This is a genomic window from Sporosarcina limicola (assembly GCF_014873855.1).
In the GTDB taxonomy this organism is placed as follows: Bacteria; Bacillota; Bacilli; order Bacillales_A; family Planococcaceae; genus Sporosarcina; species Sporosarcina limicola.
Genome location: NZ_JADBEL010000012.1, coordinates 67689 through 125359, shown reverse-complemented (window position 1 = coordinate 125359; position 57671 = coordinate 67689). Strand labels below are relative to the sequence as shown.

Genomic DNA, 57671 nt, shown 5'->3' with positions numbered 1-57671 from the left:
TATATGGCAATCGTAGACATCATCGACTTTATCTCATTTTGCATATATTCTAATTTACGTACATCATGGCTTTCGTGCACCATGATGTACGCTTGTAGAATATATTAGTTATTACTTACTCAACTTTCGCACAGTGAAATGGGCAAATAAGCCTTGATATAACTAGGCAAACCCTCAATCCATTGTTGTAGTTGACTTTCTATCAACTTTTTCATTTTTTTGTTTGTCAGTTTTATGCCATCTTGAAGAAACCCGATCAATTGCTGTAACGCAATAACCCAATCAAGTTCATTTACTTCATCGCATAATTCATAAAAAAGGCCACCTAACGTACGTTGGTCCGTATTACAACGATTCTGCCACGATAGCACTATATAACGGGCGAAAACAATCGTTGTGTGGCTTATCAAACCATCATACAAGCGTCCCTAAAACTCCTTTTGGCTTAAATCAATCCACATTTAATTGGCGACGTTTCCTACTGATGTTGAGCGCTTCAACGATTCAAAAAGTTTCTCATCTAACAGATACAAAACACGTTAAAGTTTTAAAAGAGATTTGGTCGTCTTGAAGAAGCTCAGAGATATGAAGTTGATTCATATATTAAGATTTTGTTAAGAAAACTCTCTTGCAAATTTGATAAGGTTAAGAAGGCAAGGTAGTTCCTAGCTGAAAATACTAAGAAGGAGGTATAAGTTATAATGAATAGTAAGAAATTTTTGAGAATGTTTTTGACAATGACATTAGCTTTATCGTCCACATTACTAATGGGTGTTGTAGTTAGTGATGCAAAGACGAGTGCAGATGTTACCGATTTAAAGGATTTAGATGCTGCTACAAAAGCGAAATTTGATGCATTAATTAGTGCAGGTATTTTTGAAGGTGATAGTGGATTTAGACTAGAGGAGGGAATGAATCGTGCACAATTTGCGAAAGTAGCTGCGCTTATTTTTAATTTAAACGTTGATTCATCTCTTAAAAAATCCTCTTTTAGTGATGTGAAAGTAGATGATCCAGCTTTACCTTATATCGAAGCACTTAAGAAAGTAGGTATAACGACTGGTATAACTCCAACAACATTTAACCCGGCTGATGATGTAACAGTAAAACAATTAGCGACCTTTTTAATTCGTGGATTAGGAAAGGAAGAGGAAGCTACCGATTGGGCAAAGGGGTATGTTGGATTGGCACTTGAGATGAAATTATTTGCAACTGATGCGAGCGGTAGTTTTGAGGGCAGGCAGCAGGCAAGCAGTGTACTGCTTGCTTCTGGCGCGTTCGAAGCAAAAAAAATGATTGAAGTAACACAACCGCTTGAAGTGTCAGAAGCAGAGTTCATGCCAGGGAACAAGCTTGAACTGACATTGACTACACAGGTTGATTTAGCTTCTATCGATTTATCTAAAATTACAATTAATGGTGTTCCACTAGATTCAAATCTAGACAGTTTCGAGTTATCAGAAGATAAAAAGACCATCATTATTAAATTGCATACTGGCTTCCAACTAGATACAACAAAAACACCTGTTATTGTTGTAAATGGGCTTAAGACGTTGTTTGGTAACGAATTAAAAAATGATACTGGTGAAGTTCCAATACCGGTGAAAGTAACAGAGCCTCCTTACACACCGATACCAACTGTTCCTGACCCAAGCCCTTCACCAACGCCAGTGCCAGAAGAGCCGGCACCAGCACCGGCGCCAGAAGAGCCAAATCCGAATACACCAAATCCGAATACACCAAATTCGAATACACCAAATCCGAATACACCAAATCCGAATACACCAAATCCGAATACACCAAATCCGAATACACCGAATCCGAATACACCAAATCCGAATACACCGAATCCGAATACACCAAATCCGAATACACCAAATCCGAATATACAGAATCCAATTCAGGAACACTAAACTAAAATCCAGCTCAGTAGATTCAAGGTTAGTACTGTTTGAAGAAGAACAGGATAAATATAAATAGAACCGTTTGAAAATAGACTTTTTAGCAATTTCCCGTGGGATATAGTATTGTATAACACGTAAACCACGTAACAGTAAGGCTGTATATCTTAGATTTTTTAATCAGATATACAGCTTTTTATTTGCTGCATGTCGATTGGAAATGTATATCAATCAAAGTATGTAAGTTTTCTTCGACTGCATAAAAAAAATTAGAGCCAATACTTTTAAACGTAATTTTCCTCATTTAGCGGAATCGATATACAACATATTTATAAATAGGGTGCCAATCCGAATGCTTCAAATTAGTACTTCAAAAAACGTTCGGAATGGCACTTATTGATTTTTAAGTCGTATGTCATTTCTGCCAAACGACTTTTTTGCTAAGGAAATTTTTCGTGCTTCAGATTTTCCAACGAATTTTTTGCCTTGATATTAAAAAAATGTCGTGTATTTTTACTTGTGCGGAAAACTTTCGTATAAAATTTGAAGAAAAAGTTGATTAAATGAAATAAAAACGATGCATTAAAATGGCTAAATCCGTTTCTTGAATAATTGATTGTAGGAAAAAACAGTCCGTTTCCTGCACGAATTTGTACACTTTTCGTACATTTCCATACAAAAAGCGCACACATTGCTCTGAAAAAGGTACACGTTTTTCTATTTAGTTTTTAGGTAGTGTTATTAAAAAAATCGTTTGTTCATAGGGAACGCTTGTCAAATTTATGCTGCCATGATGCAATTCAACAATTTCTTTGACGATTGAAAGACCGATTCCAAGTCCTTCGCCTTTTCGACTCCCATCTGCCCGGTAAAATCGCTCGAAGATTTTTTCCTGTTCCCCTAGTTCGATTCCTTTTCCTTTATCTTTTATGCCAATCTTTATATCATGTTGCGTTTCCTCGAGAATTATTCCTAGATAATGGCCACTTTTTCCGTAACGCACCGCATTGTCTAGCAAATTACGTATTACACGTTCAATGAGTTCCGCATCAATGAAAGCTTCAATCTCTGTATCCGGGATATCAACAGGGACCGAATAATTTTGTCCATCTAAGAATAGTAAGTATTCCGCTACAATTTTTCTCAATTGCTCAGATACGTTGTGTGAGGCGAGATGAAGTGTAAGGGTTTCGACATTTTTTTTTGTTAAGTCGAGTAATTGATCGAGTAGCTTGTCCATATATCGAGAGCGCTGCAAAATAATTTTCGCGCTTGCTTGTAATTCCATTTTGTCTTTGTATAGACCGTTCCGAATCGTTTCAGCATACCCTAAAATCATTGTTAACGGCGTACGCAAATCATGTGAAAGATTAGATAATAATTGCTTACGTCTACTTTCAAATTGAGCAATTTCAGTAGCCTGATTTTGAATTCTTTGTGCCATTGAATTGTAGTGTTTGGTTAGTTGTCCGATTTCGTCTTTAGCATTATCCTCCAGTACAATAACATCACCATAAATGTTCAGTTGATTGAGCGCGTGATTCAATTTCCTAATGCGTTTGTTCATAGAAGAGAAAAACATGTTAACAATGAAAGAGTGGTATTTATTATCATGTTTTTTTAAAAAAAGTATTGATAATGTAATAATGATTGGATTCTCCATGCTAATTGTAAAGGTCATTGCATTGTCATGTAAATTTCCAGAAAAAAGTAAACCGCCTTTGAGCCACTAAGCCTAGAGCGGTTTACTCCGTCGTGCTAATCGCCTTTGAAGCGATATTATTTTGTTGCAATCGAAGACCGTTTTGGTGTACCAGCACCAGGCGGTCTTTTTAATATATCTTATTTCTAACGTAAATATACCAAAATGACACGATTTCAGCAATAGTAGTGGTGTATTCGGAAGAAGCACACCTGTTGATTGGGTATACGCCTTTTTACGATTCAAAATACAAATTTCGATGCGAACCACAGCCCGGATTAAATGCAGCTGAACACGCAGGACATTCCGATTTACAATCCAAATACTCCGAAACAGTTAACTCATGTCCACAGGTGCCGCAAAGAATGGCTTTTTCATCAAATTTTTCTTTTGGCCATACTTTCGGATTGTCGCATCCGTTCTCTTCATGGCATTCATAACAAGGAAAGTACATGTCGCAGCAATAGAACTTAATAGCAATCCGATCAATTTCAGAATGGTAATGCGTACAACGGGTTTCATCATCGATAACAGCGCCACGTACTGTATGACCTGTAATTATCATAAGAAGTCTCTTCCAATCACATTTATTTATACAAATGGCCTTTAATAGCCTTATCCATCATCAATAAGCTTCGCTCTACTTCCGACACGATTAATGCGGAAAAAGGTTCTATATTTCCTTTGTCTGTTCTTTCAAATCGGTTATTTTTTGAAGCTGCATGCAATCTTCTCCTTTCCTAAGAATACGATAAATCTATACGTTCAGTATACACTGTAATCCTTAATTCACATGCATGAAGCTGAGAAAACAGGGCATTCTTTAATCTAAAAGGATTGATTTTATGTACAATGAATTACCTGTAATCCATACAAATATCTGGGATGCTCTCTTGGCGGTTCCAATCATTCTTATAATTGTTTTTTTACTAAGGATGTTTTTTAAGCTTTCCGAAAGTTGGTTTTCAACGGCTGCGACAGCGGCTGGGCTTGTGTTAGCAATATTTATAAGCCATTCGGGTAATTTACCCGCTGGTATCTTCATGGGCTTCTTTTACGGCGGGGCTGCAAGTGGAACGATTTATTCACTAAAAGTCTGGTTCAATGCGTATAGGAAAGAGTGAACAAACGCTTCATTTCAACGGACAGAATCCGCATTGCATAAGCCCTGGAATATCTTTTGCGCCAAAAGAAGCCGATCTTTGTCGCCATCCCATACCTCATCATATGCTTAGTATAGCGTTATTTCCAGAACGCACACAAGTTGAGCGGTCGCTCAGTTTCGTATATAATAGGAGAATCTACGGACTTATTAGGAGTGGAAAGTACCATGACGAAGCAATTGAGTAAAGAGGAAATCATCGGTTTGATTGGCAAAGAGGCGGATATTATTGTTCCGATTGCGAATGGGGAGCCACATGGCCTGCTCGATATTTTGGAAGAGAATTATTTGAAATTACAAAACGTGAAAATTCATCAGATGTTAGCGCTAAGAGAACGTAGCTATATTACAGGAGAAATGAAAAACCATTTGTCACATGTTTCCTACTTTTTAAGTGGAGCCACACGGAAAGCGTACCAGGCAGGACAAGTAGAGCTTGTTCCAAATGTATTCCATGAAGTTCCGCGTATGCTGAAGTCGACGACGAATATGTCAATGGTCATGACGGTTGCCTCCCCAATGGATGAACATGGTTACTTTTCACTTGGGACACAGGCGGATTATGTTTCCGAATTTATCGGCCATATGCCGTTCGTTTTAGAAGTGAATAAGCATATGCCGCATACGTTTGGTGAGAATCAAATCCATAGTAGCCAAATTGCAGGTTTTATTGAACAGGATGCCTATTTAACGGAAGAGAAGGCGCCTTTAGTTGGCGAAAAAGATATCAAAATTGCTGAGTTCATTACCAATGATATTAAAAATGGTGATACACTTCAAATTGGGATTGGAGCCATCCCGAATGCGGTTATGGGCATGTTGAAGGGTCATCGTCATCTTGGTATACATACGGAAATGCTGACGGATGGCATTGTCGATCTCGTTGCATCTGGAGCGGTTAGCGGCACTGAGAAATTCACTCATAAAGGGAAGATTGTTACGACGTTTGCATTTGGAACGCAGCGGTTGTATGATTTCATTCACAAAAATCCATCCATTGAGTTTTTGCCTGTAAGTTATGTGAATAACCCAATGGAAATTGCAAAAGAAGAACGAATTGTGTCCATCAATGCCACGACAGAAGTCGATTTCTATGGGCAATGCGCTTCTGAAACGATTGGGGGACGTTATTATTCATCAACGGGTGGACAAGCTGATTTTGCTCGTGGTGTACGTTTTGCAAAACACGGGAAAGGGTATGTTTGTATGCATTCGACGGTGAAGAATGATACCATTTCACGCATTCGGCAACAACTGACACCCGGTTCGGTCGTGACGACATCGAAAAATGATGTTGACAATATTGTAACGGAGTACGGAATTGCTCGTCTTTACGGAAAGTCTTTATCGGATCGTGCAAAAGCACTGATTGATATCGCACACCCATCGTTCCGTGAAGAATTATTGTTTGAAGCGAAGAAAAATGGAATTCTCTAAGAATTAAGTAAGCAACGTCCTTAGTCTTGGGACGTTGTTTTTTATCGAATAAATACCAAAGACCTTGGATTCAAAGTGTTTGCCCAACACACTTTTTTAGGCTGATACATACAATTTATATGAAGAGGTGGTGAACGTTGAAAAGAGATGAGACCGCTGTTCGATATGAATCTTTTGAAATTGAACAGCGTGAATGGAAACAAAGGCAAACGAAAGAACGGCTAAAGCAGATGTTGACAATCGCCTCGCCATTATTCTTACTTTTACTATGGGAATTCATGTCGAGGACAGGAATGATTGATATCCGTTTCTTTCCACCGCCCTCTGCTATCGTAAACACTTTTTGTGGAATGATCTCAAGCGGGGAGATGGCAAGTCACATCGGCGTTTCTTTGTATCGGATTTTCGTCGGATTTCTTGCGGGTGTCATTCCGGGTATCATCGTCGGGCTACTCATGGGGCTCTATTCACCAATCCGACATTTCGTTTCACCGATTGTCATGGCGCTCATGCCGATTCCTACGCTTGCTTTGCTACCAATTATGATCATTCTTTTCGGAATTGGGGATTTGTCGAAAGTTGTTACGATTGCGGGAAGTGTCTTTTTCCCTGTCGTCATCAATACAGCAGCCGGCGTTATTAACATTGACTCTATCTATTTGGACGTAGCGAAAAATTATGGAGCAGGCAGAGTAAATTTTTTCCTAAAAATCGCTTTGCCAGGTGCGATGCCCGTTATGCTGGAAGGAATTCAGATGGGGCAGGCGATTGCGCTTCTGACAATTGTGGCTGCAGAAATGATGGGTGCGACGTCTGGAATTGGCTACCTAATTTGGACTTCGTACAAAGCGTTTTTATTGCAGGAAATGTACGTTGGGCTCATCCTTATTTCGTTTTTCGGCTATCTATTCTCGCTGTTGCTACGAGGAATCCAGAAAAAGATTTTACCGTGGAGGTGAGCGGATGGAAAGGAAAACGAAGATTGAAATACACAATTTGACGAAGGCATTCTATAAAAAACAAGGGAGCGTCACAGCGCTTGATGATATTAGTTTCACAATCGGAGACGGTGAATTCGTCTGCCTTGTTGGACCGAGCGGATGCGGAAAGACGACGCTCCTCCGCATTTTGGCGGGACTTGAACAACCGAGTATCGGTGTATTCACAATTGCGAATGATGGCGAAGAACGTCCGCTCCAATCCATGGTGTTCCAGGAAAGAGGCATCATTCCATGGCTCACTGTAGAGGAGAACGTAGCTTTCGGACTGAAAATGCGTCATATGCCGAAGAAGATTGTAAAAGAGCGGACGACGTATTATTTGAAAAAGACGGGGCTCGAAAAATTTTCTTCACTTTATCCAAAAGAACTGTCGGGTGGGATGAAGCAGCGGGTGAGCATCGCAAGGGCGTTTGCGAATGACCCAGAAATCCTCTTGATGGATGAACCGTTCGCCGCGCTCGATGAACAGAATAAATTCATCTTGCAGGAGGAATTGCTGTCAATCTGGTCGGAGACGGGGAAGACGGTGCTGTTCATCACCCATAGTATCGACGAAGCGTTATTGCTTAGTGACCGAATTCTCCTTATGAGTTCGCAACCGGGGAGAATTATAGAAGAAATTATTGTGGATATGCCGCGCCCACGTAAGATGGAGGACATTCGAGAAGATCCGGTCATGGCGGGACGGTTTATTGACATATGGAAACACCTGCAAGAGGAAGTGCAACGGTCAAGGCGGGAAGACGAGTGAAAAGGAGAGGTTCTATGGCGAGGTGGATGAAAAGCGGTTGGCTAATCTCATTATTCGCATTGGTGTTACTAATGGGTGCCTGCTCTCCGAAAGAGACGGAGAAGTCAGTTACAGAAGGTAAAACGCCTGGAAAAGGGACCGAAGTTTATCCGTCAGGGGATTTGGCGCCACTCGATAAAAGGGCAAAAGTGGTCATTGCGGAAGATGGGTCGGCGTCTGGGGCGGGCTTTTACATTGCAAAAGAGAAAGGGTATTTCGAGGATTATAATATCGAAGTGGAATTTGCGCAGTTTGCGAATAGTGATGACATGCTTCCGGCACTAGCCGCAGGGGAAGTTGACATTGCGGGCGGCGTTTCAACCGCATCATTTTTTAACGCAATCGCGCAAGGTATTGACGTAAAGATTATTGCGGATAAAGGGCATAATGTGCCTGGAAAATCCTATTTTACTTTTGTCATCGGCAATCATATGGTCGATGAATTAAAAGATTATCCCGATTTCAAAGGAAAGAAAATTGCAGTATCATCACGAAATTCAATAGACGGCTATATCTACCAGGAAATGCTCAAGCATGCTGGTTTGACCGAAGAAGATGTGGAATATGTTCACATCAGCGATTTCGGTGCTATGCTCGGTGCAATTGAGTCTGGAACAATCGATGCAGCACTCAATATCGAGCCGCTCATCGCACAGGGTGTCGACAAAGGTTTCCATGTCCGATTCGGTGATGCGACGGATTATGCACCCGAATCTCAAATTGCGATGGTACTTGGATCGCCGAAATTTATGAGTGAAGAACAGGATATTTCGTTACGATTCATGTCTGCCTATTTGAAAGGGGTTCGTGATTACAACGACGCCTTCATCAAAGGGGAAGGCAAAGATGAAGTGATTGAAATCATGACCATGCATACAGCACTGAAAGACCCAGCGCTATGGGATAAAGTGAACGTTACTGGACTAGATCCGGATGGCAAGATGTTCATCGACGACATTAAAAAGCAATACGATACCTATAAAGCAAACGGCGCCATCCGAGGCGATATCGACTTCGACAAAGCAATTGACACGTCGATAACGGAGAAAGCAGTCGAGATGATTGGGGTATATGATCGGGATTGAATCGGGGAAATAGGTGAATTATGGCGGTGGCGGTGATAAAGTGCACCAAGGCGGTGATAACTCGTCCCGAGGCGGTGATAAAGTGCACCAAGGCGGTGATAACTCGTCCCGAGACGGTGATAAAGTGTACCAAGGCGGTGATAACTCGTCCCGAGACAGTGATAAAGTGTACCAAGGCGGTGATAACTCGTCCCGAGGCGGTGATAAAGTGCACCAAGGCGGTGATAACTCGTCCCGAGGCGGTGATAAAGTGCACCAAGGCGGTGATAACTCGTCCCGAGGCGGTGATAAAGTGTACCAAGGCGGTGATAACCACAACCACCTCCGAGACGGGGGGGATTCCCGCCGCACCAATTAAAAATTGCCCGCACCTTCTAATCGGTGGCGGGCAATTTTTTCTTCGCAAGTGCAGTTTGGTAACTATGTAAGGCCATTCCGATAATAATGATTGCGATACCGACGAGCGCAATCGGACCAGGGAGTGCAATGCCAAGAATAAACATTTCACCGATTATCGCAAAAATAAGCTCCGTTGATTGGGTTGCTTCAACAGCCGCAAGCTTTCCTTGGTCGCCTTGGACAAGATCGGTTGCCATGAAAAAGAGCGTTGTGGCGATAACGCCGGAACTGATGGCGACGATGAATGATTGCCCAACCTGATTCATAGAAGGAAGGCCAACCGTTTGCCACGCGTAAATCGCAAAACCAATCCAAATAGGAATGGTCATAAGTGTCATGCCGAGTACCCGCTGAAATGTATCAAGCCGCCCGTTAAGCAAGCCCATCATTTTACGATTGCCAAGTGGATAGGCGAAAGCTGCTACAATGACAGGTAAGATGCCGAGCAATAATGTCTGCATTCCTACATCTTTCGCATTCGGAATCTGAATGAGTACGACGCCGACAAAAATAATCAATGTGATGCCCAATGAAATGATAGGAATCTTATGTCGGATTTTCTTCTCGCCATCCTGCGTTTTCACGACAATTGTGAATAACGGAGCGAGCAAAACCCCCGCCACAATCGTCAATTGCCAAGTTCCGGCTAGTAACCATCCGGGGCTGTAAGCTGCCGCGAAAGTAAGTGGTGCGTAAAAGAGAACGAAGGCCGTGACACTCCAAATGAAGAAAGGGGCAGGTTTCGCGACCATTTCCCTTTTCACATCACCGAGTCCTTTTCGGTAAGCGACGATGGCAACTAAAAATGGCACCATAAAGAAATAGCGGAGAGAAGCGCTCCAAAGCCAGCTTCCTCCCGATAATTCCATGGATCTATTTAAAACGAATGTGACTGCGAAAAATACGGAGGAGAGTATACCAATCCATATTGCCTTCATGCGGGAACCCCCTTATGCGCGCTCTTCGAACAGTTGGACTGCTTCGATAATAACATGCGTCGCTTTTACCATATTATCGGCTGAAATATACTCGTATTTACCGTGGTAATTTTCGCCGCCAGTGAAAATGTTCGGCGTTGGCATGCCCATATAGGATAGTTGCGAGCCGTCAGTTCCACCACGTATCGGGACTATATTCGGTTCGATAGCAAGTTTTTTGAAAGCATCGGACATGATATCGACAATTTCCATGACAGGCTCGATTTTTTCGCCCATATTGAAATATTGATCCGCGATTTCAAGCGTTACAGCTTCCTCGCCATATTCCTTTTTCAACTGGTCAGTCGTCTCAAGCATTAGCTGTTTTCTCGCCGCGAACGTATCACGATCGAAATACCGGATGATGTAGTTAAGTGTTGTCTCCTCGATAGATCCGTTAAACTTCATCAAATGGATAAATCCTTCGTGGCCATCCGTCTTTTCTGGAACCTCATCCGTTGGCATTGCAGCTTGGAATTGATTGGCTAACAAAATGGAATTCACTAATTTATCTTTCGCGGAACCTGGATGTACGCTTTTACCACGAAGAGTGACCCGTGCACTTGCCGCGTTGAAGCTCTCATATTGCAGTTCGCCAAGGGGTCCTCCGTCCATTGTATAGGCATATTTTGCGCCGAATTCGTCCACGTTAAATTTATGTGGTCCACGTCCGATTTCTTCATCCGGCGTAAATGCGATGCGTAATTTACCGTGTTTAAAATCCGGGTTAGCCAATAAGAACTCCATCGCTGTCATGATTTCGGCAATCCCCGCTTTATTATCAGCACCCAGCAAGGTCGTACCGTCTGTTGTAATGAGGGTATGTCCGACGTAATTTTTTAATTCGGGAAAGTCATTTACTTTCATGGCTATATCGATATTTAGTTGTATGTCATTTCCATCATAGTTGTCGATTCGCTGTGGTTTAACGTTTTTCCCTGTATAGTCGGTTGTTGTATCGACATGGGCAAGGAATCCGATGACAGGCACATCGCGATCTGTATTAGCTGGAAGCGTCGCAAATAGATAGCCATTGTCGTCCAGTGTAATTTCTTGTAACCCGATGTCAGCAAGCTCTTTTTGCAGTACATGTAACAAATCCCATTGTCCCATTGTCGATGGGGTAGATGAACTTGCCGCATTCGATTCAGTATCGATTTCTGCGTAGCGTATAAGGCGCTCAATCAATTTTTCTTTCATTTCTAAAAATTCCTCCTAGATTCAATTAACGATACCTCTATCTTATCAGATTGTTCGGATTCACGGAATACTTGACGACTCGGCTGCCGACACTTGCTGCTATGAAAATTTGTGCCGCATAATAAGTCACCATGACAAACATATCTCGATAGGGAATAGCGTAGACGAACCTGTCAATTGCAAGTACAGAATCTGAGAATATGAATAGCATCGCACCGATAATCGCTAATTTCAACCGCGTGCGGATAGCCATCCAGCCCATCGTTAAAATAATGCCGATATAGGCGATGATGGCGACGCCAAGTATGGTTTGTCCGATCTTAAATTGCGATCCCGCAATCCAATAGGCCATTCCAAATCCGTAAAGGAGAAGAGGAACAGCGGCCCATATTGGAGCTTGCTTTCGCCTGGCATGTCGGAACGCAAGAATATAAAAAATATGGCCGATGAAAAAAGTGACGAGTCCTGCAAAAAACCAGTAAATAACCCCATCCGCAATCATACAGACAAAAACCCCTGCAAGGATGATCTGTTTATAGGTAAGGGAAAACAAAGGCCTGGTTATCACCGCGAATAGGATAATTAGTGCCATCGGAATAAGTTTCATGAAAATCTTAAATCCGGTTGGATCAGCTGGGATGAAGAAAATATAGATGATGCCCATTAAAACAAATTATAGTAAGTAACAAATTACGAGCCATAACGACAACTCCTTTCCTCTGTTCTTTTCGCTAAATCGACGTGAAAATCCTTCATGTGTGGTATAATTTCCTAGCAACAAAAAAACTGCACTGCAGACGGAAATGGATCCGGCATACAGGCAGTCTTGAGAAAATCGTTAGACGACTGAATAGTTCTTATGTGAAACGACAGTGAGATTTGAAGCGGCGCCAATTCGTTCAGCGTCCTCCCCTGAAATTTCAACAATGACAGAATTCTCGAGAATTTTGAAAATAGTACCATTTACCTTGTGGTCATTACGGACGAACGAAATTTTTTCATCGATTTTGCGTGCAGCGACAAATGGTAAAACTTCTTTTTCTCTGCGCGGAAAAGCCATTCGAATCCCCCCTATTGTGTATTTCGTCTTCTCAATCGACTAAAAAAAGCTTAGGCAAAATCCCAAGCATAAAATGGATAAAGACGTAAAACAACTAATCATAAACGATATCCTATAAGTTGTCTACGATTAGTATACCATATTTTGACGAGTCTTGCAGGAACATTGTATTTAGTGGCTCATCACGTGTTATTTTAATCAACATATGCATACGTATTGACATCATACCTTGACGGGTATAGTGTCAGATGTAGGAAATCAATGAAAGAAGCTGAGGGTATGGAATATAACGATCAAGTGAAAAATAGATTGAAACGAATCGAAGGCCAAATCAAAGGTATTTTAAGAATGATGGATGAAAACAAAAATTGTAAAGATGTCATCACCCAATTATCAGCTTCACGATCAGCAATCGATCGAACAATTGGCGTCATTGTAAGCTCTAATCTGATTGAGTGCATTCAAAACATAGATAATGATAAATCAAGTACACAAGAAGAAATTGTGAAGGAAGCAGTCGAACTACTAGTAAAGAGTCGCTGAATGAGTTGACTCTTTTCTTTTTAGTTTAATATAGAAAATAAGAATGCGCCAGATGACACTATTTGTTGCGATTCGAACTGCTTTTACGGATGATCAGACTCACCTGCTGCAATAGCTACGATTTCAGTACCCATGAATGAAAAGATAACTACCGTAATTCCTAACAGGACTGACCCAAAACCATTTGGCATGAATCCCGCCTGCGCCCAATAAATTAACTGTCCCAGGCACTGCTACGCCAGGATACCATTCAAAAATAACATAAAGTCCGAGAACCAAGAACAATCCAATACTCGCTAATTTATTGAACGAGAAAACCTCGTTGAGCGGTCAGCAGAACTAGGAGACCGTCTTGAAGTGGAACTAGCAGAATTAATAAATCATCCGTATGTTGGGGACATCCGTAATCTCGGGTTCATCATGGGGATTGAACTTGTGGAAGATAAAGAAACGAAAGAGCCTGCAACCAATGACCGTATGGCAAAGATTATCGGCGGCTGTAAAGCGACCGGTCTGATTATCGGGAGAAACGGGGATATACCGTTGCCGGGTATAACCATATTTTAGCACTAAGTCCACCGCTATCTTGTATGGATGAAGACTTCGATTTCATTGTATCCGTGTTGAAAAAAGTGTTTAAGGAAAATGAATAAGTATGTAACTGTGTTAAAACTGAGAATTCCTGGTTAAGGGGTTCTCAGTTATTCATTTATTTCTTCTTAAACACCGCCGACACTCGCTTCTCACTTCCATCCTTCATTCGCCTGAAATTCTCAATATGCTTCCAAACCGCCATTGTAATTAACAAGACCGCTATCAACATTGGCCAGTAGCCGTCCAACCAAACTGCGATGACAAGCATTGTGATATATAGCATCAGTACACCCAAAACGAGGAAATCTGTCACGAGCGCAACGATTACGAACAACGTAAACCCTGCAAGTCCAAAACGCCAATCCAGCGCAAGTAATACACCAATCATCGTCGCAGTGCCTTTTCCGCCGTCAAAATTCATATAGAACGGAAAATTATGCCCAATGATAGCTGCGACGCCTGCCAAAAATAACAGCATTACTATCATATCCTCGGGTAATCCTGCACGTGCGGCAACGAATCGAACCACAAGTACAGAGACAGCGCCTTTTCCAATGTCAATTGCCGCAACAAGTGCACCAAACTTCTTGCCAAGCACAATCGCCGCATTCGAAGCGCCGGCATTTTTCACACCCGTTTCTTTTAAATTAACCCCGGATATCTTCTGCGCAACAACGGACCCATGTAAGCATCCGTTGGCATATCCAAAAATAAACACACTTAAAATCCAGACCCACATACGAACTCCCCCAAAACATTTCTAATCCAATACTAACATTTCTACTAGACGCAAGTTTCAGAACAATAAAGAAATAATCCTTGACTTTATAGTAAGAAATCCAATATACTATTTCACAAGATGGAAAACTGAATGATTCATAAACTCTTATCAAGAGCGGCGGAGGGATTAGGCCCTACGATGCCCAGCAACCAGCAAGCGACCAACTTGCAAAGGTGCTACTTCCTACAGATTCGTGCAAACGATCTGAAAGATAAGGGGAGGAATAAGCGAAAGCATAACCCTCTTCTTAAGCGAAGGGGGTTATTTTTTATTTCGTAAAATCCCCGACGCCTCCGCATAGAGCAGCCATCTAAAAAACTATTGGGGGTACTGACAATGACAAAACTTCAACCCGAAACGATTCTTTTACACGGAGGACAACAGCCTGACCCGGTGACGGGATCACGTGCGTTGCCAATTCATAGAACTACAGCCTTTGTATTTCGTGACACGGAACATGCTCAAAAACTATTCGCTCTACAAGAAGCGGGGAATATCTACACACGTATTACGAATCCGACAGTCTCTGTGTTTGAAGAGCGCGTTGCACTTCTTGAAGGTGGAACTGCGGCAGTAGCTTTGTCCTCAGGTATGGCGGCAATCGCTTTCTCAATCCTAAATGTCGCAGGTGCTGGAGATGAAATTGTGGCAGCTAGCAATTTGTATGGCGGTACGTATAATTTATTCGCGGTCACGCTACCACGTTACGGCATCAATGTGAAATTCGTCGATGCGACAGATCCGGAAAATTTCCGCGCAGCGATTACAGATAAAACAAAAGCATTATTTGGAGAGACAATCGGTAACCCAAGCCTTCATGTACTTGATATTGAGGCGGTTGCGAGCATTGCACATGAAAACGGTATTCCGTTGCTTATTGACAATACTTTCCCATCGCCATACGGTTCGAACCCAATTGAATTCGGTGCGGATGTTGTCATTCATTCCGCGACGAAATGGATTGGTGGACATGGTACGACAATTGGCGGAATTGCTGTCGATGCAGGGAAATTTGATTGGACGCAAGGGAAATTCCTTGGTTTCACGGAACCGGATAATTCTTACCACGGTCTACGTTACGGTATTGATACAGCGGGTGCAGCATTTGCGACGAAACTTCGCGTGCAGCTCTTGCGTGACTTTGGTCCATGTTTAGATCCGGATAGTGCATTTAATTTCTTACAAGGACTTGAAACGCTTCATTTACGTGTAACAAGGCATAATGAAAATGCGGTTAAAGTAGCGGAATTCCTGAAACAACATCCGTCAGTTGAATGGGTAACATACACAGGCAATAAAGATCATCCATCCTCAGACCTCGCGAAGAAGTATTTGAAAAATGGCTTCGGTTCCATCATTATTTTCGGCATCAAAGGCGGACGTGACGCAGGACGTAAAGTGATTGATAACGTTGAAATCTGGTCGCATGTTGCCAACGTAGGCGATGCGAAATCGCTTATTATCCATCCGGCTTCCACGACGCATCAGCAACTTAGTTCAGAAGACTTGACGAAATCGGGTGTAACGGAAGAATTGATTAGACTTTCAGTAGGCCTTGAATCGGTGGAAGATACGATTGCAGACCTTAAACAAGCGATTGAAAAAGCAGTGCCGGTGACAGTAAAATAGTCTTAGTATCAATGATAAGGAGATGAACTACAAGAAAAAAGGGTATATGTGATAAATCCGTCACTCGAAGTGAGAGTAATCATCCATTTCACTTTAGCGAAAAAACCGTCACACTCTTTGTCTATAGACAAAGAGTGTGACGGTTTTTACTATTTTTATTTACAAACTATAAAAATGTTTCTTCATATAATTAACGATTTTAAAAATATTTTTTATATAAAATTAAAACCCCGTTTTTTCCTGTGAAATAACCAACAACGAGTCCTTCTTTTAGTCATTTCGCATGATACTAATCATTTTTATTTCCTGTATTTTTACACCGTTTTTATATTTTAACTCAATACAATAAATACATTTAATGATAAATTATATGATATAATTTGTTAATTTCCCTTTATTTGAATTCTTTTTTTTATAAAAATGTATTATTATGATATCTTCTAAGAACGAAAAGCTAGGGTTTTTTTTATCGGAATGGTTTACTTTTAAGTTGATAGCTCCCCTAGATTATCAACTGAACTGCAATTATACCGATAGATCAGGTATCACTTGTTATTCTGATTTTAAATAACATTCAAAAATCTATCGGAGTGAATGTTCAGAAATTAGTGTTGACTTTGTTTGAATTATGTATTAGTCTATTGTTTATTACAAATAATACACACCTCGTTTATTATTCGTTATATAACTAAGCTATTAAAATACTAACAAAGTGATTAGGGGGAAAAGCTATATGTACAATCCAGAAATTGAAACAGCCTCACGCGCTCAAATGGAAGAGTGGCAGTTGGGCAATCTAAAGTCAACAGTGGAAAAGGTATATAATCACGTTGATTTTTACAAAAAAAAGTTTGATGAGCTTGGTATTAAGCCGGAGGATATACAATCTTTAGAAGATATTATGAAACTGCCATTTACGATAAAGAAAGATTTTCGTGATACATATCCATATGGACTATTCGCCGAGCCAATAGAAAAAATACATCGGATTCACGGATCATCCGGGACAAGTGGTAAACCTACAATAGTTGGTTATACAGAAAATGATTTAAAGAATTGGGGAATTATTGTTGCAAGAGCAATCGTTGCGGCTGGTGGAAAGAAGTCGGATGTTTTTCATAACGCATATGGCTATGGATTATTTACCGGCGGACTAGGACTTCACCAAGGGGCAGATGAACTTGGCGTTGCGATAGTGCCGATTTCCGGTGGGAATACAGAACGGCAGATTACGCTTATTAATGACTTGAAGCCAAGAGGCATTTGTGGCACACCTTCTTACATTCTAAGCATCGTTGAAAAGATGGAAGATATGGGGATAGATCCACGTGAAACGAATCTAGAATATGGTATTCTCGGGGCGGAAGCATGGTCGGAAGAAATGCGTGCTACTCTTGAGAAAAAACTGAATTTTAAAGCAGTTGATATTTATGGGTTAAGTGAAATTATGGGACCTGGTGTAGCAATTGAATGCCATGAAGAGCAGAATGGACTTCATATAGCAGAGGATCATTTCTATGTAGAAGTAATTGATCCGGATACACTTTCTCCACTTGCAGATGGAGAAAGCGGTGAACTTGTCTTTACCAGTCTTCAAAAGGAAGCGCTACCAATTATCCGCTATCGCACAGGAGATATAGCTTCCATCACCCGCGAGAAATGTAAATGCGGCAGAACAACGACGAGAATGTCACGTGTTAAAGGTCGTACCGACGATATGATTATTATTCGTGGCGTAAACGTTTTCCCATCGGAAATGGAAAGAGAACTTCTCCAAGTAAGCGGACTTGTTCCAGTGTATCAAATTCATTTGATTCGTAGAGGTGCAATGGATGGTATAGAGTTGCATGTTGAGTGTGAAGCAGTCCTTTACAATGAAATTGGTGAAGACTTGAAACACGATACGATTACTGCATTAAAGAGAAAGATTCAACACCAGATGAAATCCACTTGTCTGATATCAATTGATGTTGTAGTAAACGCGCCAAAAACGCTTCCGCGTTCAGAAGGAAAGGCTATCCGATTAGTCGATAAGCGGGAAAAAAACCCGGTTGGTGTATAACTAGCAAATCGGAAAAGGAGTGTATGTGATGGGGGATCTTTTACAATTTACATTGACAGGAGTGACAATTGGCAGTATTTATGCCATCGTCGCTCTCGGTTTTGTTACGATTTATAGTGTTACGAAGGTTATTAATCTAGCCCAAGGCGAATTTGTGATGTTGGGCGGTTTGACGATGTATTCGCTAACGTCTGCCGGAGTGCCCTACCTTCTCGGGTTTGTTATCACGATTATAGTCGTTTCAATATTGGGTTGGATAATGGAGTATCTCCTAATTAGACGGGCAAAGGGAGCAGATCCGATCAGTTTGATTATTTTGACGATCGGAACAGCTATATTTATTCGTGGAATTGCCAGTGTGGTTTGGGGGAAAGACCAACTACGGGTTGCCCCGTTCACGGAAAACACCCCGGTCAACATTGCCAATGCTACTATTACACCACAAGCAATTTGGGTAGTCGTCATTATGCTTTTAGTCGTTTTCCTACTCTATATTCTCATCGATAAAACAATGGTCGGTAAAGCGTTTCAAGCTTCCTCAGTAAATCCTTTAGCAGCACGTCTGATGGGAATCAGCCCGAAAAGAATGTCATCGCTTTCATTCACATTGAGTGCGGCGCTCGGTGCATTGGCGGGTCTAGCTATCGCTCCCATTATGTTCCCTTCTTATGATATGGGTACAATGCTTGGCATTAAAGGTTTCTCAGCAGCAATATTAGGTGGTCTTGGAAGTGCTCCAGGAGCTGTTATTGGTGGATTATTGATTGGTTTACTTGAATCGTTGGGAGCTGGCTATATCAGTTCAGGGATGAAGGATGCAATTACATTTTCTGCAATCCTGTTAATTTTGTTAATTCGTCCGAGTGGTATTTTGGGTGAAAAAAGCGTTGGAAAAGGAGGATTGTGATGAAGCTGCAAGGGGTTCAACAAACCAAATGGATGGGCGTGCTAGTTTTTGCTTTGGCAATCCTTGTATTCCCGTTCATCGTTACACAGTCATTTTATTTAACGCAAGCAACATTCGCCGGCATTTATGCGATTATTGCGATTGGTCTCGGATTATTAATGGGATATGCAGGTCAAATATCACTTGGACAAGCTGCCTTTTACGGTATAGGGGCTTATACGACATCTGTCTTGACGGCGACAATGGGTTGGAGTCCGTGGGTAAGTCTACCGATTGCTCTACTTTTCCCGGGATTGTTGGCCTTTATTATGGGCTATACGATGTCAAGATTAAGTGGTTATTATCTTGCGATGGCGACACTTGCATTAGGAATTATTGTACATACGTTATTAGTGGAATGGCGGGGTGTGACAAAGGGAGCGTCCGGGTTTTTCGGAATTCCCCAACTTAACTTATTCGGTTATACGATAAATCAAGGAATTCCTTATTATTATCTTGTTTGGTTTTTTGTGATTATCGTCTTAATCCTGTCGTTGAATATTGTTCATTCGAGAGTCGGGCGGGCACTTCGTTCTATTCATGATAGTGAAATCGCTTCAAGTTCGATGGGTGTGAATACGAGTAAATATAAAATGCAAATATTCATTCTAAGCGCCATGTTTGCCGGGCTGGCAGGCTGGTTATTTGCGCATATGAGTTATAGTATTTCTCCGGCGGCATTTACGTTTGATGCATCTATTCTTTTCTTGGCAATGGTTGTGTTGGGTGGAAGTGGAAGTGTGTGGGGCGCGCTGATCGGTACACTGCTTATTAGAATGGTCGGCATTGTCGTTCATATGCTTGGGGAGAAGTTTCCTTTCATTACAAGTGACTTTGAACATGTCATTTACGGCTTGATTTTAATGTTGGTTGTCATTTTCTTACCACGCGGCTTGTTTCCTACTGTTGCTGACTGGTTTGATGCTTTATTGACAAAACGGTCCAGTAAAAAATCAATGTTAAAACTGGCGGCAAAAAGGTAATGAAAAAAAGGTGATTTCATGAAAGTGAGGCGATTTTAATTGTTACAGGTTGACTCTATTACGAAAAGATTTGGCGGTGTCGTGGCCAATAGTGAAGTTTCATTTACAGTCGAAGAAGGACAAATCGTTGGGCTGATCGGACCAAATGGTGCGGGGAAGAGTACCATGTTCAATATGATTTCTTCTGTTTTTCCGCCTACTACGGGAACTATTACCTTTCAGGGGACACGCATTGAAAAGTTGCCTGCATATCAAGTTGCACCATTGGGAATTTCACGAACCTTCCAAAACTTGCAAGTATTTAAGAATATGACGGTCATCGAAAATGTAATGGTCGGTCAGCATATGCAAACGAAGACAAACTTGTTTGGAATGGCATCGTTACTTCTTGGAATAACCAGAAAAGAGCGGAAAGTATATGATCAGGCGATGAGTTACTTAGCATTTTTCGGTTTGCAAGACATTTTTGATCAGAAGGCATCCAGCTTGTCACTTGGAAAATTACGTCTACTTGAATTCGCGAGAGCTTTTGCAACAGAACCGAAACTATTGCTACTGGATGAAATCGCGGCTGGTCTGAATCATAAAGAGACACAGGAAATGAGTGCATTGATCAACAAAGTGCGTGATACGGGTGTTACAGTTCTGGTTGTCGAACATGATATGGATCTTGTCATGAGCATTTGTGATAAGCTCGTCGTTCTGGATCAGGGAGTTAAAATAGCTGAAGGTACACCGAAAGAAATTCAGGAGAATGAAGCTGTTATCACTGCCTACTTAGGTGCTGATATAGATGAAGAAGAGGTGGAGGAGGAGGCGATATGAACGGGGATAAATTAATGGAGGTCATCGATTTATCGGTCAGTTATGGACCTATTCAAGCATTGAAAGGCGTCTCCTTAGCTATCAATAAAGGAGAAATCGTTGCGTTGCTCGGAGCGAATGGGGCCGGTAAAACAACATTATTACAAACGATTTCAGGACTTCTGAAGCCAACTGGTGGCAGTATTATCTACCAGGGGGTTAATATCGCTGGAATGGAAGCGGAAAAAGTCGTTGAAAAACATCTTGTACATGTTCCTGAACACCGGCAAGTATTTTCAACGATGACAGTGTTGGACAATTTATATTTAGGTGCCTATCATCATCGTAAAAAATCAAAAATGAAAAACATTGAAAAAAATATTGGAAAAGTTTTTGATTTATTTCCGATATTAAAGGACAGGAAAAATCAGCTAGGTGGAACGATGTCTGGGGGGCAACAACAGATGCTCGCCATTGCCCGAGGAGTCATGGCGGAGCCGGAGTTGCTTTTGCTTGACGAACCTTCGTTGGGATTGGCTCCGCTGATTGCCAAAGATGTGCTTGAACTTGTCCGGAATTTACGTGCTGAATTCGGTACAACAGTATTATTGATCGAACAGAATGTTACCGCATCTTTAAAAGTTGCTGACCGTGGATATGTTATTTCCCACGGTGAAATTGTCAAAAGTGGAAGTTCTAAAGAATTGTTGAATGATCCTGAAGTAAAAGAAGCGTATTTGGGCCACACAGTAAACTAAAATGGGGGATAACTACTAATGAGAAAATTACTATTGCCATTGCTTTTGGCTATGATGACTGCATTGTTTCTTGCGGCATGTAGCGAAAGCGTAGAGAAAGAAGAAGCTGGTAAAGCGGGTGGCAGTGCAGGCTCTGGGGAAGTAAGCGAGTATAAAATCGGAGCAATCTACTCAAAAACCGGACCAAATAGCCCGCTTGGCGAGCCAGAATGGAATGCAACGAAGTTAATAGAAGAGAAAATCAATAGTGAAGGCGGCATTAACGGGGTTCCGTTGAAAATTATTTTAGCCGACGATGAATCAAGTCAAGAAAAAGCAACACAGGAAGCAAACCGTTTGATTAATGATGAAAAAGTTCTTGTACTTCTAGGTTCATCAGGTAGTGGGGAGAGCCTTGCAATTAAAGGAATTGCGTTACAGCAGCAAGTACCGATGATTTCGGCGGCAGCAAGTACACATATTGTTGAGCCTGTTGAAGATGCAAAATGGGTGTTCAAAACACCACAATCTGACAGACATGCGGTTGAGCGTGTGTATATGTACTTGAATGAGCAGGGGATCAGCAAGATTGGGACGATTATTGACTCCAACGCATTTGGTTCAAGTGGACTTGAGCAAATGGAAGCACTCGCGGACGAATACAAAATTGAAATTGTAGCAAAAGAAAGCTACAACACACAAGATCCTGATATGAGTGCACAACTTACAAAAATCAACGGAGCAAAAGCAGAAGCGATTGTTGTTTGGGGTACAAATCCTGGACCGGCAGTTGTGGCGAAAAACACACGTGATTTAGGTATTGACTTGCCTATTATCGGAAGTCACGGAATTGCAAACCAGAACTTTATTACATTAGCTGAAGCTGCTGCTGAAGGTGTAGTTATCCCTACAGGTAAACTACTCTTCCCTAGCCAGATTTCTGGGGATGATGTACAATTCGATGCCATTTCTTCTTTCTACAAAGCGTATACGGATAAGTACAGTAGTGAGCCAACAAACTTCGGTTCTTACGGCTATGACAACATTATGCTTGTAATCGATGCGTTGAAAAACGGAGCTACAGATCGTGAAGCAATTCGTGAACACTTGGAGAATAATATTACTAACTGGATCGGTACAACAGGTGTGTTCAACTTTTCTGATAAAGATCATAATGGTTTAACAGCGGATAGCTTGGTTATGGCGGTTGTTAAAGATGGTAAATGGATGTTACTTGAAAAATAAATAAGAACTTATATAAGTTGAACGAAAGATCTATCGGCCCATTTATACTTGAATAATTGAAACAAACGCGTCAAACAAGCATATGTTGAATCAACAAAAATGTAAAACTTAAATTCAACTTATATAGAAACAAGATGCCATTACAAATATAACGGCATCTTGTTTCATATTATATGGAAGGAACTTATTCTTTGATAGGGATGAAGTAATCATTTTTTCGATAAACCATCGCCTGCATTGGTTGACACTGTTTAAACTAAGTATTAATATACTTTGTATAACATAAACTAAGTGAGTCGTTTTAATTACGTTATATAATCAAACGTGATGATTGGAGGAATGAGAAATCTCATTGCAGACTTCTTTTACGGGATGATGAGATTTATATAATATGTATTTAGAGCGATAGTTGCTAATACGCGGGAAAGTGAAACTAGAAACTGGAGAAGAGGAGTCTATTTATGAGTAACGATGAGAATGTCTTTGATGTGACAGTGATTGGTGGAGGTCCTGTTGGGTTATTTACAGCATTTTACGCTGGCATGAGAAAAATGTCTGTGAACATTATTGAAAGCCTTCCACAAATCGGAGGTCAGCTCTCCGCGTTATATCCTGAAAAATATATTTACGATATAGCTGGATTTCCGAAAATCAGTGGGCAGGGGCTCATTGATAACTTGGTGGAACAAATGTCTCAGTTCGAACCGATGATCACACTTGAACAGGATGTTCGACAAGTGGAGAAACTAGAGGATGGTACGTTTAAATTGACCACAAATCATGCGGTACATTTTTCAAAAGCCATTATTATCACGGCAGGTAACGGGGCATTTCAGCCGAAAAAACTAGGAATTGAGACAGCAGAGAAATATGAAGGGAAAAACTTGCATTACTTCATAAAGAATTTAAACCAGTTCGCGGGTAAGAATGTCCACGTTTTTGGCGGAGGCGACTCGGCTGTTGACTGGTCACTGATGCTTGAACCAATCGCGGAAAAAGTGACGCTCATACATCGCAGAGATAAATTCCGTGCGCATGAAGCTAGTGTGGAAAACTTAATGAACTCATCAGTGGAAGTCAAGACGCCGTTCATCCCTATCGAATTTATTGGTGAAAATAGCATCGAACAGGTTGTCCTTGAAAAAGTGAAGGGCGATCAAGAAGTGGTTGCTGTTGATGAAGTGATCATAAATCATGGTTTTATTTCTTCGCTCGGTCCGATTAGCGAATGGGGTCTTGAAATAGAAAAAAACAGCATCGTCGTCAACTCGAAAATGGAAACGAATATTGAGGGTATTTACGCAGCTGGAGATATTTGCACGTATGAAGGAAAAGTGAAGTTGATTGCAACCGGATTTGGCGAGGCCCCAACAGCGATTAGTAACGCGAAGGTCTACATTGATCCAACGGCGAAAGTACAAGCGGTTCACAGTACAACGCTTATGGAGCAAACAGAAGATAAGAAAGTGAAAGTCGGACAGTGAATAACAAAACTGTTTACGGTGAATAAAAAGGAGGTGGACGGTATGGCTAAATATACTGTTGTTGACCAAGAAACGTGTATTGCATGTGGAGCTTGCGGGGCGAGTGCGCCAGATATATTTGATTATAACAACGAAGGATTTGCGTTTGTGCATCTCGATGATAACGAAGGTAGGGTAGAGGTGGATGAAGATTTCTACGATGATCTTGAAGATGCATTAGAAGGCTGTCCTACCGATTCTATTAAAGTCGCATCATATCCAATTGTTCTCGAAGAAGTATAACAAATTTAATTTAATGTCACTACTCATATAATCGCATGTATCCCGATTGCATCATTTTCTCCATGTAATGTGAAGACATATGATTTAAATTAATCAGAATACATTTGCATTAAATATATCGATGTACTATACTATTCTTATATATAACAACATAGTTTGTTGTCGTTTAAAAACTGTTACATCATTTACAAGCGTTTTAATACAAATTGGTGTGAGGGAGGAAAAAAGTACATGGTTATAATGACTGAAGATCAAAAAATGATCTATTTTATGAAGCGGATTGTTGCAGGAGAAAAAATTGAAGCAGACGATTGGATGCCTCGGGAATATCGAGATACGTTAATTAAATTAATCTCAATGCATGGAATGAGTGAAATTATGGGTGCTCTTCCTGAAAAAGAATGGGTGCCTAAAGCTCCGTCGCTTTATCGGAAACTTGGGATTATGGCGAAAGTACAAGATGAGATGGGTCATGGCCAGCTTCTTCTTCGTGTGGTGGAGGATTTGTTAAAACCGTATGGAAAAACGCGTGGCGATTTGATGCAAGATCTGTTTAATGAAGACTTGAAGTTTCATAATGTCTTCCATATGGAAACGAAAACCTGGGCAGACGCAGGGTTAATTGGTTGGCTTGTTGATGGAGCGGCCATCATCACACAGACAAATATGCTTGGTGCTTCATACGGACCGTACGCAAAAGCTTTGCAGCGTATTTGTGCGGAAGAAGTATTCCATGCGCAACACGGCGAAGCAATCATTATGGCGCTTGCGGAAGGAACAGACGTACAGAAAGCGATGGTCCAAGATGCATTGAATCGTTGGTGGCCCTCACTTCTTATGTTCTTTGGACCTGAAAGTAAAGCTACAACAGGTACATCTAAACAAGAAGCTACGATTAGATACAAAATTCGTATCAATACGAACGAAGAGTTACGCCAAAGTTTCTTGGATAAGTATGTTCCACGTATTCTATCACTCGGAATGACAATCCCAGATGAAACAATTTATTTTAATGAAGAAAGTAAGGAATGGATTTACCAACAGCCAGACTGGGCGGAATTCAGAAAAATTATTAGCAATAATGGACCGCGATCACAGGCGCGTTTAAATCTACGTCGTTCATCATATGAAAACAACGCGTGGGTTCGTGAAGCACTTAGTGCAAAGGTAAACTAAATGGGTGTAGAAAGGGGAATCGAGGATAATGTCAGAAACGAAATCGTTTTATCAGGAATATGAAGTATTTAGCAAGCGGACACCAACATCTTCATTTCAACATCAATTCAACTTGCTCGCTCCAAATGAAGATATGGCACTAATCTTGGCGCAGGAAAACTTTATGCGTCGCGAACCTGTTGTAGACATCTGGGTTGTAAATCGAAAGAATGTCCGCAGTATGAGTGAGGAAGAGAGAATGTCGCTTCCAAGACTGGACAATAAAGATTACCGAACAACAAAGGGCTATGGTTATTTGCGGAAAAAGTGGCGCGAATACGAACAAGGCATGCTGGATGAAAAGGAAATATTGTCATGGGCAGGGGGAAGAAAGAAATGAGTAATACGGAAAAAGTATTAAGTGTCGAAGAGCGGGAAGCAGTGAAAGCGCTTCTATTCCAGCTGGCTGATGATGACTTTCTCTTTTCATATCGCGCATCTGAATGGCTAGGTCTTGCACCCCATATTGAAGAAGATGTTGCATCTTCTTCAATCACGCAAGATACAATGGGACACTCGGCAATGTATTATATGTTATTGGAAAACCTGGGAGCGGGGAAGGCCGATGATTTAGCCCATCTACGACCTGCTGAAGAAAGACGAAATAGTGTCTTGACGGAGCGGGTGAACGGAGAAGGGTATTACATGGATACACCTCAATATGACTGGGCATATACTGTTGTGAGAAGCTATTTTTATACACAAGCTAAAAAAGTGAAGATTGATTCTCTACGTAACAGTTCATATGAACCTCTTGCGGAAGTGGCAATCAAAGTTAATATGGAAATTTATTATCATTTAATGCATTGGAGAGTGTGGTTCGAACAGTTACTTAGCTCCACAGAAGATGCGAAGGTAAGAATGACCGATGCGATTAAGTTAGTTATGGCGGATTTTGGGGACGTGTTTTCATACGGCGACCAAAAAGAAGCGATTGAACGTTTTGATATCATTGCAACAGAAGAAGATTTGGAAGAAAATTGGATCTTGGCAATTACGCCTATGTTTGAAAAACTAGGTAATGATTTGCCAGTGGTTCCCAAAAACGCGGAAAGAAATGGTCGTAATGGTGAGCATACAAGGGATTTGGTGGAAGCGATTGCAACCTTATCTGAAGTGTACAGAATGGATCTTTCTGCCAGTTGGTAATTCGAATTTAGAAAGAGGTGTCTGTAATGGTTACTACTACAGATTTGAAGAATGACACAGTGTTACAAGTTCTTTGGAATGTCAAAGACCCGGAAATTGATACGGTAAGCATTGTGGATCTCGGAATGGTAGAGAAAATCGAAGCGGAAAACAACCACGTTACAGTGACTTTGCTACCCACGTTTCTAGGCTGTCCAGCCCTTGAGATTATAAGGGAGAATACGAGGAAGGCAGTGCAAGGTATTCCTGGGGTAGCTGAAGTAACCGTAGATTTCATATACAGCCCGCCATGGACCTCGGATCGAGTTACTGAACAAGGGCGTGCGGGATTGAAAGAGTTTGGAATTGCGGCCCCGCCCCGCCACTTGGAGGAAGATGGTTCATGGCATGTGGATTGCCCGTACTGTGACTCTACCTATGTGACGATGGAAAATATTTTTGGACCAACGGCTTGTAGAAGTATTTTATACTGCAGGAGTTGTAAAACCCCTTTTGAAGCGATGAAACCTGTATCAACATTAATGTAAAATGGAGGAGAAAAAATGACTAAACTAATTGCGCTTTATAAACAACCTGAGAACAAAGAAGAATTCGATAATCATTACTTCAATGTGCATGCACCAATCACTGCAAAAATCCCGGGTCTACGTGAAATGAAAGTGACGAAAATGACTGGTTCTCCAATGGGAGGCGAAGCGGCTTACTACTTAATGTGCGAGATGATCTATGATGATTTGCAATCGCTTCAAGCAGGTCTTCGTTCAGATGAGGGGAAAGCTTCAGGGAAAGACTTGATGGGCTTCGCGGGTAAAATTGTCACGTTAATGATTGGCGAGGACGCATAATGAGCGATTATGAGTTCATTGACACAACGATCGACAATCAGATCGCGGTTATTGAGTTGAATCGGCCCCGTCAATATAATTCATTGAATCGTAAGATGGTTAGCGAAATTTTGCGTGCGATGGAGTCATTTGATAGAAATGATGACGTACGTGTTATTCTGATTGCCGGAAAAGGTCGTGCTTTTTCGGCAGGTGCCGATATCGATGAGATGGCTGAAGCGGATCCAATCCATCTTGAATTGTTAAATCAGTTTGAGGATTGGGATAAGCTTGCTCTTATTAAAAAACCGGTAATCGGTGCTGTTCATGGCTTCGTCTTTGGTGGGGGCTTTGAACTTGCCCTTTGTTGTGACATGCTGATTGCGGCGAGCGGAACGGAATTCTCTTTTCCAGAAGTGAGTCTTGGTGTTATGCCAGGTGCAGGTGGAACGCAGCGGTTAACAAAGTTAGTTGGCAAATCAAAGGCGCTTGAGTGGTTATGGACTGGGGAACGAATCCAGGCTGAAGAACTGTTAAATCATGGAGTCATTAATCGGATCGTTTCTCCTGAGGTATTAATGGAAGAAGCCCTTAGATTTGCGGGTAGACTCACGGTCATGCCGCCATTATCCCTGCGACTTATCAAAGATTCTGTAAATAAAGCGGTGGATTACCCACTTTACGAAGGAATGCAATATGAGCGAAAAAACTTCTATCTACTGTTTTCCTCGGAAGATCAAAAAGAAGGTATGAAAGCTTTTATTGAAAAGAGAAAGCCGAATTATAAAGGGAAATGAAGGAGGCGAGGCTTCATGTTTGAAACGATTACCTACGATATAAAAGATGGTGTTGCCTGGCTCACTTTAAACCGTCCCGATAAATTGAATGCGTTTATTGCCCAGATGAATCGAGAAATCAAAGATGCGATACGATCGGCTGCCCAGGATGACGACGTCCGTTGTGTTGTTATTACAGGCGAGGGACGTGCATTTTGTTCGGGACAGGATTTATCGGAAGTGACGGAAGAAATGGATCACGGGCAAGTGCTGCGTGATCATTATGGTCCAATGATTATGCAGATACGCCAATGTGAAAAGCCAATCATAGCGGCCATTAATGGCGTAGCCGCGGGGGCGGGATTCAGCCTTGCGCTTGCTTGTGATTTCAGGCTTATTTCTGAGCGTGCTAGTTTAATGAATGCTTTTATTCACGTTGGACTTATTCCAGACTCCGGTAACCTTTACTATCTATCAAAGCTTGTCGGTCTTGCAAAAGCGGCAGAACTTGCGATATTAGGGGAGAAAGTAACTGCGGAGCAGGCTGTTGAACTTGGTCTTGCTTTACGTGCTATCGAGGAAGATAACTGGACAAAGGAAGTCACCGCATTTTCAGCGCGTCTTGCTTCGATGCCGACCAAGGCGATTGGCCTCATAAAGCGTTCATTGAAAGACGCAACGAATCTTTCATTCGAAGATTACCTTGAAAAAGAGGCACAAGGTCAGCGCATCGCAGGATTGACAGAAGATCATCGTGAAGGTGTAAACGCTTTTATGCAAAAAAGAAAATCTGAATTTAGAGGAAGATAAGAGGGGGAATAATCATGACGAAAACGCAAGAAACACAAACTGAAACACAAACTGAAACGCAGTCAATGAAGCGTGATTTTTATAAACTGTTCATTAACGGTGAGCAAGTTGAAAGCAGCAATGGTGGTCGTACGAAAGTATACAATCCCGCCACTGGAGAAGTCTTTGCTGAAGTAGCGAAAGCAACAAAAGAAGATGCCCAAAAAGCGGTGGAGGCCGCAAGAGAAGCATTTGATAATGGGAAGTGGAAAAGGTTTCCTGTCAATAAACGTTCACGTGTATTGAATAAAATTGCTGAAATTATGCGCAGTCGTTTTAATGAGTTAGTTGAACTTGAAGTTTTAAATACGGGTAAATCCCTTAGTGCCGCTCAAGCGCAGATTAATCAAGCGGTTGAGGACTTCGAATTTTATGCAGGTGCTCTCGTTGGCCACAGAGGCTCAGTAAACCCTGTACCGGGGCAATTTCATAACTATACGGAAAAAGAACCTGTCGGTGTGTGCGCGCAAATCATTCCGTGGAACTATCCACTAATGATGGCTGCTTGGAAAGTGGCCCCGGCGATTGCAGCAGGCTGTTCAGTCATTATCAAACCAGCATCATTGACACCGCTTACAGCAATTATTCTTGGAGAAATCTGTCTTGAAGCAGGTGTTCCGGTAGGTGTGGTCAACATCCTTCCAGGTTCAGGTTCTGAAATAGGTAACTATTTAGTAGAACATGAATTGGTTAACAAAGTTGCATTTACGGGTTCTACGCCAATTGGAAAAGATATTATGGGCAGAGCTTCCAATACATTGAAACGCGTAACGCTTGAACTTGGCGGGAAATCTCCAAACCTTGTTTTTGAAGATGCAGATATTGAAGCGGCGGTAGATGGTTCAATTTACGGTATTTATAACAACACAGGACAATCTTGTGATGCAAGATCCCGTATCTATATCCATGAAAGTGTTTACGATGAGTTCGTCGAGAAATTCATCGAAAAAACAAACAAGCTTGTAGTTGGAAACCCATTTGATAAAGCAACGCATTTGGGTGCAGTAATTGATAAAAATCAGATGGATACAATTGAAAGGTATGTCCAATCTGCAATCGATGAAGGTGCTGAAATACTTGCAGGCGGAAAAGTATTGAATCCAGTTGGCTTTGAAAATGGCTATTGGTATGCCCCAACGGTTATCGGAAACGTGGCACAAGACATGAAAGTTGTCCAAGAAGAAATATTTGGACCAGTCGTTGTTGTGTCGAAGTTTAAAGATGAAAAAGAAGCGATTGCATTGGCAAATGACTCAGAGTTTGGTTTGGCTTCTGCTATTTGGTCGACAAATGGCGCACGTGCAACACGTGTAGCAAATCAAATTGAAGCGGGAATTGTGATGATTAATTGTCCGTTCTCTGCGTTCCCAGGTACGCCATTCGGTGGATACAAACAATCCGGGTTCGGTCGGGAACTCGCAATTGAAACACTGGACCTTTATTCGGAAACAAAGAGCATTATGTCATATTACGGTTCACGTCCACTAAATCCGTTCGGACTATAACAATGAAGAATAAGGAACAGGGGCCGGAAGGACACCTGTTCCTTACTTATTAAAAGCACGGGGGGAAAGTATATGATTAATAATATTGTTGTGGTCGGCTCTGGTGTAATGGGTAGAGGCATTGCTTATGTGGGAGCGATTGGTGGTTATATGGTGACCATCGTTGATATTAATAAGGAAGCTTTACAGAATGCTGAAAAAGAAATTGGAGTTATTTTTGAAAAAGGGCTGGAACGTGGCAAGATTTCTAGTGATGCAGCGGATAAGGCAAGGGCAAATTTAAGTTTTGAAACAGATTTGGCAATCGCAGCTGGAACTGCCGATTTGATAATTGAAGCGGTCCCGGAAGTAGTGGAAATTAAAAAGAAAGTGTTTGAAACGATTGAAGCACATGCACCTGAGCACTGTTTTTTCGCTAGCAATACATCAACAATGAGCCCAACTGAAATTGCATCGTTTTCAAATCGTCCAGAAAAAACAATTGCCATGCACTTCTTTAATCCGGTACATAAAATGCCGCTTGTTGAAATAATCCGTGGTTTGGAAACAAGTGATGAAACAGCCGCAATAATTGAAAAGGTAGCTAAGAATATGGGGAAGGAAACGGTTGTCATTAATGAGTTTCCTGGCTTTGTAACAAGCAGGATTAGCGCCCTTGTTGGAAATGAAGCGTTTTACATGTTGCAAGAAGGACTTGGTTCGCCTGAAGATATCGATAAGGCCATTAAATTAGGTTTGAATTATCCGATGGGTCCTTTTGAACTTGTTGATCTTGTCGGTCTTGATGCCCGCCTTAATAATCTGAAATATTTACATGAAAAACTTGGTGAAAAGTATCGACCTGCACCACTTCTAGAGCAATACGTGAAGGCAGGACGTCTCGGACGAAAAAGTGGTAAAGGAGTGTATGACTATACGAACAAAGAGGGGAAGGATAAAAAATGAAAGAGGTAGTTATTGTAGATGCTGTACGCACACCGTTCGGGAGATATAAAGGGGCGTTGAAATCGATTAGACCGGATGACCTGGGTGCTGTTGTCATTAAAGCGCTACTTGAGCGAAATCCGAATCTTCTACCAGAACAAATTGAAGAGGTCGTTTTCGGAAATGCGAATCAGGCAGGAGAAGACAATCGAAACGTGGCAAGAATGTCCGCTTTACTTGCGGGGCTTCCTATTGAAGTGGGTGGGACGACCATTAACCGTCTATGTGGTTCAGGACTTGACGCCGTGATGTATGCTTCCCGAGCAATTATGGCCGGGGAAGGGGATATTTTCATTGCAGGCGGAACTGAAAGTATGTCACGTGCGCCATTCGTTATGGGGAAACCCGAAGCTGATTTCCCACGGGGCGATATGAAACTCTATGATACAACGATAGGCTGGCGTTTTACGAACAAAAGATTAGAGGAAATGTATGGTTCTGATACAATGCCAAAAACGGCTGAAAATGTTGCCGAAAGATTCAATATCACACGTGAAGAGCAGGATGCTTTCGCACTTGAAAGCCAGCGCCGTGCAAAAGTGGCACTGGAACAAAATGCATTTAAAAATGAAATCATTCCAGTCGTTTATAAAGACCGTAAAGGAAACGAGATAATCGTCGATACGGACGAGCATCCACGACCGGATACAACAATTGAAAGTCTTAGCAAATTGCGCCCCATTTTTGAAGGTGGCACGGTGACGGCGGGCAATGCATCCGGGGTGAATGATGGTGCGGCCGCATTACTTATCATGAGTGCGGAGAAAGCGAAAGAATTGAACTTGAAACCGCTCGCCAAGTATGTTACTGGTGCATCAGCAGGGCTTGAACCCGCTGTGATGGGTTTAGGTCCTATCTATGCATCAAGAAAAGCGATGGATCGGGCTGGACTTACTGTTGAAGATATAGGACTCGTTGAGTTGAATGAAGCATTTGCTTCACAGTCAATCGAGTGCATACGTCAATTGAAGTTAAATCAGGAAAAAGTCAATGTGAATGGTGGTGCAATTTCGTTTGGTCACCCACTTGGGGCAAGTGGGGCCCGTATTTTAACGACACTTATTTATGAAATGAATAAACGGGATATAAAATACGGTTTGGCGACGATGTGTATCGGTGTCGGCCAAGGTATTGCAACAATTGTGGAGAAAGTAACGGAGCAATCCTCTAAAAAGAACTAGACCCTCATGGATGGAAGGAGTGGAATAATGGGACCTGTTTTATATGAGAAGAAAGATAATATAGCCTATGTCACGATTAACCGGGAAGAAGCGCTAAACTGTTTTAACTATGATACGCTTCAAAAGTTGCAGGAAGTAACGGACTCTATTCACCTTGACTCGGAAGTGCAAGTAGTTATTTTCACTGGGGCTGGTGAAAAGGCATTTAGTGCCGGTGCTGACTTGAAAGAGCGTAGAACATTGAATGATACGGAAGTGCGGCGCAATGTAAAAGCAATTCGTGACGCATTTAACAGCATTGCTGAATTACCTCAGCCGACGATTTCCGCAGTGAATGGCTATGCATTTGGTGGAGGATTTGAATTGATGTTGGCCTGCGATTTCTCGATCGCTGTTGAAGGTATAAAGATGGGGCTTACGGAAACGAGTTGGGCAATCATTCCTGGTGCAGGCGGGACACAGCGATTACCGCGTTTAATAGGTGAAATGAGAGCGAAAGAGCTAATCTTTACCGCTAAACAGCTTACCGCGGAAGAAGCATATGAGCTCGGTCTCATTTTAAACGTAGTAAAAAAATCCGAACTGATTTCGAGTTGTGAGAATCTAGCCCATAAAATTATGAAAAATGGACCAGTTGCCATTAAACAAGCAAAATATGCGATTAATGAAGGCATGAATACCGACTTACGAACTGGACTTGCGATGGAGTCAAAAGCATACGAGTTAACGATTCCGACTGAAGATCGGATGGAGGCTCTTCACGCATTCAGTGAAAAGAGAAAGCCGGAGTTCAAGGGGAGATAAGCTTGTCATCACTGTAGACCCATTGGTATAATAAAGGAGGCGAACGCAGAATATAATAGAAAGAGTGGTTAGTTAGATTTCAAATACTCAGTCGATGATTTTCACGATTTTTGGTGACTATATCCGTCATTATGGGAATAAAATATGGGTGGGAAGCTTGATTCAGCTATTGAAAGAATTTGGTCACAATGATCAGTCTGTTCGTGTTGCTATTTCACGGATGATGAAACTGGGGTGGGTTAATTCTGAAAAAAAGGGAAAGAAAAGTTATTATTATCTCACTCCGCGTGGCGTTTCCCGAATAGAAGAGGCCGCATCCCGAATTTTTAAATTAGATCCACATGACTGGGATGGAAAATGGCGAATGCTCATGTATACAATACCGGAAGAGAAGCGACATATCCGTGATGAACTTCGAAAAGAGCTACTATGGAGTGGGTTTGGAAGCTCTTCAAATGGTTGTTGGATTTCGCCAAATAACCTTGAAAAAGAAGTGCAACTCCTAATTGAAAAATATGACATAAGTTCATATGTCGATTTCTTTGTTTCTGAACATAAAGGACCGCAGACAAATCAATCTCTCGTTGATAGAAGCTGGCCACTCAAAGAAATTGAAGGCAAGTACGAACAATTCATCTCTACGTATAGTAAGAAATATATCATATCTAAAAGTACTGTACAAAGTGGTCAAATGACGGATGCTCAATGTTTCGTGGAAAGAACGAACCTTGTCCATGAATATCGAAAATTTTTATTTACCGATCCCGGCCTCCCAAAAGAGCTGCTTCCTACTATGTGGAATGGAAATCATGCGACCCTTTTATTCGGCCAGTATTATAAATTACTTGCAGAACCTGCGAGTCGTTTTTTTGAAGATGTATTCCGTAAAGATAATGACTTGAGCCATAAAGATGAGTCATATGATGCGGTTGACCATCCGATGATTGTAAAGTAATTAAAAAACCGGGGGCTTAGTTTATATAGCTCCCGGTTTTTTAATCAATGGCTATCTGTTTCTACTTTGAAAATTTTATTGAAATCATAACCTTTTTGTACATATGTATCGATAGAGAGTTGAATAAGCTCAAAATCTTTGTCAGTTAGTTCCCGGACGACTTTACCAGGAGAGCCGACAACGAGTGATCTCGGCGGGATTATTTTCCCGGGTGGAATGAGTGTATTTGCTCCGATAATACATTCTTCACCAATCTCCGCGTTGTCTAGAATTGTAGATCCCATACCGATAATGGAACGCTTTCTCAGCGTACAGCCATGTAAAATGACGTTATGTCCGACCGTTACCTCGTCTTCTATTGTGACAGGTGCACCATCATACAGGTGGATGGTGGAGTTATCTTGGATACTGCATCTTTTTCCAATCGTGATGGGTCCTTCATCTCCACGTATCACTGCATTGAACCAGATTGTTGACTCTTCACCAATGGATACATCGCCAATGAGGTAGGCACCGGGAGCGACGAATACCGACGAGTGTAACACAGCACTTTTTCCGTTATAAGGAATGATCATTTTATCCCCTCCATTATTGTTAGAATAACTTTTCTGTCTATTATATCATAGGTACTATTATTTGAAAGGGGAATCAGTTTGATGAATCAAGTATGTAAGTTATTGACAATCAATTATCCAATCATTCAAGGTGGAATGGGCAATATAAGTAGTGCCGAGTTAGCCATTGCTGTATCAGAAGCGGGTGGGCTTGGTACGATAGGTTGCGGAACGTCAAGTGTAGAAGAAGTGGAAAGCAAAATTAGGCACATTAAAAAGCGGACTGATTTAAATTTCTCAGTCAATATTGCGATTAATGTTACACCGCATACGGAAGAACTGATTGAACTTGTCATTAAACATCAAGTTCCAGTTGTTTCCCTTTCAGCCGGTAATCCTGCTCCATACATCCCTCTGCTCCACGACAATGGCATAACGGTTATTACACTTGTTGCTTCTGTTAAACACGCACAGAAAGCGGAAAAGGCAGGAGCGGATATTCTTGTTGCAGAAGGCTTTGAAGCGGCCGGTATCAATTCGAATCTTGAGTTAACAACATTTACGCTCATTCCTCAAATAACAGCAAGTGTAAAAGTTCCTGTAATTGCAGCGGGCGGAATTGGGGATGGGAAAGGACTTGCTGCTGCGTTTATGCTAGGAGCCTCTGGCGTGCAGATGGGCACTCGTTTCATTGCCACAAAAGAGATGCCTGTTCATGACACATATAAACAGCGTCTTTTAAATGCGACTGATACGGAAACCATGATTATTGGACGGCAGATTGGGCGTGTGAGAAGAGTACTTAAAAATGATTATGCGGAAGAATTGTTTAAACGTGAATGGGAAGGATTAACGCTTGAGCAATATAACGAACTTACATCGGAAACGCTACATGTAAAGGGTGCAATTGACGGCGACATGAAGAACGGGTTTATTAACAGTGGTCAAGTTTCGGGTCTAATTAGCGATATACCAGCAGTGAAGGACTTAATAGAAGAAATGATGAGAGAAGCACGGGGATACATGATCAATTCGTTAAAAGAACTGGATTCATTGTGTGACGAAAAAGATTGACTAACTTCATGTGATTTATTCAAAGGGGGGGAAGAAAAATGTCGCGAATTCTACAAGAGATTACAAATAATTTGCACCTTTTTCAACAGACTTATCCAGAAGACACTTGTATGATCTTATGTGATAAAAATAGTATAATTGGTTATTTACCAGGAGAAAAAATAGATTTAAATCTTAAAGTTGGAGATAGAATGGAGAACTACAAAGGAACAACGACGTATAAAGTACTACAAACTGGGAAAAAGATTCGGGAAGAAATTCCTGCGACAGTGCTTGGAATTCCTTATATTTCATCTTGTACACCCATTAAAGAAAATGGTAAATTAATAGGAGCCTTGGCTGCAGTTACTTCCAATCAAAAGATAAGTGATTTAAGGAAAAGTGCAGATGAACTTAGTTCTGTTATTGAACAAATGACCTATGTTTCCGAGGGGATTTCGAGTGCAACTGATACCTCCGTCAATAATTTGCAAGAGCTATCAAGGCAATCAGAAATGATGAAAGATAATATGAAGAATATTGGAAAAATTATTGTGCATGTAAAGGGGATTGCCTCCAGATCAAATATGTTAGGCTTAAACGCTGCGATTGAGGCAGCGCACTCAGGGGAACATGGAAAGGGTTTTGCAATCGTTGCCGATGAAATCCGGAAAATGGCGGCTAACAGTAATATGGCAGCTGAGGATATTCAAAAACAATTGGAACTTACCGAAAAGGATATTTCGCAGATTAATATTTCCGTTCAGGAAATTGCAGCCCAAACAGAAGAATATTCAGCAAGCGTACAAGAGTTTCATTCTATGCTGGAACAAGTTTCCCTAACAGCGAATCTACTCAGTAAACATGGAAATATAACAAATCAAGAATGATTGTGTTTTGTAAGCGTAAATATCAGCCGTACAGCCTGTATACGATTACATGCTAGTTTTATAAGTTCGATAAAGTCATGGAAATGCGCCATTCAAAGTCACTATACTTGATTGCGTTACTACCTGTATACTACTTCTAGTGAATAATTGAAAAAACGATTCTTTTTATGGAATCGCTTTTTTGTATCATTTTTTCAATTTCATCGCTCTCGCTTCGGCTTGCAATGCTTTGATCAACGATACGACCATGAGCAGTATGATGAATGAGAATGGTAGTGCTGCGATGATAATTGTATTTTGTAAAGCGGTGAGTCCATTGACAGACAACAGAATCAATGCGATAGTCGACTGGATGATACCCCAGGTGAGCTTCACGGTATTCGGTGGTGTCAACGAGCCATTCGTAGACTGCATGCCGAGAACGAAGGTGGCAGAATCCGCCGATGTGATGAAGAATGAGGCAATCAATAAAATCGCGAAAACTGATATGACCATTGACATCGGCATCGTATTGAATATTTCAAAAATGGTTAGTTCCGTTGAAGCGCTAGCAATATCGGAAATATCTTTTTTCTGAATCTCAATCGCAGTTGTTCCAAAAGCTGCAAACCAAAATGAGCCAAGTAATGTAGGCGCTACAAGTACACCGACCATGAATTCACGGATTGTCCGGCCTTTCGAAACACGGGCGATGAACATACTAACAAACGGAGCCCATGAAATCCACCAAGCCCAGTAGAAAATCGTCCAGGTATCTAGCCAATCCCGTTTGGTAGAATCTAGTGGTGCGGTACCGAAACTCATCTGTACAAAGTTGGCCAAATAGCCCCCAAAAGAATCAGTGAACATATTGAATATTAATAATGTAGGACCAAGGATGATGATGAATCCAAGTAATGCGAGTGCAAGTACTAAATTTGTATTCGATAAATACTTGATCCCTTTACTGAGTCCTGACCAAGCGGAGATGATGAATAATACCGTAACAATTCCGATAATAGCAAACTGTGAAGAAATTCCAATCGATACACCGAACAAGTAATTCAGACCTGCGTTAATTTGAACAGCGCCGAAGCCGAGTGAGGTAGCAACCCCAAATGACGTCGCAAAAACAGCGAAGACATCAACAAGAACGCCCCATGGACCTACCATCTTTTTGCCGAATATCGGCTTCAATGTTGATGAAATTAACCCCGGTTCCCCTTTACGGAACTGGAAGAATGCAAGCGATAATGCGATAACCCCGTACATAGCCCATACATGGAATCCCCAGTGAAAGAAAGATTGGCGTAATGCCTCCTTAAAAGCGGCATCCGTATTCGGCTGCTCTGTGGCAGGATTGATTGCGAAATGGGACAATGGTTCAGCCGCACCATAAAAGACAAGTCCGATTCCCATTCCAGCAGAAAACAACATGGCTATCCATGTAATCGTTGAAAACTGGGGTCGATCAGTATCTTTTCCAAGTCGAATCTTTCCATAAGGACTGACGATGAAAAAGACAGCAAGCACTACCATGACAGACATAAGTACCATATAGTACCATCCGAATGATGATGCAATGAAGTCTTTGACGTTTGCTGTGACAGCTGCAAAACTTTCGGGTGCAATCGCTCCGTACCCGACGGCCAAAATGATTAGACCAATTGTGATATAAAAAACATTCGAAATTTTCTTCATACTTCCCCCTTGTAAATCCGGCAATTCATCAAAAAAATTCAACTATACTAGGTATCCGAGTTGAACGCAAAAGATACGTTCACCCAGTGTACCCTTAATTTCCTCTTTCAAACCTATACCCTATTCAATAGAAAAGGATATAATGTGTTTTTTAGTCCTCATCTTTAATATCTCGATCAGGAGGAATCGGTTCGTTTCGCCAGTCGTCAATTTGCTGTTTTAGTGTTTCAAGTTGTTCGAAATAGAGTCCAAACTGGCCTCTATTGACGAGGAATTGTTCGCCGTCATGCGCGGCGCGAATACGACCTTCCAACACATACTTCTGAACTTGCTCGAAGGGCATACCTAGGTATTCCGCAGCTTCTTGGATTGTAATATACATCGATTTTCATCTCCTTAAAAAACCCCTCCATTTCTATTGTGGTGGATAGAATGGAGGGGTCTATGTTATTAAATCCGTTTTTCAAAATCAAGGCGCTTATTTAAAGTGTGAATTAGCGGAATTCCGACCGCCATAACGGCGAATTCACCGATTGCAAGTGTTAGATAAATGATAAGGAACGGGATTCCATTGTATTCCGGAATATCTGCAAAAAACGTAAGCTGGTATGCGATGATAATCATCAAAACTGTAAAGACGATTGTGTTGAACAGCATGCGTTTGATGTGATTCTTAATAAATTTCGCAGACAAAATTGTTATTGAAAGAGCAATTACAGAATGAAGTACTCCGAAAATGACATCAACCAGTATTGGTGAAAAGAGAAAGTTGGCGACAAGGACACCGACTACAATACCGAAAACATATTTCTTGTTGAATACGACAAGATGGTTGAACATCTCCGACACTCGAAATTGAATGAGTGTAAATCCGAATGGTAAGATTAAAAATGTGATGGCAACATACAAAGCTGCAATAATTCCGCTTGTTGCCAATGTTTTTACTTTCATTATTTAGTTCCTCCTAGTTTTTTAGCGTGGGATGGTTTCGAACCACGTGTTGAAAACCCATGTTATAGAGGGTTTTCAAGTTCTATTATATCTTATGTGTACTAGTTGTGTAGAAATCTCTAACATCTTTTTCTGGTGATCCCTTATATCCTATACTTTATAGCTAATCCTTTTAAGAAATTCCTAGCGTATCTATCACCGCACTCTTTATAATTCTTTTGTCCTTCTTTTCTTAATACAGCACCTAATTCTCCTTTTGTAATAATGACCCCTGCTTCTTTTAATATATCGAGCATATCCTCACTTGTTAATGCCAGTGCTATTTTTAATTTTTTTAGAACGACATTATTAACACTTTCATTGTTCTTTATAGACAATTCCGGTCTTTTAGGTTGTTCGGGTGTTGGATCTTGTTGTCCTCTTTTGAAAATAATAAGACCATTTAAAAATGAATCTAACATCCTATTAGTACATTTTATATTCCCTTCATTTTCGGCTATATCACCATCAGTTGATTTTGTGAGCATCATTTGTACTTCTTCTTTTGTTACTTCAACGCCACCAAGTTTAAATATCTCTATCATATTTGCATCTTTTATATCCAGAGCATATCTTATTCTAATTAATATATCATTATTATTCATCTATAGACCTCCTATAAAATTGTTGTATTTACATAACAGCGCCAACATTTTTATCAGCTTTTTTAAAACAACCATAAGTTCTTAACGAAGAAAAAGATATTACTTAGGCAGTTATTTTTAAATTGATACAGAAGAGTAATAGGGGTGTATGTTTCTAATCCTACAAGTCAATGTGTAATACTAATTCTGTTCTCAACGTTTTCAATCGTATGTCGTGAAAATTGAATAGCATACAAATCGTTGATATGACAATGCTCTTGAGTAATATACAGATTATTAACATATCCCGATATATCCTAATTTATTCGTGGGATGGTTACGAGCCACGTGGCAGAAAAGCCTATGTTACAGTGTATCATAGTGTTTTTGATTCGTATATGTGTAAAAATGTGTAAAATGGATTACACATTTTAGAAAACCTCTATCATTCCCTTCTTATCTCCCTTTCTCAATTCCTTAATCATGTGTGAGCACTTCCTAATGGTAGGTATCAATAAAAAGGAGCCAAAACCATAGCGGTTTGTAGCTCCATTTGATGTACTATTTGATTGTTTATACCGTAGAATGGGACCCTTTTAACACGTGGCTATCTGCTCTTTTATTTCGGATCAGGTCCTGTTAAACTTTAAATCTTGCCATATCATTTTGCAACTTTACAGCAAGTTCCGCAAGCGTCTGGGCACTAGAAGAAATTTCTTCATTTGCTGCTAATTGTTGCTCCGTTGCTGCACTTGTCGATTGAGCTTCCGTTGAAGTTTCTATCGCAAGTTCCTGTACCCTCACTGCTCCACTAGATACTTCAACTGTCATTTTCCTAATCTGTTCAATTGCAGCAGAAACCATTTCAACTTTCTCACTCACTTCGTGCGCTGCATGTTCGATTTGGTTAAACACTGCACTCGTTTTTTTAGTGACAACAAGCCCTTCTTTGACCTTGTTATTACCGTCCTCTGTACTGGAAACGGCCTGTCTGACGTTCAGAATAATGGTATCGATTACTCGACCAATTTCTTCTGCCGATTGCTTCGATTGTTCAGCAAGATTCCGTACTTCCTCTGCCACAACTGCAAAGCCTTTACCTTGTTCACCTGCACGAGCTGCTTCAATCGCAGCATTTAATGCCAGTAAATTTGTTTGTACAGCTATGTCTGTTATAAGAGATGTTACTCTCCGAATTTTTTCTGATTGATTGGCCATTTCACTTATAATCCCGACAGACTGTCCGATGGTTGAACTGATTGTTGTCATTTGGTGTGTGAAATCTTTCATAAGGGTTGCACCTTCCCCTACCAGATGTACAACCTCTTCAGAAGTAAGAAGCATTGCTTCATTGTCCCCTGTAATTCGGTCAATTCCTGTGGCCATTTTATTCATGGATGTGCTTGAATCCTTGGCGATAGACACTTGTTTTTCACTTGCAATTTGGCTTCTCTCAGTGATTTCAGCAACCATTTCAGAAGCAGCAAGACTCTCTTCTGAACTTGCAGATAGCTGCTCGGCCTGTACAGCGAATTGAACGGCAGAATCACGTGTGTTCGTAATTATACCGCGAAGATCGCTAGCCATACCGTTAAAAGCTATTGCCATTTCACCGATTTCATCTTTGTTGCGAATGTTTACCGATTCAATTGAAAAGTCCCCTTTAGCAATTTGCTTTAGTGCAACGGTCATTTTGCTAACAGGATGCGCAATACTAAGGCTGATACTACGTGCGATGATGATACTTACTGCAGTAGCAAGTACAATTAAACCAACAATTAACATACGGATCCATTGTAAGAAGCTATCCAATTCTTGTTCGGTCTTATTTCTTTGGATGTTCTGATGCTCAATTAGTTGCTTAATCCCTTCAGTTATAGTGTCCTGATAAACTGCTCCTTCAGTAGCTATTTCCACTATCTCTTCTATTTTATCCTTTTTGAATTCGCTCACAACTAAGTCTGTATTTTCTTTATAATTAATTGCTGTTTCTTTTATTTTGTTAAGAATTACGCGCGCGGATTTTGTTCGAACAATAGAATCTAATTCTGCCATAATAGTATCAAAAGAAGTATTTATTTCACTTAGACTTGTTATGTAATCATCATTATTATAGAGTAAGTAACCTCTTAGAGCATTTGAATTTTCGTTCTGATTTTTTAATAGCTGCTCGAATAGAACAACCTTCTTCATTCGGTCATCAATCAAAAATCGATACTCTTTACTGGTTGAAAAAATAGCCCAAAGACCTATTACTCCGACGATAATCATAATGACTAATATGGATAGAAAGCCACTCCATAGTTTCTTCCCAACTGTAGATATCATGTTGTTCCTCCTGCTAGTTAATACTTTTGAATTAATTATATCGTGATTTAAATTGATAGTAAAGGACTATATATATATTGGTATAAAAATATAGGTTCCAAGTGTTTAAGCTTGGATAATTTTGAATCTCGGGCTTGTAGATAAAAAAGTTTATTCACAGCTCGACTCCATAAAGTTTCATTATATTGATATTTATGTAACTTATATTAAGGACTATTTCCTTCCGACTTTACAAAATAGATATATTTTTCCCCTTCCGATATAACAGACTCTTGAAAAATACTTTCGAAATTCAGGATGAAGTATGTTTGTAGGGTATGGAGTTTGAGTAGAAGCGTCTTCCAAATAGAATTAACAATTTAAATTAATAATGGAAAAGTATGTATACGTTGCGTGCTTTTTTGTCATCTGAAATTTCATGTTTGAAAGTTCACTATATGTGGTATCTTCTAAATAGGTTGAACTAAAGAATCCTACTAACAACGCTCGGCGCTTGGGGGTAGGAAAGCAGGAGGGAAGCAATCCCTTGGTTGAAATGAAATTCGGACGGCCAATCCAGCAGCCCTAACTTGGCAGGGCTGCTGGAAGGTATACCGACAAGTCTATGAAAGGTACGTTCAATAAACATAAGGATCTTCGGGCTGATCAATCTTCTCAATTGTCGTTATTTCCAAGAATGGGAGATCTGCGTCATACAGATGAATTTTAGATAAGCGGCCAGTTGCCCTAATCCATTCATCTTCCTTCAATGAATCCATTTCATCCGCTTTTGACATAATTCCATAGACAGTAGCATCTGCAACACAGCAAGTCATTCCGAATCGTGCAATAACAAAATGATTATCCTCAAAATCTGGCTCTTTATATACAAACCCAATAAGTTCTATTTCTTTTCCAATGAATAAATCCAAATCCTCACTAAAAAAATTCATGATATCCATATAACGTTCATCGTCCATACTAATCTTTTCACTGCCTAAAAGTTCAACCTTCATCTCCTCTATTTCTTTCATCAAGTCTGCGAGTACATCGACGCCCTTTACATAAGTCGTTGGATCATTCGGGTCATCTTCGGCGTTCGCCACGTCAAAAGGGATGTCATCCTCACTACTAGGTAAGCCAGGCGGATGTGAATACAAGCCGGAGCCATATTGGATGCCTCTCTTCGCGACAATCGAACTATCCAAAAGAGTAGTTGGAAACCACAATCCAGTGAGCACAGGTAATACAAATAAGGAGTAAATGAACAACGTTTGAAAGCGTGAACCTGTTTGAGCATGGTCAAAGCCACAATTACAGTACAACTCGTCCTCATTATCAGAACGACTTCTCCATAATTGCATAACCCCCAATACCAACAAAATCACAAGTGCAAAATAAGAAAAGGGTATCATTTTAGGGGCAATATAAAGAAATATGTCTCCTGATACTAGTAATCTAAAAAGGAGTAGAAAAAAACCAAGTAAAATAATCCCGCGAAAAAAAGCATGAGTGTTGTAATCTCGTTCTTCCTGCATCAGTACACCTCACAAAACCACGTATTGATAAATCAAAATCACCGCATATACGGAGACCGTTATAATAGCCATTAACCCAATGACAAATTTAGCCCGGAAATAAGCAAACAGCATAATCGTGCTTTTCAAATCCAACATCGGTCCATAGACTAAAAATGCAAGAAGTGAACCAGCGGAAAATGTATGTGCGAATGAAGAGGCTACAAATGCATCTGCCTCTGAACAAAGGGATAAAATAAATCCAAATCCCATCATGATAAGAGGTGAAAGTGCATCATTATCACTAAGACTTACCAATAGACTCCGATCAAAAAACGTCTGGAATAAGCCGGCAATCATTGCCCCGATAATCAAATACTTTCCCATATCGAAAAACTCATCACTCGCATGATAGAATACAGATTTCATTTTATTTAAATCTTGATTGGATGATTCAATGGGTCTATCTAGCAGTTCATCCGTTGTCCACTTCAATTGGTCTTGATTGCGGAAGAAAGTAAAGATGAGGCTGCCAATAATAATGGCCAGCACGAACGCCAATCCCATCCGAGCATAAGCAATCCCAGGTGTAGAATAAAATGCGTAATAAGTAGAGGCAAAGACAATCGGATTTAAAATTGGAGCCCCAACGATGAAAATAACCCCGATATGTAACGGCATTCCTTTCTTCATCAACCTTCTGACAACGGGAATAATCGCACATTCACATACGGGGAAAATGGCGGTTACAAGTACAGCGGGTACGATTGCAACAAAAGGATTTTTGGGAATGAAGCGTTGTACCATCTCTTCTGAAACAAAGGTTTGAATTAGCGCAGATGTAAACACCCCTAAGAAGACAAAGGGCAATGCCTCCAAAACAATGCCTAAAAAAGTGGTGTTAACAAGTAATAAGCTTTTTGGAATGGCTTGTTGTATTTCGGTGAATCCTACAAATAAAAAGAAACAGAGGAGTGCCCCTATGAGGAGCAAACTCATCCATAAATTCCTGCGTATCGCCATGGATCATACCCCAATCTCTATAGAATTCTGAAAAGTCTTCTGTTCACTGATCTACAAGTTGCTTATAATAGTCGCTAATCTGCTGTTGATTTAGCCCTATGCCGATTAGAATAACAACCGGTTCTCTATCAAAAGAGGCGGGGACTGGGGAAAATGCTACCTTCTTTGAAGCATACTGAAAACTGTAAAGTCGCTGTGAGCCCTCTATTGCGACAAATCCTTTTCCACGTAGGACATCGGCGGGGAGCTGTTTAAGCCATTTTTCAAAATTCTTCTTGGTGAATACGGGTAAATCCGCTAACTTAATCGCTTGTATGGTGGAGTGATGATGGTGTCCATTGTCCGCAGAATATTTAGTAAGAAAAGCGGAATGAATCCGTTTTTCATAAAGTGTCACAGCATTGACCTGACCATACACACAATCCACCATCTTCTTCTCTTTCGTTGCGATGTTCCTAATTTTTTGTTTAACTTTTTCAAGTTGTTCCGAAGCAATAAGATCCGTCTTATTTAACACGATAAGACTGCTGCAAACGAGTTGTTCTGTTATTAGTTTGCGAACTTCTGCTGAACTTGTAAAAACACTTTGGTATTCAAGGTAATGACTGGCATCCACAACAGTAATAATCGACATCAGTTCAAATTGGTTAATATAGGGACGACTCAGAAGAACTTCTTGTACTTCTAACGGATTTGCCACACCAGTTCCTTCGATAAATAAAACATCGAGGGGGTACTTTTCCATTTCACCAATAATCTCGTTCATTGTTTCCTTTAAATCGTCTTGGATTGTACAGCAAATGCAACCGTCCAACAGTTCAAAGACTTTGTCCTCTTTAAATAAATGCCCCTCCACATTTTCTTTTCCAATCTCATTCAATATTATGCCGGGCTGCATCCCCAATTGCTTGCAATGAGCAAGCATAGTTAACAAGACAGTGGTTTTACCGCTACCGAGAAAGCCACTGAGCACATACACCGGAATCTTTTTACTGTTATCCATCCAATCACTCCTCAACTAGCTAATTTTATGATATAGGTCCATTCATTTAGTACACAAACTTATTTTGAAATTAAATCCGAGAAAAGACTTAACCCCTAGTAAGCTCTGTAAACATAGGGATCTTCAGGCTTTGCAATTTTTTCGATATTCTCTACCTTTAAAATAGGGATGGTTTTTTTGAATGGTTGATAAAAGATAGAGTCCATCGTGCCTTCCACTTCAATCCATTCATCATTTTGAAATTCAACATCCTTTGGAAGCTCCAATAGCATGCCGAATACACCTGAATCTGCTACGCAATGAATCATTCCAAATCGAAATAAAAAGACATTTCCAGTCTCCTTATCAATATAAGTGAATCCTTTGAATCCAATTGTTTTCCCCATAAAGTAACCAGGTTTTTTATAGATTGTTTCCATCCCAAGTAGGAAATCCTGATCCGTCAAAATAATGCGGTCTTTATTGGCATACTGATCCATCATTTCCTTCATGATTTCATCAAAACCTTCCTGCCCATAAAATACACTGGTGTCAGGTTCGAGAAATTGATGGATACCATATGGATCTGTATCATCATACGCCGCGAAGTTAAATCCTTTTGCCGCAACAATATTGGAATCTAGCGTGGCGATAGGAAGAAAGAGAGCTGTCAAAATCGGCAAGATGAAGATGGGATAACTAATACGTTCTTTCCACGACTTTTCTTCATTGGCATGATCCATCCCACAACCGCATATTTCGTCGTATTCTTCATCATCAGCGCCCTCCTTCCAAGCGAAATAACCTTGAATGAGAAAAAAGAAGAAGAACACGAAAATAGCTGCGAATGAAAAAGAGGAATACTTTAAATTAATGTATTTCGATATATTTCCGGTCGCATGTAAATGCAGAAAGAGAAACGAGAATCCTAGTAATATCCAACAGCGTATAATCATTACATGTCTCCTTTCCTATAAATTCGTAATAACCAATGATCCAAGGAACACCAAGGCAGCCGTGTAAATGAATAAATAAAAGACAAATTTAGCTTTGAATACACCTAGCATCATTAATGTATTTTTAATATCAAATTTCGCACCGAAAACTAAAAATGCAATCAATGCCCCTGTTGAAAATGTACTTCTAAACGAAGCCGCAACAAACGCATCTGCGGATGAACAAAGTGATAAAATAAAGGCCAAGCCCATCATAACGAGTGAAGAAGAATAATCTCCCTGTCCAATTGATGTTAACACGGATGTTTTCATAAAGGTTTGCATTGCAGCAGCAATTAGCGCACCTACAATCAAATATTTCCCTACCATGAAAAACTCATCAATCATATGCTTCAACGTAGCAAGTATCTTTATTTTAGTTGTAACTTTTTTCGGAGAAACCTGGGGTGTCAACGTATGTTTCAACTGAGATTCCTTGAATTGATAAGAGAGAATACAGCCTACGATGAATGCTACAATAAACGAAAGTCCACCACGATAAAGCACCATTTCCCAGCTGTTTCCGAATGCGACGTATGTGGAGAACAGCACAACAGGATTAATGACGGGTCCAGTTAACATGAACGCGACTGCTGCGTGAAGCGGGACGCCCTTCGCCATTAACCGGCGTGCGATGGGGATAATTCCGCATTCACAGGAAGGGAAAATCGCACCAAGCGAAGTGGCAGCTAAAACAGACAGAAATCGATTTTTCGGAATGATCTTTGCTAGCATTTCATCCGTTACAAACATTTGAATGACAGCCGAAATAATGACTGCTAACATGATGAAAGGCAATGCCTCAATCAATATGCTAATGAAAATCGTATTGAATTGTAAAAATAGTTGTTGATTCATAGCGTAACTCCCTTTGGGGAATCTTAACATAGATAAATAGGAATATAAAAGAATAACCTAGATGAAATCGAATAAAGTTGGGGAGCCTTCCTGTTTATATCAGGAAGGCTAGTTTAGCTTGAAATTGAATTACTTCTTCATATATTCAACAACAATATCGTCGGCTAGAATGCTGTATTCTACGATAAAGAAGCCCTTCTTTTTGAGATTCACCGATTGGAACCATTCGATTGCTTCGCCAGCTGTTCTAGTTCCTCATTAATCTGTGCTACATCAATTCGTTCGAACAGTGGTCGGACATTGTACAATTGGCATTCCGAGATACTTAGTTCCTTCCATTTAAATTCTCCAAGTCCAAGCATCCCCTTCACTTCATCGCTTGAAAAGGGTAGGAAAGGAGAGAGGAGTTGGGCTAGGTTTGCAATAATGTATATGCTCGTAGCCATCGTTACATCGCATGCCGCCTGATCTTCTTTCACTTGAATCCACGGACGCTCCTCATCAAAATATTTATTTGCTTGGCGAATGAAACCGAAAATGGCTTCGAGCGATTCTTTGAAATGACCATTTTCAATCAGGCGTCCTGTTGAAATATACAATTGAGAGACTGAACTTTTTATTTCCCAATTAACTTTAGCAAGCGGTATAATCCCATCATATGATTTCTCCACAAATTTCAGTGTCCGATTCACGAAGTTTCCATAGGCGCCTAGTAGTTCGGAATTATGACTATAGATAAATTCACGCCATGAGAAATCAGCGTCGCGGTTTTCAGGGGCATTTGCCGTCAAAAAGTAACGGAGTGAGTCTGGATGATAGCGATCGAGTATATACGGCACCCACACAGCCCAGTTTTGACTAGTCGATAATTTTCGCTTCTCTAAAGTCAAATATTCGTTTGAAATAACACGAGATGGAACGGAATTCGCTTTGTCTATTCCCATTAGAATAGCCGGCCAGATGATTGTATGGAACGGAATGTTATCCTTACCGTGCACGTAGTAAGAAACCGTATTTTCATTCCAAAACGAGGCGTCATCTTGGGCATTCAGTTCAGCCCATTCTTTACTTGCAGAATAGTAACCGATGACGGCTTCGATCCACACATACACTTTCTTTTCCTCATAACCTTTCAATGGAATACTCACGCCATTCGGCAAATCCCTTGAGGCGGCACGATCATGGAGCCCCTCACGTAAATAACGCTCCGATTGCCCGATTGCATTGGCGCGCCATCTACCATCCGATTTTACACTAGCAACAACGGTCTCAAGATGCTTCTGGAAACCGCTTAATTTGAAATAAAAATGCTCCGTTTCCTTTATAGTCGGTTCATCTCCACACAGTTTGCAGGTACGGTCAATCAAATCAAGTGGATCCAAAATTGAAGAGCAGTTATCACACTGATCTCCTCGCGCACGACTTCCACAATACGGACAACCCCCCTCGACAAAGCGGTCTGGGAGGAAGCGACGGTCCTGTTCACAATACGTTTGTTCAGTTTCTTTTTTATAAATATGCCCATTAGCAAGTAGCTTCGAAAACACTTCCTGTACAATTCGATGATGGAAATCTCCATCTGTCCTAGTATATAGATCATACGTAAATCCCAGCCTTGAAAAACAGTCCGTGAAATCAGCGTGATACCGGTCTGCAATCTCCTTCACAGATATATCTTCTGCGTTTGCGCGGATTGAGATTGGCGTACCGTTACAATCGCTTCCCGATACGTATAGCACATCCTCACCTTTCAATCGATAATACCTTGCCAAAATATCCCCTGGCAATAAAGCTGCGATATGTCCGAGATGCAATGAACCGTTCGCGTACGGCCAAGCGCCACCGATAAAAATAGACATGCTATTCTCCTCCTTCATTTTCGGGAAACAAAAAAGCCCCGTCCTCATCGAAAAAAATTCGAAAAGGACGGGGCTAACTATACCCGTGGTACCACCTTACTTCACAAACAGCTCACACTGTTTGTCTCCAAAAGTACATAGCTGAAAAAGCCTGAATACTTTGACGTGGATAACAAGCGTCAAAACTTGTCGCAGCCTACTAATCCGTAGTAAACGTTCAGTGCGCAGCTCAAGGATCATGTTCGGGAGATTTATCCGCTTCATTTCCACCATCAGAAGCTCTCTATGCGACATCCTCTTCCTACTTTTCCCCATCATCGCTTTTGTAAGATGTAGTTGGTTTCATTATAAACAATCGAATCTGATAAATCAATTGTTTGAATTACTGAAGCCATTCCTTTGCTGATTCGAAGGTTTCATTTGCACATCTTAAGAATTTCTTCATAATTACAGTTAGTAAATGTTAAGATTTGGTGGTTACAATTGGTATCATAAGGAAAAGCGAGGTGCGGATGATGGCGAACTTTACAGTGCTTGTGGCGGATGATGATCAGGAAATCCGTGATGGTATCGAAATCTACTTAAAAAATGAAGGCTATGATGTGCTAAAGGCGGCGGATGGTAAAGAGGCGCTTGAGTTACTCGAGGCGAATGAAGTCCATCTCCTTGTTCTCGACATTATGATGCCCAATATGGACGGCATTACAGCGACGTTTAAGATACGAGAAGCACGCAACATTCCGATCATCATGCTAAGTGCAAAAGCAGAGGATTCCGATAAGATTCACGGCTTGTCCGTCGGTGCGGATGATTATGTGACAAAGCCATTCCATCCGATGGAATTGATGGCGCGTGTTAAATCGCAATTGCGCCGCTATATCCAGCTAGGTACATATGACGGGCAAAAGAAAGTTGAAATTGACGGACTTTTTCTTGATGAAAAATCAAAAGAAGTAACGATTGACGGTGTATCTGTGAAGTTGACGCCAATCGAATACAAAATCACGGAATTGCTCATGAAAAATATAGGACGTGTCTTTTCCATCAATGAAATCTATGAACGCGTGTGGAATGAACAGGCGTACAATGCCGAAAATATTGTCGCAGTTCATATTCGTAAAATCCGCGAGAAAATCGAAGCAGATCCGAAAAATCCGAGATATCTAAAGGTGGTATGGGGCATTGGTTACAAAATCGAGAAGTGACAACGCAGTTCTTTGGTCAATCTTTGCGATACTTATCGCAGCGTTAAGCGTCGGGTACTGTTTCACTCATATCATCGAGCTAGTCGGGGACGGCGTAGAACGTTCAAGTAGGGCAATCGCTTATCTCGCTCGACTCATGAAAGGAAGCGTATGAACTTGAAAAAGAACAATCGAGTGCAACTTTTCGTGTGGACTTCATTGATGGCTGTGTTTTTGATGGCAGTTTTCTCTTTTATAGAACGTGGCTCGCAATACATCGGCAAAAGCTATATCGAGCAGGATGAGTTCCAACAGGAAATGGATAATTTTTACAGCAGTATTGGTTATTCCGTATTGAATCCAATCGATATAGAAGCGGAGAAAAAACGGATTTCTGTATCAAAATCCGAAATTGAGGAACACCGCAACCGTTATGGAACGCTCTCTGAACAGATTGGCAATATTGAAGAGCAATATAAAGGACGGATTATTGATGCGGAAGCGGGGAAGAGTGAGAAGCTAAAAACGGCCTTGATCGATGAACGGAATACGAAAATCGATGACATCCGGCAGAATTTTGAAGATGATACACATGTGGAAACGAAAATTCGTGATGAAAAAGCGAAAGAATTCGAACGGTATTGGAAAAATCGTATGAATAATCTTGAAGGTTCAATCAATTTGCCGATTGCCTATGAATTCGAAGATATCAAAACAGGGGAGAGCTTCTCTTCCGGAAATGTTGATTTACCTGCTGCCTACGAGAAAATTTTTAATTTAAATGAAGGGTATTTTAAGGCGAATTCAATTGATATGAGTGACCATGATTTGTATCAATTGAGAGGTATTTACGATGACGGGGCAGTTATGCAGTATGAAAAGGGTATGTCGCTAACCTTGAATCCCACACGTACTTTTGAAGGGAAAGTCATTGTTCCGGAAAGTGCATTGAAGGAAGGTTCGCTTAGTGGGGTAGCCGATAACTATAATAGGACGCAGTACGCAATGTACATTTTATGGTGGCTAGGTATTCTGGCGCTCGCGGCTTTATTGACAGTATTTCGCTTCAAGAAAGTGTGGATGACGGGAAGCAGATTTTCAGAACGCTATGATCGAGTGAAAATCGACATGAGAATTGCACTGCTGATTATTTCACTTTGCGGTGTATTTATTCTGTTAAATATTGTTCCGGAACTATACTCTTATTTCTTCTTTCAAAATAACGTGGGAAGTTGGATTGAGTTATGTATTTCGTTTATCTTCCTACTATTCTTCTTGTGGGGAACAATCTTCCAACTCGTCAATATTTTCGAGCGGTTGAAAATCGAAGGGGCATTGGAGCAGGACATTAAAGACAGTTTTACGGTGAAATTCTTCATTGCATTGCAGGGCATGTTTTTGAATCGTTCGATAGGTATTCAGATGTCCATCCTGTTCATCGGATTTTTCCTTGCGGGAATCGGATTTGTCGGTGTAATGGTTATACAGGAGCCGGAAGCTTTTCTGATCTATATGATACTTGTATTGTTTACGGGATTGCCAATCTTGTACTTCTTCGTGAAAAGAGTCGCGTATTTGAACCGGATTATCGTTGCGACCGAAGCGATGGCAGAGGGGCGGCTGCATAAAGAGATTGAAGTGGAAGGAAAATCTCCACTTGCCAAGCATGCAGCGAATTTGAATAATCTACGTGAAGGCGTACGCGTTTCGATGAGTGAACAAGCGAAAAGTGAGCGATTGAAAACGGAACTTATTACGAATGTTAGCCATGATTTGCGGACACCGTTGACATCCATTATTACGTATACAGATCTTTTGAAAAATGAAGACCTACCCGTCGAAGAGCGAGCGAAATATGTAGATATTTTAGATAAGAAGTCACAACGTTTGAAGACATTAATCGAGGATTTATTCGAAGTGTCGAAAATGGCGAGCGGCAATCTGGAGCTTAACAAACAACGTGTCGATTTGACGCAATTGCTGCAACAAGCACTTGCTGAACATGCGGAAGAAATTTCGAACACGGCGCTCGACTTCCGAACGACATTTCCTGATACAGCGCTCATTGCGTATGTTGACGGAAAAAGATGGTGGCGTGTACTGGACAATCTGATTGTCAATGCCATCAAGTACACGTTACCAGGTACACGCGTGTACATCACGCTCCGAAAAGTGGGCGATAACGCGGAATTCGTCGTGAAAAACGTGACAAAATATGAACTTGATGAAAATGTAGATGAACTATTTGAGCGGTTTAAACGGGCAGATACGTCACGTCATACGGACGGTTCTGGCCTCGGACTTGCGATTGCGCAGTCGATTGTCGATATGCATAATGGGAATATGAAAATCGAAGTCGACGGGGATTTATTCAAAGTGACAGTGAATGTCCTAGCAAGCTATTGAATTAAAATAAGCTGTACGCACTGCCGGTTTCTAGTTGGCGGGCGTACAGCTTGTTTATTTCAATAAAAGTAAATGATATAAACACCTACGAGCAGAACGCCGATATCCGCAAACATATGGATTATCCATGACGGCAGAATCGTACCACTTCGTTCATTCGCCAACTGAAAAATGAATCCCCCAATCCAAAGTCCGGTAACGGCGAGTGCCAGAAGTGGGGGACTAAACCATGGCAGAAAAATAGCGACATGGTAAATGGCAAAGAAGAATGATGGTAGGATGAGTCGGAGTTTCGATTGCCCGAAAAGAGCCGGTAAAATCCCGCGAAAGAAAAACTCTTCCATCAATGAATTCCCAAATAGGATATAGAGTGCGATGAACGGGAAGACAGTAGCTGTCACACCCTTATTCGCGATGTCTATGAGAAGTGCATCGATATCGATGTACGGCATTAAAATAACAAATGCTCCGATGATGATACCTATAATTGCAATGCCGGAACCGATGGCAATACGTATGCTTTTTCGGTCAGTATTACGTAAACGTAGGAATGGAAACCTTGTGGACCGGAATAAAATCAGTGGAATAACAAGAAATAAGGATGCTTTTGCAACAGTCTTCCAAACATACGGAAATGCCAAACCCTGTTCAACCCAAACAAGCAGAATAACGCTGAGTAGTGGGAACGCAGCACCAAAAATCTTGCGCAGAAAATCACCTCCATTACTAAAAGGAACGAATTGGAATGAATGATAGTTTCGATTTTTTCTGAAAACAGGTTTAAGAAGTAGTGTATACGGGAAAAGAGTAAGATACTAGCCAATAAAAGGAGGTTATCATCAATGACGATTAAAGATGGAAAGTACCCAAACAAAAAAGACCTTGAACCAAAAGTGGTCCATCCAAATGGGGAAGTACTACCATCTCGCGAATTACCACTCGCCGATCCATCCGACTCTAATTCAACGGACGTATTCAGAAAGAATGCTCACGACAAAACAGGCGAACATAAACCATCCGCCTATAGTGAAAATAAGAAAGAAGCAAGTTCAAGCTACAACAATCCGAAGCCTGGTGAACGATTCCCTTATGGCGACCAAGAGCAGTATAATCGTGAATTCAACCACCAGGCACATAATGAATGGAATGAACAAAAAGTAAAAGGTAATTTAAAAAGCAAGAATGCATAGGCGACCAACCCGACCCCGGGCGGTCGCTTTTACTTTTTTGGGATTGTCGAATTAAGTCGGCAAAGCGACCATTCTTTTGTTTAAGTGACCAATTGGGTTGACGAAACGACTGTTCTTTTGTTTGAGTGACCAATTGGGTTGACGAAGCGACCATTCTTTTGTTTAAGTGACCAATTAAGTCGGCAAAGCGACCATTCTTTTGCTTAAGTGACCAATTGGGTGGGCGAAGCGACCATTCTTTTGTTTAAGTGACCAATTAAGTCGGCGAAGCGACCATTCTTTTGTTTAAGTGACCAATTGAGTGGGCGAAGCGACCGTTCTTTTGTTTAAGTGACCAATTGGGTGGGCGAAGCGACGATTTTTTTGTTTAAGTGACCAATTGAGTGGGCGAAGCGACCATTCTTTTGTTTAAGTGACCAATTGGGTTGACGAAGCGACCATTCTTTTGTTTAAGTGACCAATTGGGTTGACGAAGCGACCATTCTTTTGTTTAAGTGACCAATTGAGTTGACGAAGCGACCATTCTTTCGTTTAAGCGACTAATTGGGTTGACGAAGCGACCGTTCTTTTGTTTAAGTGACCAATTGAGTGGGCGAAGCGACCGTTCTTTTGTTTAAGTGACCAATTGAGTGGGCGAAGCGACGATTTTTTCGTTTGAACAACCAATTGAGTTAGTAAAGCGACCAATCCACTGCTGTGGTGATTAGTTTTGTCGCCAAAGCGACTGATTTTTCATCCAATCAACTATTTTTGTTGTTCGGTTGGCTAAGTATTGGCGAAATGATCAATAAGCATCACGCAATTTTACACTATAAAACCGCATCGCTTTAGGGACGCCCTTCATTTCAAAAATGCCATTCATAATCAAATGCCTCACCCTGTATTCTAAAAAGGTATCCCCGATATATTGATCCAAATGTCCAATGACTTCACCGATAACTCGTGCTGATTTCATAAAGTTTCTGTTTTCATTCCTACCATGCAATTTCCGTGCTGCATCAATGATATAGTCATCATAAAAGTCCACATCCACATTGAATATTTCTCCATTTTTCCATAGTCTAAGGACTTCTTGTTTGGTAGCTAATTCTTCCCATTCTTTCTCGAATTTATTTAGTACCTCGGGAGATAAGGGGTGAATTAAGCTGTTTTTTTCATATATTAATTTTAATCCCTCATGTGGAATTTCAGCTGTATGAAATGAGCAATACTCATAATTTGGCCGACTTAATAAAGCTTTACTCGCTATTGAAGAATTGATTAAATGAATATCATTTAGCTTTTCTTTCAATAAATAGGAGACAATCCTTACGCCGGCTTGTTCATGGGAGTTATTGCCGGTCCAGATAATGATAGGTATTTGATTAGGAATCAACTCGATTTCTGAGAAGGCATCTCTTAAAAGAATTTTATCTTTTTCCATATTTTCATTATCAGAAATCAGATGATTTTCCAACCATTCATATCTATGGTTCAGGCCAATCTCTTCATGTAATTTCCAGAGAGGGCCAATGGAAAATAAACCTGATAAACAGATCACCTTCTCTTTATCCTGTAATCCCATGTCACGCAGAGCCATTTTCAAGCTACCTGAGGCTGAATCTCCAAACACGATATGTACAGTGCCGTAGTCTTTTTCAGGCATATTTTTATTGGCTGAAAAGTTAAGGAAGTCTTTGTAGGTCTTATGAAGATCTTTTGTGTCTTCCGTTTCCTCTAACATATTGATTCTAAGCAGGAGATGATATAAGAGTGTTTTTGCTTCATCTTCCTGTAAGCTTTCAATTGAATCTTTTAGTCCGTCCATCAATTTAGTCACTCTCCTTCAATATTAATAGTTTAGCATAAGTGGATAATGATATTGAAAGGCGTTATAATTATAAATTAATGGTAAGAAAATTCGTGTATAAATAATGATTTCACGAATAGGATGGGGATGTTCGGATGTCGAAATGGGGATATTTTGGTCTTGTATTCACAGGTGCTATTTCAGCGATTGGAATTTACTTCACAAATTATTGGACGTCGCCTATAGATGTTTATCCTGGAGGGAATGGGAACGTTGCTCTCTTTCCAATTTTTCTTGCAACACCATTCATCATCCTGTTTGTAGCGATGCTGTTTGTCTTTTTTGATCGAATCTTACAAAGAACTTCTACTAAATTAACGGGTATTATGGCTTTGGCAACGGCTTTATTTGTTGTGGTAATTTCTGTTGTGTCCGTTAATAATGCGCGAGCGCTTGATTTGATTGATGCATACGGTGGACGGCTAGAGGGGTTAGGCCTTTTTAACTCACATACGAATAGTGCCTTTTTCCACGTCGGAACATTCTTTGTAATCATCTGTGTAGGATTTTTACTGCCAGCGCTTGTCCGACTTCTCGAACGTAAGAAATAGTTAATAAAACCCCCCATTTGAAATCAAATAGTGTCCGAGTTTTGTTTTTCCGAAAACTGTCATGGCAATCCGTAAAACTGTAATGGCTTGTGCGAACTGTCATGGCAAATCCGCAAACTGTAAGGGGAATGCTGCGAACTGTCATGGCAAATC

58 protein-coding genes, 2 pseudogenes, 2 riboswitches and 1 other annotated feature are annotated in these 57671 nt (G+C 40.8%); of the genes and pseudogenes, 37 read left to right on the top strand and 23 right to left on the bottom strand.

Going from position 1 to position 57671, the window contains the following annotated elements; all coding sequences use genetic code 11:
* Positions 1-119: 119 nt before the first annotated feature.
* Positions 120-428 (bottom strand): annotated as a pseudogene (locus tag H4683_RS11970) (IS4 family transposase); the annotation flags it as partial.
* A gap of 273 nt (positions 429-701) precedes the next feature.
* On the opposite strand from H4683_RS11970, the gene H4683_RS11965 reads away from it, so the two are divergent.
* A complete protein-coding gene (locus H4683_RS11965; protein WP_225942061.1) occupies positions 702-1913 on the top strand; it encodes an S-layer homology domain-containing protein in 1212 nt (403 codons plus the stop codon).
* Positions 1914-2622: 709 nt separating this feature from the next.
* Here the strand turns inward: H4683_RS11965 and H4683_RS11960 are convergent.
* Entirely contained in the window at positions 2623-3468 is an 846-nt protein-coding gene (locus H4683_RS11960) for a HAMP domain-containing sensor histidine kinase (protein ID WP_192599067.1), read from the bottom strand.
* A gap of 370 nt (positions 3469-3838) precedes the next feature.
* Complete coding sequence (locus tag H4683_RS11955) at positions 3839-4168, bottom strand: CHY zinc finger protein (RefSeq protein ID WP_192599066.1); 330 nt, start codon at positions 4166-4168, stop codon at positions 3839-3841.
* Positions 4169-4448: 280 nt separating this feature from the next.
* Here H4683_RS11955 and H4683_RS11950 point away from each other — a divergent pair, with 280 nt between their 5' ends.
* The 6 genes from H4683_RS11950 to H4683_RS21405 all read left to right on the top strand — a co-directional run bounded on the left by H4683_RS11950 (position 4449) and on the right by H4683_RS21405 (position 9436).
* On the top strand, positions 4449-4727 hold the full coding sequence (locus H4683_RS11950; RefSeq protein WP_192599065.1) for a hypothetical protein: 279 nt from the start codon (positions 4449-4451) through the stop codon (positions 4725-4727).
* Positions 4728-4933: 206 nt separating this feature from the next.
* A complete protein-coding gene (locus H4683_RS11945) occupies positions 4934-6202 on the top strand; it encodes an acetyl-CoA hydrolase/transferase family protein (protein ID WP_192599064.1) in 1269 nt (422 codons plus the stop codon).
* 230 nt (positions 6203-6432) lie between these two features.
* Entirely contained in the window at positions 6433-7161 is a 729-nt protein-coding gene (locus H4683_RS11940; RefSeq protein ID WP_192599080.1) for an ABC transporter permease, read from the top strand.
* A 4-nt stretch (positions 7162-7165) separates the two neighbouring features.
* Complete coding sequence (locus tag H4683_RS11935) at positions 7166-7954, top strand: ABC transporter ATP-binding protein (RefSeq protein ID WP_192599063.1); 789 nt, start codon at positions 7166-7168, stop codon at positions 7952-7954.
* A gap of 14 nt (positions 7955-7968) precedes the next feature.
* A complete protein-coding gene (locus tag H4683_RS11930; RefSeq protein ID WP_225942060.1) occupies positions 7969-9078 on the top strand; it encodes an ABC transporter substrate-binding protein in 1110 nt (369 codons plus the stop codon).
* A gap of 13 nt (positions 9079-9091) precedes the next feature.
* Positions 9092-9436, top strand: a complete 345-nt coding sequence (locus tag H4683_RS21405; protein WP_225942059.1) for a hypothetical protein — start codon at positions 9092-9094, stop codon at positions 9434-9436.
* A 16-nt stretch (positions 9437-9452) separates the two neighbouring features.
* On the opposite strand, the gene H4683_RS11925 is transcribed toward H4683_RS21405, so the two are convergent.
* From H4683_RS11925 to H4683_RS11910, 4 genes are all read right to left on the bottom strand, one after another.
* Positions 9453-10415, bottom strand: a complete 963-nt coding sequence (locus H4683_RS11925; RefSeq protein ID WP_192599062.1) for a DMT family transporter — start codon at positions 10413-10415, stop codon at positions 9453-9455.
* A gap of 12 nt (positions 10416-10427) precedes the next feature.
* Positions 10428-11654, bottom strand: a complete 1227-nt coding sequence (gene pepT, locus H4683_RS11920) for a peptidase T (RefSeq protein ID WP_192599061.1) — start codon at positions 11652-11654, stop codon at positions 10428-10430.
* 37 nt (positions 11655-11691) lie between these two features.
* Positions 11692-12318 (bottom strand): lysoplasmalogenase, encoded by a 627-nt coding sequence (locus H4683_RS11915; protein WP_192599060.1) that lies wholly within the window; start codon positions 12316-12318, stop codon positions 11692-11694.
* Between the two features lie 174 nt (positions 12319-12492).
* Positions 12493-12714: a DUF2187 family protein gene (locus H4683_RS11910; protein ID WP_192599059.1), complete on the bottom strand. Its 222-nt coding sequence runs from the start codon at positions 12712-12714 to the stop codon at positions 12493-12495.
* 279 nt (positions 12715-12993) lie between these two features.
* Here H4683_RS11910 and H4683_RS11905 point away from each other — a divergent pair, with 279 nt between their 5' ends.
* Positions 12994-13257: a metal-sensitive transcriptional regulator gene (locus H4683_RS11905; protein ID WP_192599078.1), complete on the top strand. Its 264-nt coding sequence runs from the start codon at positions 12994-12996 to the stop codon at positions 13255-13257.
* 27 nt (positions 13258-13284) lie between these two features.
* Here H4683_RS11905 and H4683_RS11900 read toward each other — a convergent pair.
* Positions 13285-13572: pseudogene (locus tag H4683_RS11900) on the bottom strand (GABA permease); the annotation flags it as partial.
* A 42-nt stretch (positions 13573-13614) separates the two neighbouring features.
* Between H4683_RS11900 and H4683_RS22160 the strand changes: the two are divergent.
* The gene (locus tag H4683_RS22160) at positions 13615-13824 is read left to right on the top strand and encodes a hypothetical protein (protein WP_338062461.1); all 210 of its coding nucleotides are present in this window, start codon (positions 13615-13617) and stop codon (positions 13822-13824) included.
* A 142-nt stretch (positions 13825-13966) separates the two neighbouring features.
* On the opposite strand, the gene H4683_RS11890 is transcribed toward H4683_RS22160, so the two are convergent.
* Positions 13967-14590: a glycerol-3-phosphate acyltransferase gene (locus tag H4683_RS11890; protein ID WP_192599058.1), complete on the bottom strand. Its 624-nt coding sequence runs from the start codon at positions 14588-14590 to the stop codon at positions 13967-13969.
* Positions 14591-14734: 144 nt separating this feature from the next.
* A riboswitch (SAM riboswitch) is annotated at positions 14735-14850 on the top strand.
* Between the two features lie 118 nt (positions 14851-14968).
* Here H4683_RS11890 and H4683_RS11885 point away from each other — a divergent pair.
* The 21 genes from H4683_RS11885 (at position 14969) to paaX (ending at position 35046) form a co-directional block, all read left to right on the top strand.
* Entirely contained in the window at positions 14969-16261 is a 1293-nt protein-coding gene (locus H4683_RS11885) for an O-acetylhomoserine aminocarboxypropyltransferase/cysteine synthase family protein (protein ID WP_192599057.1), read from the top strand.
* A gap of 733 nt (positions 16262-16994) precedes the next feature.
* Positions 16995-18323 carry a phenylacetate--CoA ligase family protein gene (locus tag H4683_RS11880; protein ID WP_192599056.1) on the top strand — a complete coding sequence of 443 codons (1329 nt, stop codon included), beginning with the start codon at positions 16995-16997 and terminating at the stop codon, positions 18321-18323.
* A 28-nt stretch (positions 18324-18351) separates the two neighbouring features.
* Positions 18352-19230, top strand: a complete 879-nt coding sequence (locus H4683_RS11875; RefSeq protein ID WP_192599055.1) for a branched-chain amino acid ABC transporter permease — start codon at positions 18352-18354, stop codon at positions 19228-19230.
* Entirely contained in the window at positions 19230-20252 is a 1023-nt protein-coding gene (locus tag H4683_RS11870; protein ID WP_192599054.1) for a branched-chain amino acid ABC transporter permease, read from the top strand. Before H4683_RS11875 ends, H4683_RS11870 begins: the two co-directional genes overlap by 1 nt.
* Positions 20253-20291: 39 nt before the next feature.
* The gene (locus H4683_RS11865) at positions 20292-21077 is read left to right on the top strand and encodes an ABC transporter ATP-binding protein (RefSeq protein ID WP_192599053.1); all 786 of its coding nucleotides are present in this window, start codon (positions 20292-20294) and stop codon (positions 21075-21077) included.
* Positions 21074-21814 carry an ABC transporter ATP-binding protein gene (locus tag H4683_RS11860; protein ID WP_192599052.1) on the top strand — a complete coding sequence of 247 codons (741 nt, stop codon included), beginning with the start codon at positions 21074-21076 and terminating at the stop codon, positions 21812-21814. Before H4683_RS11865 ends, H4683_RS11860 begins: the two co-directional genes overlap by 4 nt.
* 18 nt (positions 21815-21832) lie before the next feature.
* Positions 21833-23038, top strand: a complete 1206-nt coding sequence (locus H4683_RS11855) for an ABC transporter substrate-binding protein (RefSeq protein ID WP_192599051.1) — start codon at positions 21833-21835, stop codon at positions 23036-23038.
* Between the two features lie 461 nt (positions 23039-23499).
* Positions 23500-24522, top strand: a complete 1023-nt coding sequence (locus tag H4683_RS11850; RefSeq protein ID WP_192599050.1) for an NAD(P)/FAD-dependent oxidoreductase — start codon at positions 23500-23502, stop codon at positions 24520-24522.
* 42 nt (positions 24523-24564) lie between these two features.
* The gene (locus H4683_RS11845) at positions 24565-24804 is read left to right on the top strand and encodes a ferredoxin (RefSeq protein WP_192599049.1); all 240 of its coding nucleotides are present in this window, start codon (positions 24565-24567) and stop codon (positions 24802-24804) included.
* Positions 24805-25035: 231 nt separating this feature from the next.
* On the top strand, positions 25036-25980 hold the full coding sequence (gene paaA / locus H4683_RS11840; protein WP_192599048.1) for a 1,2-phenylacetyl-CoA epoxidase subunit PaaA: 945 nt from the start codon (positions 25036-25038) through the stop codon (positions 25978-25980).
* Positions 25981-26008: 28 nt separating this feature from the next.
* Entirely contained in the window at positions 26009-26359 is a 351-nt protein-coding gene (gene paaB / locus H4683_RS11835) for a 1,2-phenylacetyl-CoA epoxidase subunit PaaB (protein ID WP_192599047.1), read from the top strand.
* On the top strand, positions 26356-27168 hold the full coding sequence (gene paaC, locus H4683_RS11830; RefSeq protein ID WP_192599046.1) for a 1,2-phenylacetyl-CoA epoxidase subunit PaaC: 813 nt from the start codon (positions 26356-26358) through the stop codon (positions 27166-27168). Before paaB ends, paaC begins: the two co-directional genes overlap by 4 nt.
* A 26-nt stretch (positions 27169-27194) precedes the next feature.
* Positions 27195-27695, top strand: coding sequence for a 1,2-phenylacetyl-CoA epoxidase subunit PaaD (gene paaD / locus H4683_RS11825; RefSeq protein WP_192599045.1), 501 nt, complete (start codon positions 27195-27197; stop codon positions 27693-27695).
* A 15-nt stretch (positions 27696-27710) separates the two neighbouring features.
* Complete coding sequence (locus H4683_RS11820) at positions 27711-28013, top strand: EthD family reductase (RefSeq protein WP_192599044.1); 303 nt, start codon at positions 27711-27713, stop codon at positions 28011-28013.
* Positions 28013-28789 carry an enoyl-CoA hydratase/isomerase family protein gene (locus H4683_RS11815; RefSeq protein ID WP_192599043.1) on the top strand — a complete coding sequence of 259 codons (777 nt, stop codon included), beginning with the start codon at positions 28013-28015 and terminating at the stop codon, positions 28787-28789. The genes H4683_RS11820 and H4683_RS11815 overlap by 1 nt, the downstream gene beginning before the upstream one ends.
* Before the next feature lie 15 nt (positions 28790-28804).
* Positions 28805-29578, top strand: a complete 774-nt coding sequence (locus H4683_RS11810) for an enoyl-CoA hydratase-related protein (protein WP_192599042.1) — start codon at positions 28805-28807, stop codon at positions 29576-29578.
* A 14-nt stretch (positions 29579-29592) separates the two neighbouring features.
* On the top strand, positions 29593-31122 hold the full coding sequence (locus H4683_RS11805) for an aldehyde dehydrogenase family protein (RefSeq protein WP_192599041.1): 1530 nt from the start codon (positions 29593-29595) through the stop codon (positions 31120-31122).
* 72 nt (positions 31123-31194) lie between these two features.
* Complete coding sequence (locus tag H4683_RS11800) at positions 31195-32067, top strand: 3-hydroxyacyl-CoA dehydrogenase (RefSeq protein WP_192599040.1); 873 nt, start codon at positions 31195-31197, stop codon at positions 32065-32067.
* Positions 32064-33287 carry a thiolase family protein gene (locus H4683_RS11795; protein WP_192599039.1) on the top strand — a complete coding sequence of 408 codons (1224 nt, stop codon included), beginning with the start codon at positions 32064-32066 and terminating at the stop codon, positions 33285-33287. The genes H4683_RS11800 and H4683_RS11795 overlap by 4 nt, the downstream gene beginning before the upstream one ends.
* Positions 33288-33314: 27 nt before the next feature.
* Positions 33315-34091: an enoyl-CoA hydratase-related protein gene (locus tag H4683_RS11790; RefSeq protein WP_192599038.1), complete on the top strand. Its 777-nt coding sequence runs from the start codon at positions 33315-33317 to the stop codon at positions 34089-34091.
* A gap of 94 nt (positions 34092-34185) precedes the next feature.
* Entirely contained in the window at positions 34186-35046 is an 861-nt protein-coding gene (gene paaX / locus H4683_RS11785) for a phenylacetic acid degradation operon negative regulatory protein PaaX (protein ID WP_225942058.1), read from the top strand.
* A 44-nt stretch (positions 35047-35090) separates the two neighbouring features.
* On the opposite strand, the gene H4683_RS11780 is transcribed toward paaX, so the two are convergent.
* Entirely contained in the window at positions 35091-35621 is a 531-nt protein-coding gene (locus tag H4683_RS11780) for a gamma carbonic anhydrase family protein (protein ID WP_192599037.1), read from the bottom strand.
* 81 nt (positions 35622-35702) lie between these two features.
* On the opposite strand from H4683_RS11780, the gene H4683_RS11775 reads away from it, so the two are divergent.
* Both H4683_RS11775 and H4683_RS11770 read left to right on the top strand, forming a co-directional pair.
* The gene (locus H4683_RS11775) at positions 35703-36674 is read left to right on the top strand and encodes an NAD(P)H-dependent flavin oxidoreductase (protein WP_192599036.1); all 972 of its coding nucleotides are present in this window, start codon (positions 35703-35705) and stop codon (positions 36672-36674) included.
* Between the two features lie 38 nt (positions 36675-36712).
* Complete coding sequence (locus H4683_RS11770) at positions 36713-37543, top strand: methyl-accepting chemotaxis protein (protein WP_192599035.1); 831 nt, start codon at positions 36713-36715, stop codon at positions 37541-37543.
* Positions 37544-37729: 186 nt separating this feature from the next.
* On the opposite strand, the gene H4683_RS11765 is transcribed toward H4683_RS11770, so the two are convergent.
* The 11 genes from H4683_RS11765 to metG all read right to left on the bottom strand — a co-directional run bounded on the left by H4683_RS11765 (position 37730) and on the right by metG (position 50356).
* The gene (locus H4683_RS11765; protein WP_192599034.1) at positions 37730-39223 is read right to left on the bottom strand and encodes a BCCT family transporter; all 1494 of its coding nucleotides are present in this window, start codon (positions 39221-39223) and stop codon (positions 37730-37732) included.
* Positions 39224-39374: 151 nt separating this feature from the next.
* Entirely contained in the window at positions 39375-39605 is a 231-nt protein-coding gene (locus H4683_RS11760) for an excisionase family DNA-binding protein (protein ID WP_192599033.1), read from the bottom strand.
* A gap of 68 nt (positions 39606-39673) precedes the next feature.
* Positions 39674-40174 (bottom strand): QueT transporter family protein, encoded by a 501-nt coding sequence (locus tag H4683_RS11755; protein ID WP_192599032.1) that lies wholly within the window; start codon positions 40172-40174, stop codon positions 39674-39676.
* A 7-nt stretch (positions 40175-40181) separates the two neighbouring features.
* A riboswitch (PreQ1 riboswitch) is annotated at positions 40182-40226 on the bottom strand.
* Positions 40227-40317: 91 nt separating this feature from the next.
* Positions 40318-40818, bottom strand: a complete 501-nt coding sequence (locus H4683_RS11750; RefSeq protein WP_192599031.1) for a YehS family protein — start codon at positions 40816-40818, stop codon at positions 40318-40320.
* Positions 40819-41436: 618 nt separating this feature from the next.
* Positions 41437-43125, bottom strand: a complete 1689-nt coding sequence (locus tag H4683_RS11745) for a methyl-accepting chemotaxis protein (RefSeq protein WP_192599030.1) — start codon at positions 43123-43125, stop codon at positions 41437-41439.
* A 617-nt stretch (positions 43126-43742) separates the two neighbouring features.
* The gene (locus H4683_RS11740; protein WP_192599029.1) at positions 43743-44642 is read right to left on the bottom strand and encodes a TIGR03943 family putative permease subunit; all 900 of its coding nucleotides are present in this window, start codon (positions 44640-44642) and stop codon (positions 43743-43745) included.
* Positions 44643-44651: 9 nt separating this feature from the next.
* Positions 44652-45644: a permease gene (locus tag H4683_RS11735; RefSeq protein ID WP_192599028.1), complete on the bottom strand. Its 993-nt coding sequence runs from the start codon at positions 45642-45644 to the stop codon at positions 44652-44654.
* 43 nt (positions 45645-45687) lie between these two features.
* Positions 45688-46647, bottom strand: a complete 960-nt coding sequence (locus H4683_RS11730; RefSeq protein ID WP_192599027.1) for a CobW family GTP-binding protein — start codon at positions 46645-46647, stop codon at positions 45688-45690.
* Between the two features lie 95 nt (positions 46648-46742).
* Positions 46743-47582, bottom strand: a complete 840-nt coding sequence (locus H4683_RS11725; protein ID WP_225942057.1) for a TIGR03943 family putative permease subunit — start codon at positions 47580-47582, stop codon at positions 46743-46745.
* Positions 47583-47597: 15 nt separating this feature from the next.
* Positions 47598-48479, bottom strand: a complete 882-nt coding sequence (locus tag H4683_RS11720) for a permease (protein ID WP_192599026.1) — start codon at positions 48477-48479, stop codon at positions 47598-47600.
* 209 nt (positions 48480-48688) lie between these two features.
* Positions 48689-50356, bottom strand: a complete 1668-nt coding sequence (metG, locus tag H4683_RS11715; RefSeq protein ID WP_275403078.1) for a methionine--tRNA ligase — start codon at positions 50354-50356, stop codon at positions 48689-48691.
* A gap of 42 nt (positions 50357-50398) precedes the next feature.
* Positions 50399-50665, bottom strand: a binding site (T-box leader).
* Between the two features lie 188 nt (positions 50666-50853).
* Here metG and H4683_RS11710 point away from each other — a divergent pair.
* Genes H4683_RS11710 through H4683_RS11700 form a run of 3 tightly spaced genes read left to right on the top strand, consistent with a single transcriptional unit; the run spans position 50854 to position 53928 of the window.
* On the top strand, positions 50854-51543 hold the full coding sequence (locus H4683_RS11710) for a response regulator transcription factor (protein ID WP_192599024.1): 690 nt from the start codon (positions 50854-50856) through the stop codon (positions 51541-51543).
* The gene (locus H4683_RS11705; protein ID WP_192599023.1) at positions 51521-51697 is read left to right on the top strand and encodes a hypothetical protein; all 177 of its coding nucleotides are present in this window, start codon (positions 51521-51523) and stop codon (positions 51695-51697) included. The genes H4683_RS11710 and H4683_RS11705 overlap by 23 nt, the downstream gene beginning before the upstream one ends.
* A 2-nt stretch (positions 51698-51699) precedes the next feature.
* Positions 51700-53928 carry a sensor histidine kinase gene (locus H4683_RS11700; protein ID WP_192599022.1) on the top strand — a complete coding sequence of 743 codons (2229 nt, stop codon included), beginning with the start codon at positions 51700-51702 and terminating at the stop codon, positions 53926-53928.
* Between the two features lie 59 nt (positions 53929-53987).
* Here the strand turns inward: H4683_RS11700 and H4683_RS11695 are convergent, their stop codons facing one another.
* On the bottom strand, positions 53988-54569 hold the full coding sequence (locus H4683_RS11695; protein ID WP_192599021.1) for a CPBP family intramembrane glutamic endopeptidase: 582 nt from the start codon (positions 54567-54569) through the stop codon (positions 53988-53990).
* 201 nt (positions 54570-54770) lie between these two features.
* On the opposite strand from H4683_RS11695, the gene H4683_RS11690 reads away from it, so the two are divergent.
* Entirely contained in the window at positions 54771-55118 is a 348-nt protein-coding gene (locus H4683_RS11690) for a hypothetical protein (protein WP_192599020.1), read from the top strand.
* A gap of 784 nt (positions 55119-55902) precedes the next feature.
* Here the strand turns inward: H4683_RS11690 and H4683_RS11685 are convergent.
* On the bottom strand, positions 55903-56925 hold the full coding sequence (locus tag H4683_RS11685; RefSeq protein ID WP_225942065.1) for a DUF1835 domain-containing protein: 1023 nt from the start codon (positions 56923-56925) through the stop codon (positions 55903-55905).
* Between the two features lie 137 nt (positions 56926-57062).
* On the opposite strand from H4683_RS11685, the gene H4683_RS11680 reads away from it, so the two are divergent.
* The gene (locus H4683_RS11680; RefSeq protein WP_192599018.1) at positions 57063-57518 is read left to right on the top strand and encodes a hypothetical protein; all 456 of its coding nucleotides are present in this window, start codon (positions 57063-57065) and stop codon (positions 57516-57518) included.
* The last annotated feature ends 153 nt before the right edge of the window (positions 57519-57671 follow it).

Coding starts and splice junctions, on each gene's coding strand:
- pepT (WP_192599061.1), bottom strand. CDS start 11,654: ATGAAAGAAAAATTGATTGAGCGCCTTATACGCTACGCAGAAATCGAT.
- H4683_RS11805 (WP_192599041.1), top strand. CDS start 29,593: ATGACGAAAACGCAAGAAACACAAACTGAAACACAAACTGAAACGCAG.
- H4683_RS11765 (WP_192599034.1), bottom strand. CDS start 39,223: ATGAAGAAAATTTCGAATGTTTTTTATATCACAATTGGTCTAATCATT.
- H4683_RS11820 (WP_192599044.1), top strand. CDS start 27,711: ATGACTAAACTAATTGCGCTTTATAAACAACCTGAGAACAAAGAAGAA.
- H4683_RS11955 (WP_192599066.1), bottom strand. CDS start 4,168: ATGATAATTACAGGTCATACAGTACGTGGCGCTGTTATCGATGATGAA.
- H4683_RS11780 (WP_192599037.1), bottom strand. CDS start 35,621: ATGATCATTCCTTATAACGGAAAAAGTGCTGTGTTACACTCGTCGGTA.
- paaB (WP_192599047.1), top strand. CDS start 26,009: ATGTCAGAAACGAAATCGTTTTATCAGGAATATGAAGTATTTAGCAAG.
- H4683_RS11735 (WP_192599028.1), bottom strand. CDS start 45,644: ATGGCGATACGCAGGAATTTATGGATGAGTTTGCTCCTCATAGGGGCA.
- H4683_RS11965 (WP_225942061.1), top strand. CDS start 702: ATGAATAGTAAGAAATTTTTGAGAATGTTTTTGACAATGACATTAGCT.
- H4683_RS11815 (WP_192599043.1), top strand. CDS start 28,013: ATGAGCGATTATGAGTTCATTGACACAACGATCGACAATCAGATCGCG.
- H4683_RS11795 (WP_192599039.1), top strand. CDS start 32,064: ATGAAAGAGGTAGTTATTGTAGATGCTGTACGCACACCGTTCGGGAGA.
- H4683_RS11855 (WP_192599051.1), top strand. CDS start 21,833: ATGAGAAAATTACTATTGCCATTGCTTTTGGCTATGATGACTGCATTG.
- H4683_RS11890 (WP_192599058.1), bottom strand. CDS start 14,590: ATGTGGGTCTGGATTTTAAGTGTGTTTATTTTTGGATATGCCAACGGA.
- H4683_RS11720 (WP_192599026.1), bottom strand. CDS start 48,479: ATGAATCAACAACTATTTTTACAATTCAATACGATTTTCATTAGCATA.
- metG (WP_275403078.1), bottom strand. CDS start 50,356: ATGAAGGAGGAGAATAGCATGTCTATTTTTATCGGTGGCGCTTGGCCG.
- H4683_RS11745 (WP_192599030.1), bottom strand. CDS start 43,125: ATGATATCTACAGTTGGGAAGAAACTATGGAGTGGCTTTCTATCCATA.
- H4683_RS11680 (WP_192599018.1), top strand. CDS start 57,063: ATGTCGAAATGGGGATATTTTGGTCTTGTATTCACAGGTGCTATTTCA.
- H4683_RS11870 (WP_192599054.1), top strand. CDS start 19,230: ATGAAGCTGCAAGGGGTTCAACAAACCAAATGGATGGGCGTGCTAGTT.
- H4683_RS11755 (WP_192599032.1), bottom strand. CDS start 40,174: ATGAAAGTAAAAACATTGGCAACAAGCGGAATTATTGCAGCTTTGTAT.
- H4683_RS11860 (WP_192599052.1), top strand. CDS start 21,074: ATGAACGGGGATAAATTAATGGAGGTCATCGATTTATCGGTCAGTTAT.
- H4683_RS11915 (WP_192599060.1), bottom strand. CDS start 12,318: ATGGGCATCATCTATATTTTCTTCATCCCAGCTGATCCAACCGGATTT.
- H4683_RS11725 (WP_225942057.1), bottom strand. CDS start 47,582: ATGATTATACGCTGTTGGATATTACTAGGATTCTCGTTTCTCTTTCTG.
- H4683_RS11775 (WP_192599036.1), top strand. CDS start 35,703: ATGAATCAAGTATGTAAGTTATTGACAATCAATTATCCAATCATTCAA.
- H4683_RS11940 (WP_192599080.1), top strand. CDS start 6,433: ATGTTGACAATCGCCTCGCCATTATTCTTACTTTTACTATGGGAATTC.
- H4683_RS11845 (WP_192599049.1), top strand. CDS start 24,565: ATGGCTAAATATACTGTTGTTGACCAAGAAACGTGTATTGCATGTGGA.
- H4683_RS11770 (WP_192599035.1), top strand. CDS start 36,713: ATGTCGCGAATTCTACAAGAGATTACAAATAATTTGCACCTTTTTCAA.
- H4683_RS11810 (WP_192599042.1), top strand. CDS start 28,805: ATGTTTGAAACGATTACCTACGATATAAAAGATGGTGTTGCCTGGCTC.
- H4683_RS11740 (WP_192599029.1), bottom strand. CDS start 44,642: ATGCAGGAAGAACGAGATTACAACACTCATGCTTTTTTTCGCGGGATT.
- H4683_RS11850 (WP_192599050.1), top strand. CDS start 23,500: ATGAGTAACGATGAGAATGTCTTTGATGTGACAGTGATTGGTGGAGGT.
- paaX (WP_225942058.1), top strand. CDS start 34,186: ATGATTTTCACGATTTTTGGTGACTATATCCGTCATTATGGGAATAAA.
- H4683_RS11880 (WP_192599056.1), top strand. CDS start 16,995: ATGTACAATCCAGAAATTGAAACAGCCTCACGCGCTCAAATGGAAGAG.
- H4683_RS11710 (WP_192599024.1), top strand. CDS start 50,854: ATGGCGAACTTTACAGTGCTTGTGGCGGATGATGATCAGGAAATCCGT.
- H4683_RS11960 (WP_192599067.1), bottom strand. CDS start 3,468: ATGAACAAACGCATTAGGAAATTGAATCACGCGCTCAATCAACTGAAC.
- H4683_RS11905 (WP_192599078.1), top strand. CDS start 12,994: ATGGAATATAACGATCAAGTGAAAAATAGATTGAAACGAATCGAAGGC.
- H4683_RS11750 (WP_192599031.1), bottom strand. CDS start 40,818: ATGAATAATAATGATATATTAATTAGAATAAGATATGCTCTGGATATA.
- H4683_RS11925 (WP_192599062.1), bottom strand. CDS start 10,415: ATGAAGGCAATATGGATTGGTATACTCTCCTCCGTATTTTTCGCAGTC.
- H4683_RS11950 (WP_192599065.1), top strand. CDS start 4,449: ATGTACAATGAATTACCTGTAATCCATACAAATATCTGGGATGCTCTC.
- H4683_RS11685 (WP_225942065.1), bottom strand. CDS start 56,925: ATGGACGGACTAAAAGATTCAATTGAAAGCTTACAGGAAGATGAAGCA.
- H4683_RS11730 (WP_192599027.1), bottom strand. CDS start 46,647: ATGGATAACAGTAAAAAGATTCCGGTGTATGTGCTCAGTGGCTTTCTC.
- H4683_RS11885 (WP_192599057.1), top strand. CDS start 14,969: ATGACAAAACTTCAACCCGAAACGATTCTTTTACACGGAGGACAACAG.
- paaC (WP_192599046.1), top strand. CDS start 26,356: ATGAGTAATACGGAAAAAGTATTAAGTGTCGAAGAGCGGGAAGCAGTG.
- H4683_RS11800 (WP_192599040.1), top strand. CDS start 31,195: ATGATTAATAATATTGTTGTGGTCGGCTCTGGTGTAATGGGTAGAGGC.
- H4683_RS11935 (WP_192599063.1), top strand. CDS start 7,166: ATGGAAAGGAAAACGAAGATTGAAATACACAATTTGACGAAGGCATTC.
- H4683_RS11760 (WP_192599033.1), bottom strand. CDS start 39,605: ATGTATATTACAATCCAAGAAGCTGCGGAATACCTAGGTATGCCCTTC.
- paaA (WP_192599048.1), top strand. CDS start 25,036: ATGGTTATAATGACTGAAGATCAAAAAATGATCTATTTTATGAAGCGG.
- H4683_RS11930 (WP_225942060.1), top strand. CDS start 7,969: ATGGCGAGGTGGATGAAAAGCGGTTGGCTAATCTCATTATTCGCATTG.
- H4683_RS11790 (WP_192599038.1), top strand. CDS start 33,315: ATGGGACCTGTTTTATATGAGAAGAAAGATAATATAGCCTATGTCACG.
- paaD (WP_192599045.1), top strand. CDS start 27,195: ATGGTTACTACTACAGATTTGAAGAATGACACAGTGTTACAAGTTCTT.
- H4683_RS11945 (WP_192599064.1), top strand. CDS start 4,934: ATGACGAAGCAATTGAGTAAAGAGGAAATCATCGGTTTGATTGGCAAA.
- H4683_RS11690 (WP_192599020.1), top strand. CDS start 54,771: ATGACGATTAAAGATGGAAAGTACCCAAACAAAAAAGACCTTGAACCA.
- H4683_RS11875 (WP_192599055.1), top strand. CDS start 18,352: ATGGGGGATCTTTTACAATTTACATTGACAGGAGTGACAATTGGCAGT.
- H4683_RS11910 (WP_192599059.1), bottom strand. CDS start 12,714: ATGGCTTTTCCGCGCAGAGAAAAAGAAGTTTTACCATTTGTCGCTGCA.